Raw genomic sequence first — 55,759 nt, 5'->3', positions numbered from 1 at the left:
TTCCGCCAGGAGAAGTCGCACCGGGGCGGGGGGCTCTCCAGCTACCCGCACCCGCGGCTCATGCCGGAGTTCTGGCAGTTCCCGACCGTCTCGATGGGCCTCGGCCCGATCAACGCGATCTACCAGGCGCAGGCGAACAAGTACCTCACCAACCGCGGCATCAAGGACGCCTCCGACCAGCAGGTCTGGGCGTTCCTCGGCGACGGCGAGATGGACGAGGTCGAGTCGCGCGGTCAGCTCCAGGTCGCCGCGAACGACGGCCTCGACAACCTGAACTTCATCGTCAACTGCAACCTCCAGCGCCTCGACGGACCCGTCCGCGGCAACGGCAAGATCGTGCAGGAGCTCGAGTCGTACTTCCGCGGCGCGGGCTGGAACGTCATCAAGCTCATCTGGGGCCGCGAGTGGGACGACCTGCTCGCCCGCGACACCGAGGGCGCGCTGCTCGACCTGATGAACAAGACGCCCGACGGCGACTTCCAGACCTACAAGACGGAGGACGGCGCCTACGTCCGCGAGAACTTCTTCGGCCGCGACCCGCGCGCCAAGAAGCTCGTCGAGGGCTACTCCGACGAGCAGATCTGGGGCCTGCGCCGCGGCGGCCACGACTACCGCAAGATCTACGCGGCCATGAAGGCCGCGACGGAGCACAAGGGCCAGCCCACCGTCATCCTCGCCCACACCATCAAGGGCTACGGTCTCGGCCCCAGCTTCGAGGGCCGCAACGCGACCCACCAGATGAAGAAGATGACGCTGGACAACCTCAAGTCGTTCCGCGACACCATGCGCATCCCGATCACGGACGCGCAGCTCGAGGAGAACCCCTACCTCCCGCCGTACTACCACCCCGGTCAGAACGACGAGGCGATCGAGTACCTGCAGGAGCGCCGCCGCGCGCTCGGCGGCTACCTCCCCGAGCGCCGCTCGAAGTACACGCAGCTGAACCTCCCCGAGGACTCGGCCTACGCGGTCGGCAAGAAGGGCTCCGGGACGCAGGAGATCGCCACCACCATGGCGTTCGTCCGCATCCTGAAGGACATCCTCCGCTCGAAGGACTTCGGCAACCGCGTCGTCCCGATCATCCCGGACGAGGCGCGCACCTTCGGAATGGACGCGTTCTTCCCGAACGCGAAGATCTACAACCCGCGCGGCCAGCACTACACGTCGGTCGACCGCGAGCTCCTCCTGGCCTACAAGGAGAGCCCGCAGGGTCAGATCCTCCACGTCGGCATCAACGAGGCGGGCGCCCTCGCGGCGTTCACCGCGATCGGCACCTCGTACTCGACGCAGGGCGAGCCGCTCATCCCGGTCTACGTCTTCTACTCGATGTTCGGGTTCCAGCGCACGGGCGACGCGATCTGGGCGGCCGGCGACATGATGTCGCGCGGATTCATGATCGGCGCCACCGCAGGACGCACCACGCTGACCGGCGAGGGCCTCCAGCACGCGGACGGGCACTCCCCGATCCTCGCGGCGACCAACCCCGCCGTCGTGAGCTACGACCCGGCCTACGGGTACGAGATCGCGCACATCGTGCAGTCCGGTCTCGAGCGCATGTACGGCGGGAAGCACACCGACCCCAACGTCATGTACTACATCACGGTCTACAACGAGCCGATCGTGCAGCCGAAGGAGCCGGAGGACGTCGACGTCGAGGGCATCGTCCGCGGCATCCACCGCATCTCCTGGGGCCAGTGGGACGGGCCGAAGGCCCAGCTCCTCGCCTCGGGCGTCGCCGTGCCGTGGGCGATCGAGGCGCAGAAGCTCCTCGCCGAGGACTGGGGCGTCTCGGCGGACGTCTGGTCGGTCACCTCGTGGAACGAGCTGCGCCGCGACGGCATCAAGGCCGAGCAGCACAACTTCCTCCACCCCGAGGACGCCGAGCAGGTGCCGTACGTGACGCAGAAGCTGGCCGACGCGAAGGGCCCCTTCGTCGCCGTCTCGGACTTCTCGCACCAGGTCCCCGACCAGCTGCGCCAGTTCATCCCGGGCGACTTCGCGACGCTCGGCGCGGACGACTTCGGGTTCTCGGACACCCGTGCGGCGGCGCGGCGCTACTTCCAGATCGACGGCCCCTCGGTCGTCGTACGGACGCTGCAGCTGCTCGCCAAGCGCGGCGAGGTCGACCCCTCGCTCGCCGTCCAGGCGATCGAGAAGTACCGCCTCCTCGACGTCAACGCCGGCACCACCGGCAACGCGGGCGGCGAGAGCTGACGGACGAGTCCGTGCTCTCGCAGGAACCCGCACCGTCGAGTGCGCGGGGTCCTGCTCCTGCGGCGGAGCGTCCGGCCACCCGGCCGGGCGCTCCCCGCACGAAGGAGCAGACCCTCGCCTGGCTGCGCACCCTCGCCGGTGAGCTCTCGACGCAGACGATCAAGCGCCTCGAGGACACGCTGCCCTGGTACGGCAGCATGCCCCCCGGTCGGCGCTCGGCGGTCGGCCTCGTCGCCCAGGCCGGCATCACCTCGTTCATCTCGTGGTTCGACGACCCGTCGGCCACGCCGTGGATCGCGGCGGACGTGTTCGGAGCCGCTCCCCGCGAGCTGCTGCGCTCCGTCTCGCTGACGCAGACGCTGCAGCTGATCAAGGTGACGGTCGAGGTCGTCGAGGACCGGATCAAGAACGGCGGGGAGGACCTCCGCGAGGCGATCCTCCTCTACTCGCGCGAGATCGCCTTCGCCGCGGCCGACGTCTACGCGCGCGCCGCCGAGGCCCGAGGCCTCTGGGACGCGCGCCTGGAGGCGCTGGTCGTCGACTCGATCCTCACGGGCGAGGCCGACGACGAGCTGCCCAGCCGGATCGCCGCCCTCGGCTGGCACGGCCACGGCGAGGTCGCCGTCCTGGTGGGCACCGCCCCCAAGATGCTCGACGTCGACCAGCTGCGCCGCACGGCGCGGCACATGGACGCCGACGTGCTGATCGGCGTGCAGGGCAGCCGGCTCGTCCTGGTCATCGGCCGCGCCGAGCCGAGCGAGAACGCCACGGAGGAGACCGGCCCGCCGGTCGCGTTCCTCGAGATCGCGGAGGCGCTCGAGCCCGGCTTCGGGACGGGCCACCTCGTCCTCGGCCACGAGGTGCCGACCCTGGTCGAGGCGTCCCGCAGCGCCCGCGCGGCCCTCGCCGGCTTCGCGGTCGCCCGCTCCTGGCGGAACGCGCCGCGACCGGTCAACGCCGACGACCTCCTTCCCGAGCGCGCCCTCGCCGGCGACCCGCTCGCCCGCCAGAGCCTCATCACGCAGATCTACCGGCCCCTGCAGAAGCACTCGACCGAGCTTCTGACCACGCTGTGGGCCTACCTCGACAACGGCCGCTCCCTCGAGGCGACCGCCCGCGAGCTGTTCGTGCACCCGAACACGGTGCGCTACCGCCTCAAGCGGGTCGCCGAGGTGATCGGCTGGGACGCGACGGGCGCCCGCGAGGCGCTCATCCTCCAGTCCGCCCTCATCCTCGGCTCCATGAGCGACCCGGACGGCGCCGTCCGCCGGAAGCCGTCCCGCCGCTGAGGCCGTCTGCTCGCCGAACCCCTCCCGCCCCTGAACACTTGTAGACCCGCGACAAGCTCTTTGTGCTTTGTCAGTGGCTCCACGCGCCGCACGTGCGAGCGCAGATCGGAAGACTGGATACCGTGATCGTCGTCGTCGCCCCGGGTCAGGGCTCCCAGACCCCCGGATTCCTCGCCCCCTGGCTCGAGATCCCCTCCGTGGCCGAGCAGGTCGCCGCGCACTCGGAGGCGGTCGGCATCGACCTCGCCGCGCACGGCACCGTCTCGGACGCGGACACCATCCGCGACACCGCGGTCGCCCAGCCCCTGATCGTCTCCGCGGGACTCGTGAGCCTCGCCGCCCTCCTCGAGGGCGGACGGCGCGAGCGCATCGCGGGCATCGCCGGCCACTCCGTCGGCGAGATCACCGCGGCTGCCGGAGCCGGGGTCCTCACCGAGGCCGACGCGCTGGTGTTCGTCCGCGAGCGCGCCCGTGCCATGGCCGCTGCGGCCGCCGCCGAGCCGACCGCGATGAGCGCGGTCCTCGGCGGCGACGAGCAGGCCCTGATCGCCCGTCTCGACGAGCTCGGCCTCGAGCCGGCCAACTACAACGGCGGCGGTCAGATCGTCGTCGCCGGCGCGGTCGACGCGCTCGAGGCCCTCAAGGCGGAGCCGCTCCGCGGGACACGCGTGATCCCCCTGCAGGTGGCCGGCGCCTTCCACACCCGCTACATGGCGCCCGCCCGCGACTCCCTCGCCGGCGTCGCCGCCGGGCTGACCCCCTCCGACCCGACGCTCCGGCTCTGGACGAACCGCGACGGGTCGGTCGTCGACTCCGGTGCCGCGTTCCTCGAGCTGCTCGTCGGCCAGGTCGCCTCCCCCGTCCGCTGGGACCTCTGCATGGCGGCCTTCGCCGACGCGGGCGTCACCGGGATCATCGAGCTGGCACCCGCCGGCGCGCTGGTCGGCCTCGCCAAGCGCGGCCTCAAGGGCGTGCCGAGCATCGCCATCACGACCCCCGACGACGTGGACGCCGCCCGCGCCTTCCTCGACGAGCACGCCGCCTAGCAGGAGAGACCCCATGACGACCCCTTCCCTCACCCAGTCCAGCGGCAGCGCGTACACCCGGATCCTCGGCATCGGCGCGGCACGCGGCGACCTCGTCGTCCCGAACGACGACCTGATCGAGCCGATCAACTCCTCCGACGAGTGGATCCGCCAGCGCACCGGCATCATCGAGCGCCGCCGCGCCTCCGCCGACATCCACGCGGTCGACCTCGCGACCACCGCCTCCCTCGAGGCGATCGAGAAGGCGGGCATCCGCCCGGACCAGATCGGCGTCGTGCTCGTCTCCACGATCAGCAACACCGTGCAGACCCCGTCGCTGGCCGCGCTCCTCGCCGACCGCATCGGCGCGAACCCCGCCCCGGCGTACGACATCTCGGCCGCCTGCGCCGGCTACACCTACGGCATCGCCCAGGCCGACTCCTTCATCCGCTCCGGCCTGGCCGAGTACGTGCTCGTCGTCGGGGCCGAGAAGCTGTCCGAGCTGGTCAAGTCGACCGACCGCAGCATCTCCTTCCTCCTGGGCGACGGCGCGGGCGCCGCGGTCGTCGGCCCCAGCGACACCGCCGGCATCTCGAAGACCGTCTGGGGATCCGACGGCTCCAAGTGGGACACCGTCGGCATGGACAACCCGCTCGCGGCCTACCGCGACGGCACCGCCGAATGGCCCACCCTCCGCCAGGACGGCCCGTCGGTCTTCCGCTGGGCGGTCTGGGAGATGGCCAAGGTCGCCAAGCAGGCGCTCGCGGAGGCGGGCGTCCAGCCCGAGGACCTCGCCGCGTTCATCCCCCACCAGGCGAACATGCGCATCATCGACGAGCTCGCGAAGCAGCTGAAGCTCCCCGAGACCGTCGCTATCGGCCGCGACATCGAAACCACCGGCAACACCTCCGCCGCGTCGATCCCGCTCGCCACCCACCGCCTGCTCGAGGAGCACCCGGAGCTGCACGGCGGACTCGCGCTGCAGATCGGCTTCGGCGCCGGACTGGTGTTCGGCGCGCAGGTCGTGGTGCTCCCGTGACCGGCGCGACCCCACCCCTAAACTGACCTACGGTCACTGACGAACACCCGAAGAACCCCCAAGGAGAGAACCATGGCACTGTCCAACGAAGAAGTCCTCGCCGGCCTGGCCGAGCTTGTCAACGACGAGACGGGCATCGCCACCGACTCCGTCGAGATGGACAAGTCGTTCACCGACGACCTCGACATCGACTCCATCTCGATGATGACCATCGTCGTCAACGCCGAGGAGAAGTTCGACGTGAAGATCCCCGACGACGAGGTCAAGAACCTCAAGACGGTCGGCGACGCGGTCCGCTTCATCGTCAAGGCGTCCGAGTAGTCGTCGCCCGCGCACCCCGTCCTCGTGGCGGACACCCCGGCCGGCGACCGTCGGCCGGGGTGAGCCCGGCACCCACCCACACGGAACAGAGAAGCTCGTCATGACCAAGAAGATCGTCGTCACCGGAATCGGTGCCAGCACTCCCCTCGGCGGGACCGCCCGGGAGTCCTGGAACGCACTCCTCGCCGGCGAATCAGGCGTCCGCTCCCTCGAGCAGGACTGGGTCGCTCAGTACGACATCCCGGTCACCTTCGCCGCCCAGGCCAAGGTTCGCCCGGAGGAGGTGCTCTCCCGCCCCGAGGCGAAGCGCCTCGACCCCTCCAGCCAGTTCGCGCTCATCTCGGCCCGCGAGGCCTGGGCCGACTCCGGCATCACCGACGTCGACCCGCTCCGCGTGGGCGTCGACTACTCGACCGGCATCGGCGGCCTCTGGACCCTCGTCGACGCGTGGGACACCCTCCGCGAGCGCGGACCCCGCCGGGTCCTCCCGATGACCATCCCGATGCTCATGCCCAACGCGGCCGCCGCCGCCATCAGCATGGCCATCCCCTCCCGCGCCTACGCCCGCACCGACGTGTCGGCCTGCGCCTCCAGCACCGAGGCCCTCGCGAACGCCTACGAGCACATGCAGCTCGGCCTCGCCGACGTGGTCGTCGCCGGCGGCACGGAGTCGGTCGTCCACCCGCTCCCGATCGCCGCCTTCGCGTCGATGCAGGCCCTCTCGCGCCGCAACGACGACCCGGCGACGGCCTCACGCCCCTACGACGTCTCCCGCGACGGCTTCGTCCTCGGAGAAGGCGCCGCGACGCTCATCCTCGAGACCGAGGAGCACGCCCTCGCCCGCGGAGCCCGCATCTACGCGGAGCTCGCCGGCGGCGCCGTCACCAGCGACTCGTACCACATCACGGCGCCGGACCCCGAGGGCTCCGCCGCCGCCCGCGCCATGATCGGCGCCCTCGAGCAGGCCGGAGCCGCGCTCACCGACGTCACCCACGTCAACGCTCACGCGACGAGCACCCCGGTCGGCGACATCGCCGAGTACCGCGCCCTGCTGCGCGTCTTCGGCGACCACCTCCCGAACATCGCCGTCTCCGCGACCAAGGCGTCCACCGGCCACCTCCTCGGCGGCACCGGCGCGCTCGAGGCCATCTTCACCGTGCTCGCCCTCCACGAGCGCACCGCACCCCCCACCATCAACCTCTTCGAGCAGGACCCCCAGATCCCCCTCGACGTCGTCACCAGCCCCCGCGCCCTCGGCGACGGACCGCTGGTCGCCATCTCGAACTCGTTCGGGTTCGGGGGGCACAATGCTGTTGCCGCTTTCCGGACGGTGTAGCGGGGCGTAGCCCCGCTCCACCGTGCGGAAAGCGGGCTGCGCCGCTCCTTGCGCGGCGCAGGCGCGTCCGCTGGGGAGGGGGGCGGGGTTTTCGAGGGCCGGTGCGGTGCGGCGACGGTGATCCGCTGGAACGCGGATCCCCGGATACGCCTCGTGCCGCGAGGGATCTGCGCCGCCGTCTGGTGCGGGCTGGTGAGCACGCCGTGCTGGTGGGGAGCGCGGGCTTCGCCGCGGCTCGGGTCGGATGATCGGATCAACGAAGCTGTCCGGGTGGGAGCGCGGGCTTCGCCGCGGCTCGCGTCGGATACTCCGATCGCGGAAGCTGTCCGGGTGGGAGCGCGGGCTTCGCCGCGGCTCGGGTCGGACGCTCGGATCAGGGCGGCTGCGCTCGTGGGGAGCGTGCGCCACGCCACGACTCGAGCCGTCGGCGTCGTGCGCGACAGAGGTGCGGGCGGGTCCACGAGTCTTCCGACGCCCTCCGCCGGAAGGCGGTGCTCCGCTGACGGTCTGGTCGACGTGCCAGCGAGCGGCAACCGCGAGGCGACGGCGCGACTTCGAGGCGGGCCTCTGCCGGAACGAGGGTCCGCTGGCCGCCTGGTTCAGGGAGGCGGGAGCGAGCGGCCCCCGCGAGGCGTATCCGCCGATCCGCGTGCCAGCGGATCGGCGTCGCCGGACGCCGGCCGCTCCACGGAACCCGACCACCCGACCGAGCCGACTGCGCGACGCCGCGCGAGGAGCGGCGTCGAATGAACTCAGCCGACCCCGTGCATCCAGACGACGGGGGCGAAGTCGCCGCCGTAGCGGAAGGGCTCGAGCTCGTCCTCCCAGGCCTGGCCGAGGGCGAGGCGCAGCTCGCGGTGCAGCTCGATGGGGTCGGCGCCGGCGAGCTCCATGGCGGAGCGGATGCGGTCCTCGGGCACGACGGTGTTGCCCGCGCTGTCGGTCTGGGCGTAGAAGATGCCGAGCTCGGGCGTGTGCATCCAGCGGCCTCCGTCGACGCCGGGCGAGGGCTCCTCGGTGACCTCGTAGCGGACGTCGGCCCAGCCGCGGAGAGCGGAGGCGATGACGGCACCGGTTCCGACCGGGCCCTCCCAGGCGAACTCGGCGCGCAGTGTGCTGCGGAGCACGGGCTGCTCGATCCAGGCGAAGTTCACGGCACGACCAAGGGCGCGACCTGTCCCCCACTCGAGGTGGGGGCAGAGCGCGCGGGGGGCGGAGTGCACGAAGAGCACACCCCGAGTCTGCTGCGCCACCATGGTGTCCTCCGTTCGTCCCGGTGCGTCTTCCCCAACGACCCGGACCACGGAACACTCTGCGGTGCGCCTTCTTCGATTATGACGGTGGACGTGCCACCACGTCCGATCATGCAGGAGCGGCGGACCTCCGTCAAGGCGGCTCGCCGCGCCTGCTCGACCGGCCGTGGGTGGCTCCTGCCTATACTCAGGTGGTCCGCGCCGCCGGACGCCGCCCACCGCCAGACGCCCGCCGGGAGGAGCACCGTGTCCGTCCGCGACGGCCTGCTCGCCCTGCTCACGCTCGGCCCCGCCTACGGCCTCCAGCTGCACGCCGAGCTCCTCGACCGTGCCGCGCACCGGCCCCGGGTCAACGTCGGCCAGATCTACTCGACGCTCGAGCGCCTGCGCGAGCGGGGCCTCGTCGTCTCGGCCGGGTCCACCGACGACGGCCTCCCCCTGTACGCGCTCACCGACGAGGGCCGCGCGGAGGCGGCCGCCTGGCTGACGGGTGACGGAGCGTCCCCGGAGGAGGACTGGGACGACGTCCTCGACCGCGTGCTGCTGGCCTCGAGCCTGTCCGGTGCCGACCTCGCCGCCGTCCTCGACGCGTACGAGAGCTCGCTGCCCGCCACCGCCGACGAGCAGGCGGAAGAGGAGGACGCGCACCCGCAGCGCCGCCTCGCCGCGATCGCCGCCGGCGTGCGGGAGGAGGCCCTGCGGCGCCTCCTCGAGGCGGCCCGCGACGAGCTCACGGGCGACGGGCCGGGACGGGGCGTCCGCGGATACGCTCTCGAGCGTCCCCGTCGGGGCCGTCGAGCCTCGAGCTAGGACGAGACAGGCGCGGGTGCCGTCGCCTAGGGTGGTTCGCATGTCCCGCACCCCCCTCGGTCTCCGCGTCCCCTCCCGGGCGCGCCGGCGCCTCGTCGCCGCCGGAGCGGGCACGGTCCTCGTCCTGTGCGCCGCCCTCGCCGCTCCGCTCTCCGCGTCCGCCGCCTACGACCCGTCCGACTACCCTTCGTGGTCCGATGTGGAGGCCGCGAAGTCGAGCGAGAGCGCCACCGCCGCCGAGGTCGACCGCATCACCGCCTTCCTCGCCGACCTGCGCGACCAGGCCGCCGCCCTCACCGACGCCGCCATCAGCCGGGCCGCCGAGGCGGACGCCGCGCAGAGCGCTCTCGACGAGGCGACTCAGCGCGTGAGCGCCCTGGAGGAGCGCGCCTCCGCCGCCCGCTCGGACGCCGACGCCGCGAAGGAGCAGGCCGGCCGTCTCGCCGCGCAGCTCTACCGCAACGGCGGGACCGATGCGACGCTCAACCTCCTCATCGGCGGCGACGAGTCGAGCGAGCTGCTCTACCGCCTCGGCACCATGACGCAGCTCACCCAGCAGACCAGCCGGCTCCAGACCGCAGCGCAGTCGACCGAGAACCAGGCCGTCTCCCTCGCCGCGCAGGCCGAGCAGGCCCGGGGCGAGCGCGTCTCCCTCGCCACCGCCGCGGCCGACGCGCTCTCGGCCGCCCGCTCCGCGCAGGCCGAGGCCGACGCGAAGGTCGCCGACCAGGAGAAGTACAGCCAGGAGCTCTACACCCAGCTCGCCTCGCTCAAGAACACCACCGCCGAGATCGAGCGGGAGTACGCCGACGGCCAGGACGCGAAGTCGGCGTTCGAGGAGCAGCAGCGCCTCTCCCGCCTCGCCGCCGAGGCCGAGGCCGCCCGCCAGCGCGCCGCGTCGGCTCCCGCCGCGGCCGCCGCTCCGGCAGCGCCCTCCAACAGCGGAGGCGGAGGAGGCGGCCCGGTCGAGCTCGGCGACGACGACCCGACCGGCGCGCGCAACAGCTCCGCCAAGACCATCGCCGCCCTCGGCACCTACGCCGGACGCACGGACGGCCTCTCCCCCGCGCAGGCCCAGGCCTACGCCCGGACCGCTGTCGGCCGCTTCGGCTGGGGCGCCGACCAGGTCGACCGGTGCCTCATCCCGCTGTGGAACGGCGAGTCGGGGTGGCGCTGGAACGCGCTGAACCGCTCCTCCGGTGCCTACGGCATCCCCCAGGCCCTCCCGGCGAGCAAGATGGCCAACTCGGGAGCCGACTACCAGACGAACGCGGCGACGCAGGTCGACTGGGGTCTCTCGTACATCAAGAGCGCCTACGGCTCGCCCTGCAACGCGTGGTCGAGCTGGAACAACCGCTCGCCGCACTGGTACTGATCCCGCGCCTCACTTCGCCTGGTCGTAGGAGTCGACGACGGCGACGGTGACCGGGAAGTCGACCTCGCCCTCTCCGAAGAGCGAGCGTCCGGCGCGCACCGCCGCCTCGCGGACGATCGCGGCGACCCGCTCGCCGACGTCGGCGGGAGCGTGCACGATCACCTCGTCGTGCAGGAAGTAGACGAGGTGCGCCCGGCCGACCGCGCCACCCTCGGCGCGCAGTCGCGCCCGCAGCTCGCCCATCCAGCAGAGCGCCCACTCGGCCGCGGTCCCCTGCACCACGAAGTTGCGGGTGAAGCGTCCCCACTCGCGTGCTCGCGCCGCATCGGCCGAGAGCCCCTCGGGGCCGGGAGGCGAGCTGCGCCCGAGCCACGTCGAGACGCTCTCGCCGCGCTCCCCCGCCCGAGCCGCCGCCTCGACGTGCGCGACCGAGCGCGGGTAGGCACGGGCGAGCCTCGGGAGCAGCCGCCCGGCCTCCCCGCTCGTCGCCCCGTACATCGCCCCCAGCATCGCGACCTTCGCCCGCGGCCGATCGGGGACCACGCCGGCGTCGACGATGCCCTGGTAGAGGTCGCGGCCCCGCCCGGCGGCGGCCATGGCCGAGTCGCCCGAGAGCGCGGCGAGGATGCGCGGCTCGAGCTGCGCGGCATCCGCAACCACGAGGCTCCAGCCCGGATCCGCGGTGACTGCGGCGCGGATCTGCCGCGGCAGCTGCAGCGCCCCTCCGCCCGAGGTCGCCCAGCGGCCGGTGACGACGCCGCCCACCACGTACTCCGGCCGGAACCGTCCGTCGCGCACCCACGCGTCGAGCCAGGCCCAGCCGTTGGCGGTGAGCAGCCGGGAGAGCTTCTTGTACTCCAGGAGGGGCGGTACCGCGGGGTGCTCGAGGGACTGCAGCTCCCAGGAGCGCGTCGACTCGACCGGCAGCCCCGCGCGCCGCAGCGCCTTGAGGAGATCGGCCGGCGAGTCAGGGTTGAGCTCGGGCGCGCCGAGCTCGTCGCGCAGGCGGTCGGCCAGCGCCTCCAACCGGGCCGGGCGGCCGCCGAAGAGCGGGCGGGGGCCGAGCATCCCGGTGAGCACCCGGTCGTGCACATCGGCGCGCCACGGCAGCCCCGCGTGGGCGATCTCGCGAGCGATCAGGGCGCCGACGGACTCGGCGGCGAGCAGCAGGCGGAGCCGGCCGGCCTCGGCGGCGCCGGAGAGCGCCTCCTCCTGCCGGGCCAGCTCGAGGACGGGGTCGAGCTCGTCGGAGCCGCCCGCCGCCTCCTCGAACCCGATCAGCGTGTCCTGCGCGGCGGGGGCCGCGGCTCCCGCGTCCCACGGGTCGAGGGGCGAGCGCGCGAGAGCCGATGCGGCGGCGGAGACCGAGCGGCGGAGGATCGCGCGGGCCAGCCGGAGGTCGTGGCACCGGGCGACGACCACCCCGGCCGACAGCAGTGCGGGGTACCAGCGCGCGGTGTCGTCCCAGACCCAGCGCGGGCGCTCCGGCTCCCGCTCCCGGACGAACGCCGCCAGCTCGGCCGGCCCCCTGCCGCTCCCGGCCTCGGCGCCGCCGACGGGGTCGACCGCCCGCCACGCCCCCGTGGGGCCGCCGACGAGTGCGAGGAGCATCGGGCCATTCTCCCCCGTGGCGGACACGGAGGCCGCCGTCGCGGGGACGGCAGGGCCCCCTCTCGCGGAAGGAGTCACGGCGACGGCCGCGAGGGCGGGTAGCCGGGGAAGGGCTTCTCCTGCGCCGTCGGCGGCTGATGGGCCCACAGGGCGGCCGCGATGGTGTCCATCGAGCGGGAGTAGCCCACGAGCGTCCGCCTCTCCGGCTCGGCCGCCCAGGTCACCGCGCGGAACCAGGTCTCGCGGTACGGGCCGGTCTCGATGCGGCGCACCAGGCCGATCCGGCCGGTGCGCAGGGCGTCGACCATCACCCACTCGTCCTGCCCGCTGCTGCGCAGCATCTGGAGCGGACTCCACTCGATCATCGCGCCTCCCACCGGTCGATCCGCGGCCGTGGCGAGCACGAGCGCCGCGGCGTACACTCGCAGACTATCGAACACATGTTCGAACGGCCAACCGGGTCCGGCGAGAGAACGGGAGCACGACGATGGCGGTGATCGACGAGACAGCGCTGGTCTCGACCGACGGCGAGGGAGTGCCGATCGCGCTCGAGTGGCGGGGCGGGAGCTACCGGGTGACCGACCGGCCGACGGTGTGGACCTGCACGAGCGAGTGGTGGGCGCCCCTCGAGGGGTTCTCGCCGACGTTCGGGCGCACGCCGGTGAGCATCGGCGGCTGGCGATTCCAGGCGACGGACCTCGCGACCGGCGGAGCGTTCGTGCTCGACGTGGTCGCGTCGACGGAGCCGCAGTGGAGCGTGGTGCGGATCTACGAGTAGTGCCGGCGCCAGGCCGGCCGGGCGGCTACTTGTCGGCCGACCAGGGCGCCCGCGTCATGGCGATGAGAGCCGCGACTCCGGAGACGAGGCCGACACCGGCGATGGCGGACACGACGAGCCAGAGAACGAGTTCCATGCCGCCAGTCTACCGAGCCCCGGAGCGGATCCTCTCCGCCCCGCTTCCATCCCCCGGCTATGGAATAGCCTGGGCAGAGTGACCGACGCCCCCACCCGCGCGAGTGTCGGACTGCGCTCGGAGCGCGGCCCGATCCTGCTGTCCCTGATGATCTCGACCGCTCTGGTCGCCCTCGACGCCACGATCCTCTCGACGGCCGTGCCGTCCATCGTCGCCGACCTGGGGGGCTTCGAGCAGTTCCCCTGGCTGTTCTCGATCTACCTGCTGGCCCAGGCGGTCTCGGTCCCCCTCTACGGCAAGCTCGCGGACGTGATCGGGCGCAAGCCCATCATGCTGATCGGCATCGCCCTGTTCCTGGTCGGCTCGCTCCTGTGCGGCCTCGCCTGGAGCATGCCCGCGCTGATCGCGTTCCGAGCCCTGCAGGGCCTGGGGGCCGGAGCGATCCAGCCGATGGGCATCACCATCGCCGGCGACATCTACACGGTCGCCGAGCGTGCGAAGACCCAGGGCTACCTCGCGAGCGTCTGGGGCATCTCCTCGGTCGTCGGGCCGACCCTCGGCGGCGTGCTCTCGGACCTGGGCGCCTGGCGCGGCATCTTCCTCGTCAACATCCCCCTGTGCCTCCTGGCGGCGTTCCTCCTGATCCGCAGCTTCCGCGAGACCACGCGGGGCGAGAAGCAGCGGATCGACGTGGCGGGCGCCTCCGTGCTCGCCGTGGGCACCGCGCTGCTCATCCTCGGGCTGCTCGAGGGCGGCAGCGCCTGGCCGTGGCTCTCCCCCGCCGGAGTCGGCGTGTTCGTCGTCTCGGCCCTCGCGTTCGCCGGCTTCGTCGCGATCGAGCGGCGCGCGGCCGCCCCGGTGCTCCCCCTCTGGGTCCTCACGCGGCGCGTGCTGATCTCGACCAGCCTGGTCTCGGTGACCGTCGGCGCGATCACGCTCGGCGTCACCTCGTACTTCCCGACCTTCGCGCAGGGCGTGCTCGGCAGCTCCGCCCTCGGCGCGGGCTTCGCCGTCGCGGCGATGACGCTCGGCTGGCCTGTCGCGGCGAGCCTGTCGGGCCGCCTCTACCTGCGCATCGGCTTCCGCAACACGGGCTTCCTCGGAGCGGGGCTCGTCGTGATCGGCACGGCGCTGACCGTCCTGCTCGGCGCCTCCTCGACGCTGTGGGAGATCGCCGGCTTCTGCGTGCTGATCGGCGCCGGCATGGGGCTCGTGGCGACCCCGACGCTGATCCGGGCGCAGTCGAGCGTCGACTGGAACGAGCGCGGAGTGGTCTCCTCGACCAACTTCTTCGCCCGCAACATCGGCAGCGCCGTCGCCGTGGCCGTGTTCGGCGCGATCGTGAACGCGAAGGCGGGCGGCGGCGTCCCCGCACCGGCGGACCTCGCCGAGGGCACCCGCTTCGTCTGCATCGCGCTCACGGTCCTCGCCGTGGGCATGCTCGCCGCGGTCTGGGCGATGCCCAAGGAGGGGCGCTCCGCGCCGGGAGAGGATCGGGCGGCGAAGGCCGAGCCCGATGCGGCCCGGCCCGACGCGGCCCGGCCGGACGCGGCCCGGCCGGACGCGGCCCAGCCCTAGCCGTCAGGCGGCGCCGTCGGTTCTCGTCGTCAGCCGGAGCGGCGCGCCGCGGCCGTCGCTCGCAGGCGGTCGCGGTGGGTGCGGCGCACCCGGTGCGTCCAGCGCTGCAGGGACGACCCCATCCCGGGGTGCCGCGCCAGCGTGTGCAGAGCGCGGTCGAACCGGCGGAGCATGTCGGCGAAGGCGCCGAAGGGGCGGGCCGAGATGCCGACCTCGAGGTGGCGGTCGAGCACGATCCGGTGCCGGAGTCCCAGGTGCACGCTGATCTCGACGTCGTCGTGCACGTAGGCGTCGTGCCGGTGCATCTCCTCCGCGATCTCCTCCCACGCCGACCGGCGGACGGCGCAGTTGGAGCCGAAGAGCGGCCAGTTGGCCAGCGCCGACCCCATCAGCACGAAGTAGGCGTCCATGTAGGCGACCCGCGCGATCACCCGGGCGATCGGGCCGAGCTCGTCGAAGCGTCCGGGACCGGTCACCGCTCCGACCTCGGGATCGGCGAAGTGGCCGGCCAGGCGCGCCAGCCAGTCGGGTCCCGGGCGGGAGTCGGCGTCGAGCCGTGCGAGGACGTCGCCGTGCGCCTCGTCGAAGCCGTGCGCCGTGCTCGCCGGGATCCCGGCTCCGTCGTGCCGCACCACCCGCGCGCCCGCCGCTCGCGCGACGGCGGCGCTGTCGTCGGTGCTCCCGTCGTCGACGACGACGATCTCGAACGGAGCGAGCGTCTGCTCGCGGAGGAGCTCGAGCAGCTGCTCGAGGTGGCGGGCGTCGTCCTTCACGGGGACGACGACCGAGATGCGCCGGTGATCCATCCGCCCAGTCAACGCGATCGGGGCGCTCACCGGGGACACCGCCACACGTCTCGCGCGAGCCCGGACCTGTCAACCGGCTCCCGAGCACGCCGGATCCGCTGATGGGATCGACCCGTGTCCGCCGGATCGGCGGCCCGATCGAGACAGGAGACGACATGACCCAGGGACCTCGAGTCTTCCGGCCCACCCGTGCACTGGTGACCGCCTCGGACTCCGGCATCGGCCGGGCGACCGCGGTGGCACTGGCCGAGGCGGGCATGGACGTCGGCATCACCTGGCACAGCGACGAGGAGGGCGCGCAGGGCACGGCGGAGGAGGTGCGCTCCCTCGGCCGGCGCGCCGAGATCGCGCGCCTCGACACGACGGATCTGGAGGGCGCGGGCGACGTGATCGACGACCTCGCGGATCGACTGGGCGGGCTCGACGTCGCCGTCAGCAATGCGGGCGGAGGCGGGGGCGAGCCCTTCCTCGAGCAGAGCCTCGACAGCTGGCGCTCGACCGTCGCCCTGAACCTCGACGGAGCGTTCGTCTGCCTCCAGCGCGCCGCGCGGCGCATGGCGGCCCAGGGCACGGGCGGCAGGATCATCGCGGTCACCAGTGTCCACGAGCACCAGCCGCGGGTCGGCTCCGTCGCCTACACCGCTGCCAAGCACGGGCTGGGCGGCCTGCTGGAGGTGGCCGCACTCGAGCTCGGCTCCCTCGGCATCACCGTCAACGCCGTCGCCCCCGGGGAGATCGCCACGCCGATGAACGACGCCGAGGATGTGGACCCCGTCACGATCGACCGCCCCGGCATCCCCCTCGGCCGCCCCGGCGACGCCCGCGAGATCGCGGCGGTGGTCGCCTTCCTGGCCTCTCCCGCCGCCTCCTACATCACCGGATCCTCGTACGTCGTGGACGGCGGGATGCTGCAGATGGGGCCGCAGGCCGGCTCCCACCTCGGGCAGGACGACTGGCGCGAGGCCTGAGCCGCCGACCACGGCGCCCGCCCGCCGGGTACTCTCGAAGAGGTGCTCCGGCGGGCGGGGCGCCTGCTCCGGGATGTAGGTGACGCACGTGTGGTTCCGGCGTCGACGCAGGTTCAAGATGGAGCCGTACGACCCCGATGAGAACCCGTCGCGCGAGCCCGCCTCCGTCGAGGAGGCCGCCGAGGAGGGCCTGATGCTCGCGCAGTACGCGAGCCGCATGGCCGTGAAGAACCGGGTGCTGATGGACGGCCTCGGCGCCGACGTCCCCTTCGACTCGGGCCGCTACTCCGTCGTCGCCGCGGAGGAGCTCGAGAAGCTGGCGCGCGAGTCCGAGGCGGCCGCCGAGCGCCTGCGCGGCATCGCCGCCGACGTGACCTCGGTGGGCGGCCGCTCCGACCACGTGCACGACTACCGCTCGGCCGACGTCGACAACCTCGACCACCGCGAGCGGCTCTCGCTCCTCGTCGCCGACTCCCTCCACAGGCGGGCGCAGGACGAGGAGTACCTCGCGACGCTCGTCGACGACGCCCGTCAGGACGCGTGGCGCGAGCTCGCGCAGTCGATCGAGGAGACCCTCGACCGCACCTCGCGGATCGACCCGGACGACGAGGAGTACCGCCGCGACCGCTCGGTGCGGATGGCGCTCGTGGTCGTCGACGACCTGGTCAAGCTGGCGGAGGAGCGCGGCGTCAGTCTCGAGGACTGACGGGCTCGTCGGGGGACGCCGGGACCGGGCTCAGGCCCAGCCGGCGCGGAACGACTCGGTCGCCTCGGCGGAGCGGTCCCGGACCGACTCCAGCAGCTCCTCCATGGTGGAGCTGCGGAGGAACGCGAGGCGGTCGAGCTCGGTGACCGGTGCGACGCCGGCGAGCTGCCAGGCGTGCGCGGCCGGATCCTCGGCGAGCTCGACGACCGCGCCGTAGCGCTGCTCGACGAACTCGCTCGCGACCGCCAGTGCCGTGCGGACCGCCGACTCCGCCGCAGCCAGCGCGGGGGCGTGCTTCTCGTCCCACTCCAGATCGGGCAGCAGGCGGACCTCGGCGCGCGGGTACGGGTCGTCCTCGTACCAGCGGACGACCTCGAAGCGCTCCTCGCCCACGGAGTCGAGCGTGACGAACGACTCCGCCCCGTCGATGTTCAGGATGCGCGCGCGGGCGCCGACCGCGAACCGCTGGTCGCCGCCGCCCACCTCCTGGCCGCGCTCGATGAGCACGACGCCGAACGCGAGGGTCTCGTCCTCGAGGACGTCGCCGAGCATCCGCAGGTACCGCGGCTCGAACAGCCGGAGCGGGAGCGGCATGTGCGGCAGGAGCACGGAGCCGAGCGGGAACATCGGAAGATCAGGCACGGGTTCAGGCAATCACGTCGAGCGGAGAGCGGCCAGTACGGGCGCGGCGCGTCGGGACGTGCTAGCGCATCGAGCCACCGTGTCGTCCGCTCGCGGATGCTCGCCACGCCCCGGACGATCTCCGACGGCCCGCCCTCACCCGCGAGGCTCCCACTCAGACTGGGAGCATGGATCTCGCCGAACTCCGAGCCGTCGTCCGCGCGGACCTGGCCGCCAAGGGCCACGCCTCCGACCGGCTCACCGTCCTCGTCCTCCGACTCGGGCAGTACTCGAGCTCTCGGAGGACCCGGCTCCCCCTCCACCTCGTCTACCGCCTGGTCGATCTCGTCTGGACCCGCATGATCGTCGGAGCCGAGCTGCCGCCGGCCGCTCAGGTCGGGCCCGGCCTGCGGCTCCCCCACTGGGGCCGCGGCGTGATCCTGCACCCGCGCACGGTCATCGGGAGGAACGCGTTCATCTACCACGGCGTCACCATCGGCGAGTCGAAGGGTCGGACGCCCGTCATCGGCGACGACGTCTACATCGGCGCCCGCGCGACGATCGTCGGGGACGTGACCGTCGGCGACCGTGTGCGGGTCGGAGCCGGCGCCGTCGTCGTCCGCGACGTCGCATCCGACTCGTCAGCGGTCGGCGTGCCGGCGAGGACCGCGTCGGCGCCGTCCTGAGGCACGGCCCGTCGGCCTGACGGGGCCGGACCGTCCGCTCCGACGAGAACGACATCAGGTGGAGGCCCGACCCGGCGCTGGAGAGGAGGAACCACCGCGGGTGGAGCGGAGTAGTCCAGATGTACAAGCTGCACGTGTTCCCGGCGCTGGGCGCCCGCCGCATCAGCACCATCACCAGCGAGGACATCGAGAAGTGGGTGTCGAAGCTCGCCCAGACCCCGACCACCCGCGGCGACGCAACGCTCCATCCCAGCACCATCAAGCACGCCGTCGTCTCCGCCAACAAGGTGTTCCGCTACGCCATCAAGCACCGGCTCATCGTGCACAACCCTGTGACCGGCGTGGACCTGCCGAAGGTCCAGCACGCCCAGACGTTCGAGGCGTTGTTCCTGTCGCCCGCGGAGGTGACCGCGCTCGCGGCCGCGCTGGACGACCACGCGCCGGACGGGCTGTTCGTGCGGCTGGCCGCATACACGGGCCTCCGCAGCGGCGAGATTCAGGCGTTGCAGGTCCGCGACGTGAACCTCATGCGCCGGCAGTTGGAGGTTCGGCGGACGCTGGTCCGCACCAGCGAGGGCTTCCGCGAGGACTCCCCCAAGTCCGCCATGTCCATCCGGTCTGTGCCGCTACGGCGTGAGCTGGCGGACGAGCTGGCCGAGTACCTGGCCGCCCACCCGCGCGCCACCGAGCCGACCGCGTCGCTGTGGCCGGGGCGCAACTACGGCGGGTACGGGGACTTCCGCGGCGGGCTCGACTGGTCCAAGCGCATGGACTACAACTCGTTCTACCGGCGCCGGTTCCGCGACGCCGCGAAGGCCATCGGCCAGCCGGACCTGCGCTTCCACGACCTCCGCCACACCGCAGCGTCGCTGTTCGCGGCGTCCGGGATGCCGCTCGCCCGGGTCGCCCGCATCCTGGGCCACGCCGACACTGCGACCACCTACAAGGTGTACCTGCACTTCTTCCCCGACGACCACGCCGCCGACATGGACCGCCTCGACGCGTATCTCGCGCCCGACCGCGGCCGAAGTGGCGCCGCTCGCACCATCGCTTGAACTCCTATCCAGATGCAACTATGTGACACTGGTCTTATGGCTTCCACGACTTGCAGCTTCTGTAAACGTTACACACACATGACAATCCAATGGGCGACTATGTACCATCTCGAGTACCCCAGTCCGGACGGATTGGTTCACGGACGCATAGTCGAGGGGATTGCGACTTGCGATTCATGTGGACGCACGAGCATGGGATCAAGCTTTGACCCGGCGGAAGTATCCAGCGACGCAAGGTTCAATCTCGCTGAAACTCGGGAGGACTCCGTAAGGTGGCTGCCACGTGTCGGAGAATCACCAATTTTCGAGGATGTTCCTTCACACATCGCACAGGCCGCTCAGGAAGCTCACAGCGCGGCAAGCATTAGTGCATTCATGGCAGCGATCCTGATGGCGCGTACCGTCGTAGAAGCGACCGCCAAAGAGAAAGATGTAACCAAGGGGAACTTGCTCTCGAAGATCGACCGGATGGCAGAACTCAACATCATCCGACAGGATACTAAAGATGCCGCGCATGAGATAAGGCTTCAAGGAAACGAGATGGCGCACGGAGATATCACCACTCAGCCCACCGAGGAAGATGCTGGGGAGATACTCGACCTCATGGATGAGATTTTGAACGAGGTATTCCAGGGCCCGGCTCGGACGGCGCGGATCAAGGCTCGACGTATGGGGACGCTCTAGTTACCTTCGCCGATAATCTGGCGCCCCACGGCGTCAGGGTGCACCTCGAAGCCGAACGCCTTGTTGTGGTCACCAAGCACGCCGTGGCGACCGAGAACCGCGATCGCCTCCCACCAACGATGCAAGCTGTCTGCGATGGCGTTGTTGATGTCGCGAGTGAGCTGGTCAAAGGCCGTGTTGTCGCCAGCGAAGCCAGCGTCTCGCAACGCTTGTAGCTCCGGCGACGCGTCAATCGCACAGTTCTCGACAAGGGTCCACTTCTCGGAGGGGCTGTCCCAAGACTGGGGTTCGTCCGCGAGCAAGTCCAAGTTGTAGAACCGGCCCGACCGTCCGTAAGCATCGAGCGCATCGAGCAGTACCGGCCACACGGGATCGGCCTCAACCGCGTTGAACAGACCCTGGATGTAGTCCTCGTAAGACTTCCCGACGATCCCCGCCTGGAGCTTGCCGCGGAGCATCCGGTCGAGGTTCGCCGTGCCGTGGCCGAACTCTCGCTTCATGACGGTCTTGGTGGGCCACGCGCCATGCTCATCCAGGGCGACGAGTCCCACGGCGACCTTGAGCAGCTTCTCGACGCCGATGGAGAGCATCGTCATGATCGGGTCGCGCATCGTGTCAACGAACGCCGCGCCGCGAACGGCTCGCTCGCCGTAGGCCAGCAGGTGCTTCGCGGAGTCGATTTCTTGAATCAGGGCCATCTTCTGCCGCTGACTCAAACCTTCAAAGTGTGCCATCGCCAGAGTGTGGCAGCCACCCCATCGAGCCCGCTACCAACCGAGGAGATCAGACCCGCGTAGGGGTTTCGGAGGGGTTCTGCTCTTGCAGCTTCCGACCCGAGGGCCCTACTCCCCAGTGTTTACTTGGTAGGGCGTACGGGACTTGAACCCGTGACCGACGGATTATGAGTCCGCTGCTCTGACCGGCTGAGCTAACGCCCCGCGGCGGCCGTCCGAGCGGCCGTCAGGTGGCGGCGGGTGCGGACGCTGCGTCGGAGGCCGGATCGGCCACCGGCTCCCCACGATACAGGCTCTCGAAGGTGCTGATCGTGCGGTTGATGTCGTGCGAGGCGACGATGCGGAGGGAGGCGCGCTTCATCGCCTCGAGGTCCTCCTGGTCGGCCGTGAGCACGGCGGTGAGGCGCTCGGCGAGGGCCTCGGCGCTGCCCGGAGCGAAGAGGTAGCCGTTCTCGCCGTCGTGCACGAGGTGCGGGAGGGCCATCGCGTCGGCGGCGACGACGGGGAGGGCCGAGGCCATCGCCTCCATCGTCGCGATGCTCTGCAGCTCGGCGATGGACGGCATGGCGAACACGGTGGCGCGGGTGTACGCCTCCTTGAGCTCGGCGTCCGAGACGTAGCCGGTGAAGCGCACGCGGTCGGCGATGCCGAGGGTCGCGGCGAGCTGCTGGAGGTTGCGCATCTGGTCGCCGCCGCCGACGATCTCGAGCTTCGCGTCGAGCGCCGGATCGAGCAGGGCGACCGCGCGGAGCAGGACGTCGATGTGCTTCTCGCCGGTCACGCGGCCGACGAAGAGGATCGAGTCGCCGGCGCGGGCCGAGAAGTCGGGCGTGTAGTTGTCGGCGTCGATGCCGCAGGAGATGGCGTGGACGCCCCGGAGGCCCGTGTACTTCTCGAGGAACTGCGCGGCCTTGCGGGTCGGCGTGGTGACCGCCTCCGCCCGGCCGAAGGTGCGGCGCGCGGCCCGCCACGCCATCGCCACGGCCTTGGCCTGCACGGCCTTCGGCAGGAGGGTGAACTCGAGCATGTTCTCGGGCATGAAGTGGTTCGTGCCGACGATGCGGATGCCGCGCTTGGCCGCCTCGATCCCGAGGCCGCGGCCGACGATGATGTGCGACTGGAAGTGCACGACGTCGGGCTTCACCTCGTCGAGGATGCGCGCGCTGTTCTGCCGGATGCGCCACGGCATCGCGAAGCGCAGCCAGTCGTGCGGGTACCAGCGCCAGCTGTAGAGCCGGTGCACGATGATCCGCTGGCCCTCGTGCGTCTCGACCCGGGTGCCGCTCCAGCCGTCGGCCGAGGGGGCGACGACGTGGACCTCGTGGCCGCGCTGCGCGAGACCGGCGGCGAGGCGCTCGGCGAACTTCGCGGCTCCGTTCACGTCGGGAGCGAAGGTGTCGCAGCCGATCACGACCGTCAGCGGTCGGGATTCGGGCGATCCCGGTCGGGACGCGTCGCGGGGATCTGACACGGGAGGTCCTATCGGTGTCGTGCCGCTCGGGGAGAGAAGGGAGCGATCGGCGGAGGTCGGTCGGTTTCGTGGCTCTCGGCGCGGACCCATTGTAGGCAGAGGACTCCTCACCACTCGGGATCCCGCGCCGTCAGCGCGCCTGCGGGTGGTGCTTGGCGAGGAGGAAGACGCCGTAGATGGCGACGGCACCGGCCGCGATGAAGAGCGGGATCGCCCACGGGGCCGCGTACTGCGCCTCCCCGAGCACGACGATGCCGATCGCGACGGCGACCAGCGGGTCGATGACGGTGAGGCCCGCGACGACGAGGTCCGGCGGGCCGGAGGAGTAGGCGTTCTGCACGAAGTACCCGCCGAGCGCGGTCGCGGCCAGGAGCGCCACGATGCAGACCACCGTCAGCGGGTCGAACTCACCGTACTTGATGCGGTTGAGCACGACCTTCGCGAGAGTCGCGACGAAGCCGTAGACCACTCCGGCGCCCACGATGTAGAAGATCGCCTTCGCTCCGCGGCGGAAGACGCGGAAGGCGATGACGAAGACCGTGAGCACCACGGCGAGGATCACGAGGATCGTGATGAGCTCGGGCGTCTGGATGGACTTGTCGACCGCGTTGAACGCCGCCACGAGGACGAACGTGCCGACGCCTCCGACGCAGAGCACGATCGCCCGGATCGACGCCGCGTTCAGGCGCACCCGGCTGACCCGCGCGTTGACGACCGCGGTGATCACGAGCGCCACCGCTCCGAGCGGCTGCACCACGATGAGCGGGGAGAAGCCGAGGCTCGTCAGCTGGAAGACGATCGCGAGACCCAGGAGCAGGGTGCCGATCACCCACGAGGGGCGCGAGAGCAGCGCGACCAGCTGGCCGCCGCTGAGCCCGGAGGAGCCGGAGCGCTTCGAGAACCGCTCCACCTTCGCCACTCCCCGGTGCTGGAACTGCGCGCCGAGGGAGAGGAACACCGCGCCCACGAGAGCGATCGGGATGCCGATGAACTTCGCCGGGTCGTTGAGGAGTTCGGCGAGATCGGCGGGCATGGGGTCGACCCTACCCAGAACGCCTCCGGGAGTCCTCCGACGCACGGGTGAGGGGCTGAGCCCAGCGGATGATCCTCGCGGACCCGGTCCGCGGCCCCGCGGTACCCTGTCCCCCATGGCCGTCCTTCCCATCCGCATCGCCGGCGACCCCGTCCTCCACTCCCCCGCCGCCCCCGTCACCGAGTTCGACGATGCGCTGCGCACCCTCGTCGCCGACATGTTCGAGACGATGGACATAGCCCCCGGAGTCGGCCTCGCCGGCCCGCAGGTCGGCGTCCCGCTGCGACTGTTCGTCTACGACTACGCCGACGACGACGGCACCCCCCGCCGCGGCGTCGCGATCAACCCCGAGCTGTTCGTCACGCCGACCCCGATCGGCGAGGCGGACGAGGACACGGAGTCGGAGGGGTGCCTCTCCTTCCCCGGCGAGCGCTTCCCGCTCCGCCGCTCCGAGCGCGCGATCCTCCGCGCGGTCGACCTCGAGCAGGAGCCGTTCGAGATCGTCGCGGACGGCTGGTTCGCCCGCGTGTTCCAGCACGAGTTCGACCACCTCGACGGCGTGCTCTACATCGACCGCCTCGAGCACGACTACCACAAGCCGGTCGCGAAGATCACCCGCAAGCGCGGCTGGGGCGGCCCCGGCGTCTCGTGGCTGCCCGGCGTGGAGCACCTCGAGGACTGACTCAGGCCAGGTCGACCCCGTGCACGCCGTTGTGGTGGCGGATCGCGGGGAACGAGGCGGTGACGCTCCGGCCGACGCCGGGCGTCCGCTTCTCGGTCACGTCGCCGCCGAAGAGGGCGGCCCGCTCGCGCAGCTCGGCGAGCGCGGGGCTGTCGATGCGCTCGGTGAGCGAGCGCAGGTCCGCCTCGAGAGCGCTGGCGTCCTGCTCCGCCGCGCCGTGCTGCTCGCGGTCGTCGTCGACCTCCACCCGGAGGCCCGTGGTCGTCCATCGGGAGCTGATGCGGACCTCGGTCCCCGCGCCGCCGGTCTCCAGCGCCGAGTCGAAGGCGTACTCGAGCACCCGGAGCACGGCCACCTCGGCGCCGTCCTGCAGCGGGAACGGCTCGCCGAACGACTCCTCGCGGACGCTCAGGCCTCGCTCGCGGGCGCCCTCGATCAGGGGGACGGAGCCGCCGGTGCGCGGCAGCTCCCCCGGATCGACGGAGGCGACGGTCGCGATGCGGCGCAGCTGCGCCAGCGAGGCCTCGGCCGCCCGCACGGCACGCTGCGCCGACCGCGCGGCCGCGGCGGGGTCGCGGTCGATCGTGAGCCGGACGCTCTCGGCCTCCTCGACGACGTGCGCGGCGCTGCGGACCGCGAGCTGCTCGAGCTCGCCGACGATGCGGAGCCTCGCCTCCTGCTCGCCGACCGCCAGCTCGAGGCGGACGACGCGCGCCGCCTCCTCCGCACGGCTCTCGGCGGCACGGCGCTCGGCGCCGACGGCGCGACGCCACAGCACGACGACCGCGACCAGGGCGATCAGGGCGAGGACGAGGACGACTTCGAGCACGACGGCCTCCGGGGTGACGGGACGGGTTCGGCACAGGAGCGCCGGAGAGAGATCGTACCCGCGCCGCGGACAGCGGACCTGAGGCCGCGGAGGGGGTTGCGGAGCCGGACTCAGCCGTCGGAGCGCACGGAGCGGGTGACGGTGAAGCGGCGGTCGCGCGCCACCACCGAGGTCGGCCCGACCGCGCGGCGCAGCTCGGCCGGATGCGCGAGGTGGGAGTTGAAGACCGTCCACAGCACGCCTCCGGGGCGCAGCACGCGGCCGGCCGCGCGCAGCATGCGCCGGGCGACGAGGTCGGTGACGGCTCCGTCGGAGTGGAACGGCGGATTGCAGAGCACGACGTCGACGGAGGACGCCTCCAGAGTCGAGGCGTTGTCGTCGCGGAGGACGCGGACGGCCAGCCCATTGGCCGCCGCGGTCGCCCGGGCGGACTCGACCGCGGCACGCGAGGTGTCCGTCGCGATCACGGCGAGGTCGGGGCGGGCCCTAGCCACCACGGCGGCGAGCACGCCGGTTCCGCAGCCGAGGTCGAGCGCGGTGCCCGCGGGGAGGGAGTCGAGATCGAGGGCGGCGAGGAGGGCGCGGGTGCCGAGGTCCAGTCGTGCACCTGCGAAGGCTCCCGGCAGTGCGACGACCTCGAGGTCGAGCTCGTCCAGACGGCGCCGCTCGGGCCCGGGCGCGGGCGGCTGGTCGGGGAGCGCGCCGCTCGCGAGCAGGGCGCGCGACTTCTGCCGGGCGAGGGAGACGTCGATCCGCTCGTAGCGCACGGCGAGCACGTCGTTCATCGTGCGGGTCATGTGCTTGATGCGGCCGGCGCCGATCAGGGTCGCCGCCGGGTTCGCGAGTGCGGTCCCGGCCGCGACGGCGGCCAGGGCGTCGAGTGAGCGCGGCAGGCGCAGGAGCACCGCGTCGGCGTCGCGGACGGCCTCCGCGACGGAGTCGACGATCTCGATCGGCGCGAGATCGACGCCCGACCCCCGCACCGTCTCGAGGTTCTGCGCGAGAGCGCGCTCGGCGGTGATCGAGTCCAGCACGACGCGCACGGCACGTCCGTCGGCGGCGAGGCCGAGGCTCAGCGCCCCGTAGGCGTCCCCGATCACGGCGAGGCGGCCGCGATCGGCGGCGAGGTCGAGCAGCAGGCGGTCGCTGGCGTCGACGGCGACGAGATCCGGCGCCTCGACGTCGGGGCGGCGGCGCAGGAGAGCGAGCACGTCCTCGCGCATCGCGCCTCCGATCGTCGGTCCGAGCGGGTGGGCCCTCGAGGGCGACCGCTCGCGGGCACGAAAAAAGGGCCCGAGAGTGGAGTCCCGGACCCTTCGCTCCCCGACTTGGACTCGAACCAAGAACCTACCGGTTAACAGCCGATTGCTCTGCCAATTGAGCTATCGAGGATCATCCGACCACCCGGAGGCGATCAGCGCGGTACTACTTTAGCAAACTCTCCGCGAACGCAAAAATCGGGCGCGCACTCAGTAGCCGGAGCCCGGGTCGACGCGGCCGACGAACGGCCCGCCGGCGGCACAGGCGGCCACGTTGGCGCGCACGCGCTCGGCCAGGAGCGGCGCGGTGATCTCGGGGGTGTCCGCGCTGTGGGGCGTGATCAGGCACCGGGGCTCGCTCCAGAGCGGATGCCCGTCCGGCAGCGGCTCGGGGTCCGTCACGTCGAGCGCGGCGCCCGCGAGACGGCCTTCGGCGAGGGCCGCGACGAGCGCGTCCGTGTCGACGAGGCTCCCCCGGGCGACGTTGACGAGCACGGCGTGGGCGGGGAACCGCGCGAGCAGACCCGCGTCGACCATCCGCTCCGTGCCCGCGGTGGCGGCGGCGGCAAGGACCAGCACGTCGGCGTCCGCCGCGGCCTCGGCGAGCCGCGACGCCGGCAGAGTGCGGGCCGCGCCCTCCACCGGCTCGTCTCCGCGGCGGACGATCGTCACCCGGCAGTCGAAGACGGCGAGCAGCCGCAGGAGCTCGCGAGCGATCCCTCCTGCTCCGACGATCACCACGGAGGCGCGGTGCAGCGTGACCGCCTTCTTCGGCCCCCACGACGCGGCGCGCGCCCGCTCCGGCAGCGAGCGCAGGAGGGCGAGCACCAGCGCGAGCGCGTGCTCCGCCACCGGCTCCGCGTAGGCGCCCTTGGCGCTGGTCCAGACCACGTCCGCGCGAGACGCGGCGAGCACGGGCGCGAAGACGTCGACGCCGGCCCAGGGCAGCTGCACCCAGTGGATCGACGGGTGCTCCTCCAGCACAGCGGCCAGCTCGTCCGTGCGGCCGTAGGACAGCCAGAGCAGCGCGTCCGGACTCCCGTCGAGTCCGACGACCACTCCACCGCCCGACTCCACCGCCTCGGCGAACACCGGCTTCGGCCGCGGGAGCACCGCGACGCGCGGGACGGTCACTGGTCGGCCGCCTCGACGCGCTGCGCTCGGGAGGCGTCGAAGCGCTCGTACTCGGCGAAGGCCGCTCCGAGCTCGCGCACGTAGGGGTGCCGCGCCTCGATCAGCACGTCCAGCAGCGGCCCGTACGCGACGACCTCGCCGCCGACCAGCACTGCGATCCGGTCGGTCGCCCGGCTCAGCACATCGATGTCGTGGCTGACCACGACGGCCGCGAATCCCTCCCGGCGCCGCAGGTCGGCGAGGAGGTCGACGATCGACTCGCGCACCGTCGCGTCGATGCCCGAGGTCGGCTCGTCGGCGATCAGCACCTTCGGCCCGAGCACGAGCGAGCGGGCCACGGCCACGCGCTGGCGCTGGCCGCTGGAGAGCTCGTAGGGGTAGCGGTCGAGCAGGAACAGCGGCAGGTGCACGGAGTCGAGCAGCGTCGCCACCCGCACCGCCGCGGCCTTCGGGTCGTAGTGGCGGTCGCGGAGGAAGATCGGCTCGGCGATCAGCTCCGAGACGGTCAGCTCGGGGCGGAGGGCCGCTCCGGCGTCCTGCGCGAGATGCGCGACGTCGACGGTGAAGCGCTTGAGCTCGCGGGCGGGGAGCGAGCGGAGGCGGTGCCCCGCGACCGTCGCGTCCCCTCCGATGATCACCGGGCGCGTGCGGCCTCCGTCGTGCCCCAGGCCGTCGCCGCCGAGCACGCGCGCGAGCGTGGACTTGCCCGAGCCGCTGCCGCCGAGGATCCCGAGCACCTCCCCCGGCTCCACGCGGAGGCTCACTCCCCGCAGCGCCGTCCACCGGCGGCTGATGCCGCGCGGCGGGTACTCGACGCTGAGGTCGTCGACGACGATGGGGGCCTGATCCTCGGCGGTCCGGCTCACGCCCGGCGCTCCGCCTCGACGATGCTGCGCAGGAGCTCGCGCCTCGAGGCCTGCTCGACCGGGTCGGGCACGGGCAGAGAGGCGAGCAGGCGCTGCGTGTAGGGGTGCTTCGGCGCGGCGAGCACCTCGGCCCCCGTCCCCTCCTCGACCAGCTCGCCGCGGTAGAGCACCGCGATGCGGTCGGCGAGCAGGTCGACCACGGCGAGGTCGTGGCTGATGAACAGGGAGGCGAAGCCGAACTCGCGCTGCAGCTCGGCGAACAGCTCGAGCACGCGGGCCTGCACCGACACGTCGAGCGCCGAGGTGGGCTCGTCGGCGATCAGCAGCTTCGGCTCGAGGGCCAGGGCCCGGGCGAGGCTGGCGCGCTGGCGCTGGCCGCCGGAGAGCTCGTGCGGGTAGCGGTCGCCGTAGGAGCGGGGCAGCTGCACCGCCTCCAGGAGCTCGTCGACGCGCGAGCGCGCCCCGGCGGCGTCGCCGGCCCGTCCGTGCACGATCAGCGGCTCGGCCACGCACTCCGCGATGGTGAGCAGCGGGTTGAAGCTCGACGCCGGGTCCTGGAACACGAAGCCGATGTCGCCGCGGACCGGCCGGAAGGCGCGCTCGCGGATGCCGCGCATCTCCTTGCCGAGGACCTTCAGCGACCCGCCGGTCACCGGCGTCAGGCCCGCGATGGCGCGCCCGATGGTGGTCTTGCCCGAGCCGCTCTCGCCGACGAGGCCGAGCACCTCGCCCGCGCGGATGCGCAGCGAGACGCCGTCGACCGCGACGAAGCCGGGACGGCCGAGCCGGCCGGGGTACTGGATCCGCAGGCCCTCGGCGGCGACGAGCGTCTCGGCCTCGGGGGCCTCGGCGCGCTCGACGGCGCGGACGCGGGCGCGCTCGACGCCCTGGCCCACGTGCGGGACGGCGGCGAGGAGTTTCCTCGTGTACTCGGCCTTCGGCGCCGAGAACAGCTCGGAGACCGTCGCCTCCTCGACCAGCTCGCCCTGGTACATCACGGCGACGCGGTCGGCCAGATCGGCGACGACGCCCATGTTGTGGGTGATCAGCACGATCGAGGTGCCGAACTCGTCGCGGCACCGGCGGAGCAGGTCGAGGATCTCGGCCTGCACGGTCACGTCGAGCGCGGTGGTCGGCTCGTCCGCGACGATCAGACCGGGATCCAGGACCAGCGCCATCGCGATGACCACGCGCTGCTTCTGGCCGCCCGAGAACTGGTGCGGGTAGTAGTCGACCCGCTTCTCCGGCTCCGGGATGCCGACGGTGCGGAGGACGTCGATCGCGCGCTTGCGCGCCTCCTTCTTCGAGACGGAGCCGTGAGCGCGCAGTCCCTCCGCGATCTGCCAGCCCACCGTGAAGACCGGGTTGAGGGCGGTTCCCGGCTCCTGGAAGACCATGGCGACGTCGGTGCCGCGCAGCTCCCGGAGGCGGGCCTTGGGCACGGAGACGACGTCGGTCGCCGCGCTGCCGTCCTTCTTCGAGAGCAGGACCACTCCGGAGGCGGTGGCCGTCTCGGGCAGGAGGCCGAGGATGGTCTTCGCGGTCACGGTCTTGCCGCTGCCGGACTCTCCGACGATCGCCAGGACCTCGCCGCGCTCGACGCGCAGGCTCACCCCGGCGACGGCGCGGACGGCGCCGCGGTCGCTCGCGAAGGCGACCTCGAGGTCGGTGATGTCCACGATCGGACGCGCTGAGGCGTCCCGGACGATGCGCTGGTCGCTCATCGCGTCTCCTCCACTCCGGCGACGGGGTCGTGCCCCGGCGTCTCCAGGCCGTCGGCGGCGAGGACGCCGCCCGGCACGACGGACGTCGCGGCGACGTCGCCGGCACCGGCGGCCACCGCGCGCCGACCGCGCAGGCGCGGGTCGGCGAGGTCGTTCAGGCTCTCGCCCACGAGGGTGATGCCCAGCACCACGAGCACGATCGCCAGGCCCGGGAAGACCGAGGTCCACCAGATGCCGCTCGTGACGTCCGACAGCGCCTTGTTGAGGTCGTAGCCCCACTCCGCGGCCGACGTCGGCTCGATGCCGAAGCCGAGGAAGCCCAGGCCGGCGAGGGTCAGGATCGCCTCGGAGGAGTTCAGCGTGAAGATCAGCGGCAGCGTGCGCGTCGCGTTCCGCAGGACGTGGCGGAACATGATCCGCGGCGTCGACGCTCCGATGACCTTCGCCGACTCGACGAAGGCGTCCCCCTTGATCCGCACGGTCTCGGCCCGGATCACGCGGAAGTACTGCGGGATGTAGACCACGGTGATCGAGACCGCCGCGGCGAAGATGCCGGCCCAAAGGTTCGACTGCCCGCCGGAGATGACGATCGACATGACGATCGCCAGCAGCAGGGTCGGGAACGCGTAGATCGCGTCGCAGATCACGACGAGCACGCGGTCGAGCCAGCCGCCGAGGTAGCCGGAGACGAGGCCGAGGAAGACGCCGAGGAAGATCGACAGGACCACGGCGACGACGATCACGAGGAACGCGGTCTGCGCTCCCCAGATCACTCGCGAGAGGACGTCGTAGCCGCCCACGGTGGTGCCGAGCAGATGCTCCGCGCTCGGCGGCTCCTGCGCGCCGAACGACTCGCCGCCCGAGCGCAGCTGCGAGTATCCGTAGGGCGCGATGAGGGGCGCGAACAGGGCCACCAGCAGGAACGCGCCGGTGATGATCAGGCCGGTGACGAGCATCCCCCGCTGGAGGCCGACGCTCTGCCGGAGCTGGTGGACGACCGGCAGACGGTCGACGAGACGGCGGCGCGGACGCGCCGGGGAGGTGGTGCTCATGCTCAGTACCTCACTCGCGGGTCGATGAGCGCCGCGATGACGTCGACGATGAAGTTGGTCAGCGCCACGATGACGGCGAGCAGGGCGACGATGCCCTGCACGGCCACGAAGTCGCGGGCCTGGAGGTACTCGGCGAGCTGGAAGCCGAGGCCCTTCCACTCGAAGGTGGTCTCGGTGAGGACGGCGCCGCCGAGCAGCAGGGCGATCTGCAGGCCGATCACGGTGATGATCGGGATGAGCGCCGGCCGGTAGGCGTGGGTGCGGACGAGCCGGAACTCGCTGACGCCGCGCGAGCGCGCCGCGTCCACGTAATCGGTGCCGAGCGTGCCGATCACGTTGGTGCGCACCAGGCGCAGGAAGATGCCCGCGGTGAGCAGGCCCAGCGCGACGGCGGGGAGCACCGCGTGAGAGAGCACGTCCGAGATCGCGGCCGGGTCGCCGGTCTGGATCGCGTCGATCAGGTAGATGCCGGTCTTGTTCTCGAGGAACTGGAGCGAGAGCTCGGTGCTCGTCGAGGCGCGCCCGGCGACGGGGAACCACTTCAGCCAGACGGAGAACACCAGCTTCAGCAGCAGGCCCGCGAAGAACACCGGAGTCGCGTAGCAGAGGATCGCGAAGATGCGCAGCACCGCGTCGGGCGTGCGGTCGCGGTGGTAGGCGGCGAGCATCCCGAGCGGGATGCCGACCAGGAACGCCACGATCAGGGCGTAGAAGGCGAGCTCGACCGTCGCGGCGCCGTAGGTGAGGAGCACCTCGGTGACGGGGCGGTTGTCGCTCAGGGTGGTGCCGAAGTCGCCGGTCAGCAGCTTGCCGAGGTACTCGAGGTACTGCACGATCAGCGGCCGGTCGTAGCCGGCGGCGGCTACGCGCTCGGCAAGCTGGTCCGCGGTCAGGCGGCCGCCGAGGGCCGCCGTGATCGGGTCGCCCGTGCTGCGCATGAGGAGGAACACCAGCGTCACGAGGATGAAGACGGTGGGGATGATGAGCAGGAAGCGGACGAGCAGGTAGCGCCCGAGTCCGCCCCCGGAGCCGCGCGGTCGCCGGGTGGGCGCCGTCGCCGCAGCCGTCGTGGCTGTCGTCACGTGATGCCTTTCGTGGAGAACGGCCGGCGCCTCCTATCGGGGAGGCGCCGGCCGCGAGGGGGGTGGATCAGCCCTTGCTGAGTGCCGCGTAGCGGAACTTGAACGAGGCGTCGAGGGTGTCCTCGGCTCCGCTCACGGTGCTGCCGACGACCGCGACCTGCGAGCCCTGCAGGTAGGGGACGGTCGAGAGCTGCGCCGCGACCTTCTCCTGGATCTGCTCGATCAGCGCGGTGCGCGCGTCGGCGTCGGTGGTCGAGACCTGCTGCGCGATCAGGCTCTGCACCTCGGCGTCGTCGAAGTGGTTGGCGAGGAAGTTCTCCTTGATGAAGAACGGCGAGAGGTAGTTGTCGGCGTCGGAGTAGTCGGGGAACCAGCCGAGCTGGTACGCCGGGTAGACGTCGCTCGAGCGGTCCTTCGAGTACTGCACCCACTCCGTGGTCTGCAGGTTCACGGTGAAGAGGCCGGTCGACTCCAGCTGGTCCTTGATCAGCGCGTACTCGTCGCCCGAGGACGGACCGTAGTGGTCGTTCGAGTACTGCAGGTTCAGGGTGACCGGAGCGGTGACGCCGGCGGCCTCGAGGGTCGCCTTCGCCTTGTCGGCGTCGGGCGCGCCGTTGCCGTCGCCGTAGAGCGACTTGAGCGGCTCGACCGCGCCGGTCAGGCCGGCGGGGACGTAGGAGTAGAGGGGGGTGTAGGTGCCCTTGTAGACCTGGTCGGCGATCTCGTCGCGGTCGATCAGGTCGGCGACGGCCTGGCGCACGGCGAGGGCCTTGGCGCTGTCGGCCTCACCGGTCGTCGCGCCGAAGGGCTGGGTGTCGAAGTTGAAGACGATGTAGCGGATCTCGCCGCCGGGGCCGTCCACGACCTTGACCGTGTCGTTGCCGCGGAGGTCGTCGATGTCCGTCGCCGAGAGGCTGCGGAACGCGACGTCGATGTTCCCCTCCTGGATGTCCAGCTTGAGGTTGGACGAGTCCGCGTAGTACTTGACGTTGACGGTGTCCGTCTTCGCCTCGCCGAGAACGCCCTGGTAGTCCGGGTACGCCTTGTACTGGATGAGGTTGTTCACGTCGTAGTTCGCGATCGTGTACTGGCCGGCGAAGGCGTCGCCCGAGACGATGTCGGCGTCCGCGGTCAGCTCGTCGGCCGAGAAGACCTCCTCGTCCACGATCGGGCCGGCGGGGCTCGAGAGGATCTGGGGGAAGGTCTGGTCGTTCTCGGACTTGAGCGTGAAGACCACGGTCGTGTCGTCCGGAGCCGCGACGCTGTCGAGGTTCGCCAGGAGCGAGGACGGGCCGTTCTCAGCCGCGATGCCGACCTGGCGGTCGAAGGAGAACTTCACGTCGGAGGAGGTGAGGTCGTGGCCGTTGGCCCACTTCAGTCCCTCCTTCAACTTCACGGTGTACTCCGTGGGAGCGGTGAACTCCGCCGACTCGGCGATGTCGGGCTCGACGTCCGGGCTGCCGTACGGGGTGTTCATCAGGAACGGGAACACCTGGTTCATCACGGCGAACGAGCCGTTGTCGTAGGAGCCCGCGGGGTCGAGCGTCGTGATCTTGTCGGTGGTGCCGATGGTCAGGGCCCCTCCGGCGCTGCCGCCGGACGAGTCGTTCCCGCCGGCGGCGCAGCCCGTCAGCACGAGCGCGACCGCGGCGAAGCCTGCGGCGGCGGCCAGTGCACGGGTGCCGCGAGTGGATGCGGAATTCATCTCCGTCTGCCTCTTCCTGTCAAGGATGGGATGCGGGCGCGCTCCGGGCGCGCGGACTCTCGGCACACAGATCTCCTGTGGGCTGTGGCGTCACGACACTGGACGCCCGCATTGCTGTTCCTCATAGGTAACACAGTTGGAAGCGCTCTCCGAACCGGCACGGGCGTGCGGCCGATTTCTTCACACGACCGCAACACGCTCACTCCGTGCGCAGCGCCCGCTTCTCGCGCTCGAGCTCGACCAGGCGCACCTGCACCGCGCGCGCCATCACCGGATCGGCGGACGCGCGCTGGAGCGCCCCGCGCAGCTCGGCGATCTCGCGGAGCAGGTCGCGCTCGATGAGCGAGATCGCCACGTCACGGGAGTAGCGGGCGAGCCCCTCCTCGTCGGCGGCCGGGATGGGCGCCACCGCGAGCTGGCGCACCAGCGAGGCGAAGGGGCCGGGGACGTCGTCGGCGACGTGCTCGACCCAGTCGCGGTCCTCCGCCCGCTCGAGGTTCGCGACCACGGCGTCGCGGACCACGCGGAGGGTCTCGTTGGTGACCGCCGCGTGCGCCGCCCGGGCCAGGAGCTCCGGACCCATCGCCTGGGGCAGCTGGAGCATCGCCATCAGCGCCTCGCGCTCGATGCGCGTGACGACGTCGACGGGGAGGTCGGCGATGCGCGCGCCGAGGGGCGCCTCGGCCGCGGACGATTCGCCGCCGCCCCGCCCGCCCTGCTGGTCGCGGCCCTCGGGTCCGGAGGAGCGGGGCCGGGATCCGGCGGAGCGCACGGCGGAGTTGACCTCGGCCATGTCCAGGCCGAGCATCCGGGCGAGCTCGCGGGAGTAGCCGGGCCGCAGCGCCGGGTCGCGGATCTCGGCGACGACCGGGGCGGCCGCGCGCAGGGCCGCGATCCGGCCCTCGACCGTCTCGAGGTCGTAGCGGTCCAGCAGCTGCCGGATCACGAACTCGAACATCGGCTTCTTGTCGTCGATGAGGCGGCGGACGGCGTCGTCTCCGCGGTTCAGGCGGAGGTCGCAGGGGTCCAGGCCCTCGGGCGCGACGGCGACGAAGGTCTGCGCGGCGAAGCGGTGCTCCTCCTGGAACGCGCGCATCGCCGCCTTCTGGCCCGCCGCGTCGGGGTCGAAGGTGAAGACGACCTCGCCGACGCCGCTGTCGTCGCCCAGCACCCGGCGCAGCACCTTGATGTGGTCGACGCCGAAGGAGGTGCCGCAGGTGGCGACCGCGGTGGTGACGCCGGCGAGGTGGCAGGCCATGACGTCCGTGTAGCCCTCGACGACGACCACCCGGTGCCCGCGGGAGATGTCCCGCTTGGCGAGGTCGAGCCCGTAGAGCACCTGGGACTTGTGGTAGACGGGCGTCTCGGGGGTGTTGAGGTACTTGGGGCCCTTGTCCTCCTCGAGGAGGCGGCGGGCGCCGAAGCCGACGGTCTGGCCGGTCACGTCGCGGATCGGCCAGACGAGGCGGCCGCGGAAGCGGTCGTAGACGCCGCCGCGGTTGTTGCTGCTGACCAGGCCGGCCGTGGTCAGCTCCTCCTCCGAGAAGCCGCGGCGCTTGAGCGCGGTCGTGAGCCCGTCCCAGCCGTCGGGTGCGAAGCCGACGCCGAAGCGGTCGGCGGCGGCGCGGTCGAAGCCCCGCTCGCCCAGGAAGCGCCGACCGACGTCGGCGCCCGGGGTCGCGAGCTGCTCGCGGAAGTACTCCTCCGCGGCGTCGTTCGCGGCGAGGAGGCGCGCTCGCCCACCGGTCTCGGGCGCGCGGCCGTCGCCGTCCTCGTACTGCAGCGGGAAGCCGATCCGCCCGGCGAGGCGCTCGACGGTCTCGCTGAACGAGCTGTGGTCCATCTTCATGACGAAGCTGTAGACGTCGCCCGACTCCTGGCAGCCGAAGCAGTGGTAGAAGCCGGCCTGCGGGCGGACGTGGAAGCTGGGGCTGCGCTCGTCGTGGAAGGGGCAGAGGCCCTTCAGCGAGCCGATGCCGGCCGACTTCAGCGTGACGTACTCGCCGATCACGTCGCCGATGTTCACCCGCGCCTTGACCTCCTCGACATCTGACTGTCGGATCCGAGGCATGGGGTCCATCGTATCGGCCGCCGGGGCCGCCGAGCCGGGGTGGGGAGAACTGCACCAGGGCGGCGCGGATCACCCCGGAGACCTGTGAGCGGCCCGCACCCCGAGATCAGGGTCATCCCTGATCCGCACCCGCCCGCCGTCTCCGAGAATCGACCCATGCCCCCTGCCGCCTCCCGCCCGCCTCTCCTGCGTGCTCTGCTCGTCGCCCTGCTCGGCGGTCTCGTCCTGGGCGGGCTCACCAGCCTGCTCCAGGGCTCCCTCCCGCCGTCGGTGAGCTCGTTCGCCAACTCCTCCGGGGGCTGGTCCATGCTCGTGTTCGCGCTCGTGCGCCTCGGCGGCGTCCGACCGGCAGCGGGGGCGGCGCTCGGCCTGCTGAGCTTCTGGGCGCTGCTCGAGGGCTACGACCTGGTGACCGCAGCGCGCGGCTTCGGCTACTCGCCTCCCTTCACGGACGTCTTCTGGCTGCTCGCCGTCCCCGCCGGGCCGATCCTGGGCGCCGGCGCCGCACTCACCCTCCACGGCTCGAGGACGTGGCGCGTCCTGGCTGTCGCGCCGCTCTCGGGCGTGCTGATCGGCGAGGGCGTCTGGGCGCTGGGCGCGGTCGCCGACACCACGAGTCCGGTGTACTGGTGGCTCCAGATCGTCCTGGGCGCGGGCTTCCTCGTCCTGGCCGTCGTGCGGAGGAGGCCGCGGGCACTCGTCTCGCTCGCGGCGCTCGGCGTCACCGCGGCGGCCGCCGTCGCCTTCTCCGTCGTCTACTCCGCGCTGTGAACCGTTCGAGAGGGTCGTCGCGGACCCTCCGCGCACTCGCGGGTTCCGCCCTCCTCCTGGCCCTCGCCGGGTGCACCACCACCGCGGACGCCCCGGTCGCGCCGCCGTCGTCCGCCTCCGTGCCGTCGTCGGCGTCCTCCGCCACCCCTCCTCCGATCGACGTCTCCGCCGAGCTGGCCGTGCTCGAGAACGAGTTCGACGCCCGGATCGGCGTCAGCGCCGTCGACACCGGCTCGGGTCGCCGGGTCGATCACCGGGCCGACGAGCGCTTCGGCTTCGCCTCGAGCCTCAAAGCCCTCGCCGCGGCGGAGTTCCTGCGCACCGTCCCCGCCGCCGAGCGGGACGAGGTGGTCACCTGGACCGTGGCCGACGTCGAGGCGGCGGGCTACTCCCCCGTCACGGAGGAGAGCACCGCCACCGGCCTGCCGCTGTCGCAGCTCGCCGAGGCGGCCGTCCGCCGGAGCGACAACACAGCGCTGAATCTCGTCCTCCGGCGCCTCGGCGGACCCTCCGCCCTCGACCGTGGACTCGAGGCTCTCGGCGACACCACCACCGAGGTGGTGAACGAGGAGCCCGCTCTGAACACGATCGAGCCCGGCAGCATCGACGACACCACCACCCCGGCCGCGTTCACGGCGGACCTCGCCGCGGTCGCCACAGGTGACGTGCTGTCCGCGGAGGACCGGGCACTCCTGCTCGACTGGATGAGCGGCAACGCGACCGGCGACACTCTCGTCCGGGCGGGCGCTCCGGCCGGCTGGAGCGTCGCGGACAAGTCCGGGGGCGCCGGCGGGATCCGCAACGACGTCGCCGTGGTGACGCCTCCCGGGCGGGACGCGGTCGTGCTGTCGATCCTCTCGTCGCGCAACGACCCCGAGGCGGACTACGACGACGCGCTGGTCGCCCGAGCCGCGGCCGTCGTGCTGGGAGCCCTGCGGTAGCGTCCGCCCGGCGTCAGCAGTGCCGGTTCACGTAGCCCGGTGCGCCACGGGGGACGACGTCGCGGTCGCGGAGGGTGACCGAGATGCTCCGGCCCTGCGCGGCGCAGGCCTCGGAGTAGGCGGACCGGCCGTTGTCGGTGTACTCGATCTCGTAGACCTGGCGCCCGTAGACGTCCGTGTACGCCGCGCACTCGTCGTAGACCTGGCACTCCTCGACGACGGCGAAGTCGAAGCCGACCGTCCTCTTCCCGGCAGCGGCGAGATCGGCTCCGTTCTTCTGGCCGATCGCCAGGCCGGAGCGGTGAGCGCGCGCCGTCAGGAGGGTGGCGAACGCCAGCGCCTGCGACTTCGTCAGCCTCCCGCCCGAGCGGGTGTAGCTGTCCAGATTGTCGGCCTCGACGGCGTCGAAGCCGTCCTCGGCGCAGCCGTCGATCCAGGCGCCGACGATCGCGAGCAGAGCGGTCCGCTTCGCGGCGGTCGAGACGTCGAAGAGGTACTCGTCCGGCCAGCCCGGATCGGCGAGGGGCTTCCCGTCCGCTCGCCTCACCAGGAGCTCGGGGTGCCGCTTCGCGAAGGCGGCGCTCTCGCCGGGCTGGGTCTGGAAGGCGTTCACGTAGCAGATGCTGTAGCGGCCGGCGGCGGGCGCGTCCGTGCGGTCGCGGTCGACGATGGTGACGCTCGACGCCGGAGCGTAGGCGCCTCCCAGCTGGTAGTCGAGGACGCCGTTCGCGGGAGGGAGCAGCGGTGCCGCCGAGGCCGCGGCGGGCTGGATCAGCAGCAGCCCCGCGACGACCAGGGCGAGGAGGCCGAGACGGGGCCGACGCGGCCTCATCCGGGAGCTCCCGGCGTGCGCCCTGCGGCTCGCACGCCCGTGGCCGCCGGCAGCGCGCCGAGTGCGAGCTCGCCGATGACCGCGATGCGGTCCGCCGGTGCTCCGTCGCGGGCCTGCGTCGACATCCCGCTGAGCACGGCGACGACGAAGGCGGCGACGGATCCGGCGTCCGTCTCCGGCGGCACGTCGCCCTCCTCGATCCCGCGCTCGACTCGTGCGGCGACGAGCGCCTCCATCTCGCGGCGACGGGCCTCGAGCCGCGGCTCGCTCAGCACGAAGCAGCCGGCAGGAGTGCCGGGCGCCGAGTACCCCTCCGCACTGACTCGGACGACGGCGGCGACGGCCTCGCGCGCCGTCGGCCGGTCGAGCAGCTCCTCGAGCACGGCGTTCGCGGTGCCGGCGTAGCAGGCCGCGGCGGCCTCGAAGAGCTCGTCCTTGTCGCCGAAGGCGGCGTAGAGGCTCGGGGCCGAGATGCCGATGTCCCGGGTGAGCACCGCGACCGTCGTCTCGTCGTAGCCGTCGCTCCAGAAGCGGTTCATCGCGGTACGCAGCGCCGCTCCGCGATCGAAGCTCCTCGGTCGTCCTGCCATGCCCATCAATCTATAGCAGGCGCTACGGAATGTGCTAGCGTCCTCGCCACCCGTTCTTTATCGATTGCTACAGAAAGCGGACCTCATGCAGATCCACGATTCCACCGCCCTCGTCACCGGCGCCAACCGGGGCATCGGCGCCGAGTTCGTCCGGCAGCTCCGCGCCCGCGGCGCCCGCACCGTCTACGCCGCCGCCCGGGATGTCTCCTCGATCGCGGTGAGCGAGGGCGTCGTCCCCGTCGCGCTCGACGTGACGGACCCGGTGCGCATCGAGGAGCTGGCCGCCGAGCTCGGCGACCTGCGGATCCTCGTCAACAATGCGGGCATCGCGCCGACCGTGCCCTTCCTCACCGGCGACATCGCCGAGATCCGCCGCACCGTCGAGACGAACGCGTTCGGACCGCTCCTGCTGACCCGCGCCTTCGCCGGCCACCTCCGTCGCGCCGGCGGCGGCGCCGTGCTCAACGTGCTGTCCGTGTCGTCCTTCACGTCGTTCCCGGGCGCCGAGTCCTACTCGATGTCGAAGGCCGCGGCGTGGAGCGCGACCGACGGCCTCCGCCTCGCTCTGGCCGAGCAGGGCACCCAGGTCCTCGGCCTGCACATGGGGTTCGTCGACACCGACATGGCGTCCTGGACGGACGCGCCCAAGTCCTCACCCGAGGCGATCGTGACCGCCGCCCTCGACGGACTCGAGCGCGGCGACTCCGAGGTGCTCGCCGACGACATCGCCCGCAGCGTCAAGGCCGGCCTCGCTCTCGATCCCGCGGAGCGCTACGGGCAGCTGCTCGCCGGCTGATCCTCGACAGGCGCCGTCACCGGAGGTCGTCGTCGATGCCGCGGAGGTCGAGGACGAAGCGGTAGCGCACGTCGTTCCTCGCCAGCCGGTCGAGGGCGGTCCCGACCTCCGCGACCGGCAGCACCTCCACCTCGGCGGCGACGCCCTCCGCGGCGCAGAAGTCGAGCAGGTCCTGCGTGCAGCGGCGCCCTCCGCTGCCGGCCGAGGCGAGCCGCTTCCTGCCGACGAGCAGGTCCAGGACGTCCACAGTCACGGTGCCGAGGTGCCCGAGCAGGAACAGGGTGCCGTCGAGGGTGAGCACGCGCAGGTAGTCAGCCGGGTCGTGCGGGGCGGACACCGTGTCGATCACGACGTCGAGCGAGTCGCGGGCGGCGGTGAGCGCCTCCGCGTCCGTCGTGACGACGACGTGCTGCGCTCCGAGCCGGCGGGCGTCCGACTCCTTGCCCGGAGACGTGGTCAGGAGCGTGACCTCGGCGCCGAGAGCCGCGCCCAGGCGGACCGCCAGGTGGCCGAGTCCGCCGAGGCCCGCCACACCGAGGCGGGTCCCGGGCCCGACTCCCGACGCTCTCAACGGCTCCCAGACCGTGATCCCCGCGCAGAGAAGCGGTGCGGCCGCGGCCGGGTCCAGACCCTCGGGGAGTGCGTAGGCGAACCGCTCGCTCACGACGTACCGGCCGGAGTACGCCCCGAGCGTGGGCGTGCCGTCGATCCGGTCCGTGCCGCCGTAGGTGAGCGTCGGGAAGCTCGCGCAGAAGTTCTCCTGGCCGGCGCGGCACATGCCGCACTCGCCGCACGAGTCGACGATGTTCCCCACCGCGACCGCGTCGCCCGGGCGGAACGCCGTGACTCCCGTGCCGACGGCGAGGACCTCGCCGACGAACTCGTGGCCGGGGACGAGCGGGAATCCCGCGTCGGCGCCCAGCGCGCGGAGGTCGCTGTGGCAGACGCCGCAGAAGTCGACGCGGACGTCGAGGTCGTCGGCGCGCAGCTCGCGCCGCCCGACGACGGTGGGGCGGAGGGAGTCGCCGGGACGCTCGGCGAGGAGTGCAGTGGTGAGCATGCCGGCAACACTACCTACCGGTTGGTAGCTTCTCCGGGATCGTCAGCGGAGTCGCAGGGCCGCGTCGACGACCTGTCCCAGTGCGGCTCGTCGGCGCTGGTGCACAGGGTCGGGGTCGCCGGGGTCGGCGACCGTGGTGACGGAGCCCTGGGCCCAGGCCGCGGCGGTCGCGATGAGGAGGGTCCAGAGATCGGCAGGGTCGAGGTCGGGGCGGAGGAGGCCGGCGCGCTGCTGCTCCGCGATGTCGGCGAGGTTCGCCTCGTCGATGCCCTCGTTGCCCGCGTACAGGTAGCCGTCCGGTTCCTGCTCGAGCCGCTTCCACATGACCAGGCGCATCAGCGCGGGGTCGGCCAGGTAGTCGTCGTAGAGCCGTCTCGCGTAGTCCGCAGGGTCCGCCGCCGTGAAGGGCACCCGCTGGGCGTTGGCGAGCACGTGCGCGTCGAACACCGCGTCGAACAGCCGCTCCTTCGCTCCGAAGTGCGAGTACAGCATCGGCTTGCTCATCCCCGACCGAGCCGCGATGCGGTCGACCCGCGCTCCCGCCAGCCCGTGCGCCGCGAACTCCTCCGTCGCCGCCTCGAGGATCCGCTGCCGTGTCCGCTCCGCTCCCACGCCCTCACCGTACCCGCCGCCCCGCGCCCCTCCGCGCCTCGCGGTGCGGTGCCCTCCCCGCCCTCCGAGCCGACCGGCCGACCCGCACGCCAGCGCATCGCCTCGGACGGACGCATCCGGCTCCCTGGAACCCGCCATCCCGCAAGCCGACCGCGGTGACGCCTGGCGGTGACCGGCGTGCTCCCGGCACCGCCGAACGGCCGATCCGCGTGCCAGCGGATCGCCCTAGGCGGACGCACCCCGCTCCACGAAACGCACCACGTCGCCGAGCCGACCGCGCCACGCCGGCCGAGGACCGGCGTGCCACCGGCACCGCCGAACGGCCGATCCGCGTGCCAGCGGATCGCCCTAGGCGGACGCACCCCGCTCTACGAAACGCAACACCTCGCCAAGCCGACCGCGCCACGCCGGGCGAGGACCGGCGTGGGATCAAGCACAGCCGAACGGCCGATCCGCGTCCCAGCGGATCGCCCTAGGCGGACGCACCCCGCTCCCTGGAACGCACCACCTCGCCAAGCCGACCGCGGTGACGCCGGGCAGGGACCGGCGTCACAGCTGAGCCGGGCGCCGCCCGGCTCAGCGCATCAGCACAGCCTCTCGAACCAGGCGAGGGCGCTCTGGTCGGTGAGGTTGGCGACCTGGTCGACGACGACGCGGCGGCGGGCGTCGTCGTCGGGGGCGGCGTGCCAGTCCTCGGCGAAGCCGGGCTCGAGGGTTCCCGGGCCGCGATCGAGGAGCGTGTCGGCGAGGCGGGTGAGGACTTCGCGCTGCTGGGCGTAGATGGGCTGGCGGGTGTTCCGCGACATCACGAACGTCGCGACGATCCCCTTGAGCACGGCGATCTCGGCCTGCTGCTCGCGGGGGACGACGACGTGGCCGCCGAAGCGGACGAGGTCGGGGTGCTGGTACGCCTCGCGGGTGGCCTCGGTGGCGGCGGCGGCGAAGCGGCCGATGAGCTGGCTGGTGAGGTTCTTGAGCCGGGCCTGGTCGCGGCGGGAGCCGTCCCAGGAGGAGACCCACACGTCGAGCGAGTCGAGACGGTCGAAAGCGGCGACGAGCTCGTCGTGTCCGACCTCCCCGCCGACCCAGGAGTGCATCGACTGCACGAGGTCCTCGTGGTCGGCGCGGGAGCCGAGTGCTTCGACGTCGATGTAGCCGGAGACCACCGCGTCCTCGAAGTCGTGCACGGAGTAGGCGATGTCGTCCGAGAGGTCCATCACCTCGGCCTCGATGCAGCGCACCCCCTCGGGGGCGCCCTCGCGCATCCAGGCGAACGCGGGGGCGTCGTCGGCGTAGAAGCCGAACTTGGCGCGCCCCGACGGGTCGGCGACCGAGCGCGTGTCGGGCCAGGGGTACTTGCAGCTCGCGTCGATGCTGGCGCGGGTGAGGTTCAGCCCGTAGGGGCGGGCGTCGTCGCCGAACACCTTCGGCTCGAGCCGCGTGAGCAGCCGGAAGGTCTGCGCGTTGCCCTCGAAGCCGCCGATCCCCTCGGCCCAGGTGTTGAGCGCGCGCTCGCCGTTGTGCCCGAACGGCGGATGCCCGATGTCGTGCGCGAGGCAGGCCGTGTCGACGACGTCGGGGTCGAGGTCGAGGCTCGTGGCGAGCTCCCGGCCGATCTGCGCCACCTCGAGCGAGTGGGTCAGGCGGTTGCGCGCGAAGTCGACGCCCGCCGTGGGGCTGAGCACCTGGGTCTTCGCGGCCAGGCGGCGGAGCGCGCTGGAGTGGAAGAGCCGGGCGCGGTCGCGGGCGAAGTCGGAGCGGCGGGTCGAGTGGTCCTCCGGCAGGAATCGCTCGGTGTCGACGAGCGAGTACCCCCAGAGCGCGCGGTCATCCACCGCTGTTGTGGATCTCGGCGGCCGAGACCGCGTCGCGCTGCCCGGCGTCGAGCTCGCGGGACTCGAGCCAGCGGTCCGGGAGGGAGGGGACCTTGGGCGAGCCGGCGCGGCCCCGCTGCCCCTCGGCCGCCTCGCCCGGATAGGGCTGCGTCCAGTCGAGCGTCGCCAGGAGCTCGTCGAGCTGCGCGAGCGTCTCGACCGTGGCCAGGCGGGCGCGGAGGTCGCCGCCGACGGCGTAGCCCTTGAAGTACCAGGCGACGTGCTTGCGGATGTCGCGGCAGCCGCGCTCCTCGCTCTCGAAGAAGTCGACGAGCAGCTCCGCGTGGCGGCGGAACGCCTCGGCGACCTGTCCGAGCGAAGGGCGGAACCGCTCGTCGGAGCCGGCGAACGCGGCGGCGAGGTCGCCGAAGAGCCAGGGGCGCCCGAGGCAGCCGCGACCGACGACGACTCCGTCGCAGCCCGTCTCGGCCATCATCCGCAGCGCGTCCTCGGCCGACCAGATGTCGCCGTTGCCCAGCACGGGCACGCTCGTGACCGTCTCCTTGAGCGTGGCGATCGCCGACCAGTCGGCGTGCCCGCTGTAGAACTCGGAGGCGGTGCGCGCGTGCAGCGCGATCGACGCGACTCCGGCGCCCTCGGCGGCACGGGCGGCCTCGAGGTAGGTGAGGTGGTCCGGGTCGATGCCCTTGCGCATCTTGACGGTGAGCGGGACGTCGCCGGCGGCCTTCACAGCGCCCTCGACGATCTGCCGGAACAGCGGGAGCTTCCACGGCAGGGCCGCTCCCCCGCCCTTCCGGGTGACCTTGGGCACGGGGCAGCCGAAGTTGAGGTCGATGTGGTCGGCCCGGTCCTCGGCGACGAGCATGGTGACCGCCTCGGCGACCGTGACCGGGTCCACTCCGTAGAGCTGGATCGAGCGCACCGACTCGCTGGGGTGGTGGCGGATGAGGCGCATCGATTCCGGCGTGCGCTCGACGAGCGCGCGGGAGGTGATCATCTCGCTCACGTAGAGGCCGTTGCCGAACTCGCGGCAGAGGCGGCGGAACGCCGTGTTGGTGATGCCCGCCATGGGGGCGAGCACCACCGGCGCGTCGAGTTCGAGGGGGCCGATCCGGAGCGCCGGCGCGGTGCGCGCGGGCGGGGCGGCCGTGAGAGTGGAAGACATCGATATCGATTCTCCCAGATCCTGTGTTGGGGAAGGCGGAGTGACGAGCGGAGAGGTGGAGAGATGAACGGGAGCACACCGGTGGAGGACGGTTCGCAGCGGCTGGAGGCGGACGCGTCCGCCCGCGGCCTTGCGGTCGAGATCGTGGAGAGGCCCGCTGCCGGCAGCCTGCACGAGGCGGCCGCGCTGCTCGGCATCGAGCCCGGCGACATCGTGAAGTCGCTCGTAGTGAAGCGCCACGACGGCGGCTACCTGTTCGCCCTCGTCCCCGGCGGGCGGCAGATCGCGTGGCCGAAGCTGCGCGCGGTGGTCGGAGTGAACAAGCTCCGCCTCCCGGACGAGACGGCCGCCCTCGAGGCGACCGGCTACCGGCGCGGCACCATCACCCCGATCGGCTCCACGACGGCCTGGCCGGTCTACGCCGACGAGCGGATCCTCGGCCGCCGCGTGGCGATGGGAGCCGGCGCCGACGGGCGCAGCGCCTTCGTCGACGCGGACGCCCTCGTGGCCGCCTACGGCGCGACCGTGGCCGACATCACCGTGGAGGAGCCTCCGCGCTGATCGGCGGTACCTCGGCCTGCGCTTCCGCGGCCTGCGGCACGGCGCAGACGCCGTCCTCGCACAGCGGCCCGCCGGAGTCGCCCAGCATCTCGAACGGCCCGCTCACGCGACGGCCGCCCGCTGCTCCAGCACGTGCTCGAGGACCTCGGTGAACGCCGCCGGCTCCTGGGCGCCGGAGACGCCGAAGCGCCCGTCGAGGACGAAGAACGGCACCCCCGAGATCCCGTACTCGCGGGCCTGGGCGATGTCGGACTGCACCCGCCCGAGGTAGCGCCGGTCCTCGAGAGCACGGCGCGTCTCCGCCGGGTCGAGCCCGACCTCGCCGGCGAGCGAGGCGAGTACCTCCGGATCGGCCAGGTCGCGGCCCTCGACGAAGTACGCGCTCAGGAGACGCTCGACGAGCTCGAGCTGCAGTCCGTTCTCCTTGGCGTGGTGGAGCGCCTGGTGGGCGGTGACCGTCTTGACGTGGCGCACCGACTCGAAGTGGTAGTCGAGGCCGACGCTCGCCGCGATCGCCGTGACGGAGTCGAGCATCTGCTGCGCCTGCGCCTCCGGGATGCCCTTGTGCTCGGCGAGGAACGCCGCCTCTCCCCCGCGGTAGTCCTCCGGCGTGTCCGGCGAGAGCTCGAAGCTGCGGTACTCCACGACGACCTCCGGAGCCTCGGGGTGCGCGGCGCGGAAGGCCTCGAGCCCGCGCTCGAACCGGCGCTTCCCGATGTAGCACCAGGGGCAGGCGATGTCGGACCAGACGTCGACGGACAGGGGGCTCGGCTCAGCACTCACCCCCAGGACAACGGAGGGGGCGCCCCGCTATTCCCGCAGCACGCGGACGAGCTCGTCCACGTCGGACTCGTCGTTCCAGAGGTGGAAGGCGATGCGGAGCCGGCCGCCGCGGCCCGAGACGCGCAGACCCGCGGCCTGCAGCAGCTCCAGGTCCGCTCCCCCCTCGTCCGGCCAGGACACGAGCGCCCGGTGCTGAGGCTCCCGGTCCAGCCGCTCGCACAGCAGGTCGCCGAGGCCGGAGGCGTGCGCCCAGACCGCGTCGAGGTCGAGCGAGCGGAACAGAGCGAGCGACGCCTCGGCGCCGGCGAACGCCTGCCAGGCCGGCGAGACGTCGAAGCGGCGGGCGTTCTCGGCCAGGTGCATGGCCGGTCCGTAGCAGGACGACCACACGTCCTCCCCCGAGTACCAGCCCGCCTGCACGGGGACGAGCTCGGCCGCGTAGGCGGGCGAGACGGTGAGGAACGCCACTCCGCGTGGCGAGCACAGCCACTTGTAGGCGTGGGTGAGGGTCGCGTCGAAGCGGGAGGCGTCGACCGGCAGGACGCCGGCCGCCTGCGTCAGGTCGCACGCGGTCCGCACTCCGTGGCGCGCGGCCGCCTCGAGGACGGCGTCGAGATCGGCGAGCGCTCCGCTGCTGGACTGCACGGCGGAGAAGACGACGAGGTCGTCCCCGTCCTCGACGGAGTCGGCCAGCGCCTCGAGCGCGACGGAGCGCACGGTCACTCCGCGGTGCGCCTGGGCGAGGAAGGGGAACACGATGGAGGAGAAGTCGCCGTCCACGCAGAGCACGCGGGCCCCGTCGGGCAGCGAGGCGGCGAGCACGGCGGCCATGGCGGAGGTCTGCGAGCCGATCGCGACCCGGTCGACCGGGACCCCGGCGATCGCGGCGAACGAGGCACGCGCGCGCTCGGCGACAGCGCCGTAGGCGGCGGCCGTGCTCTCCCCGGACGACCAGCCGTCGAGGTCCGCCCGCAGCGCCTCGACGGTCTCCCGCGGCGGCAGGCCGAGGGTGCAGGCGTTGTGGTAGCCGCGGGCACCGGCGAAGCGCGCGCGCAGGTCGGCGGAGTTCGGCAGTGCGGTGCTCACCTCTCGAGGATGACGCTCCGGAGCCGGATCGCCAAGACCGGGGAGCGACCGGGCGCGTCGGCGGCGGGCCCGGTCAGCGGGCGGCGAGGGCGTGCGCCTGCTCGAGCACGGCGACGACCTCGCGGGCCTCGCGGACGTCGACCGGCGAGGGAGCGCCGTCCTGGAGCGACCGCGCGACCTGCTCGAGGAACGCGGCGTAGCGTCCCCGCTCACTCGGCACGGGGTGTGCGCCGGAGTCGTCGACGAGGACGCCCCATCCCTCGGGCGCGACCTCGCCGAAGCCGTCGTCGTCCGGTCGGGCGCCGCCGGTGCGGAGCGCGGTCTCCTGCGGGTCGAGGCCGTCGACGCTGAAGGCGGCGCGGGTGCCGAGCACGCGGAAGCGGGGGCCGGTCGCCCGGGCGACGCGGCTCATGGTGAGGTGGGAGCGGACGCCGCTGTGATGCAGGAGCGAGACGAACGCATCGTCCTCGCTCGCCGAGCCCTCGTGGACGGTCCGGGTCTCGGCCGCCGTGACGACCGCCGGGCCGAACAGCAGCAGCGCCTGGTCGACCAGGTGGCTGCCGAGATCGAAGAGGATCCCGCCGCCCTCGGCCGAGCCCGTCTCGCTCTGCCACCGGCCCGTCTTCGGCGCGCTCCAGCGCTCGAAGGTCGACTCGAAGCGGAGGACCTCGCCGAGGACGCCTTCGCCCAGGAGGCGGCGGAGCGTGAGCAGATCGGCGTCCCAGCGCCGGTTCTGGAAGACGAAGACGGGCGCACCGCTCCGCTCGGAGGCGGCGATGATCGCGTCCGCGTCGGCGGCGCTCGGTGCGAAGGGCTTGTCGATCACGACGGCGACACCGGCCTCGAGCACCCGGACGGCCTGCTCCCGGTGCACCGACGGCGGCGAGGCGAGCACGACCAGCTCCGGCCGCTCAGCGAGCACCGCGTCGAGGTCGGGCACGATCCGGGCCTCCGGATGCGCGGCGGAGGCCGCGGCCCTCCGACCGGCGTCGCGGGTGGAGACGGCGACGACCTCGAACGCCGGGTCGGCCGCGAGGAACGGACCGTGGAAGACGCTGCCGGCGAGCCCGAAGCCCACGATCCCGGCCCGGATCACGAGGAGGCCCCCGGCACGTCGACCGCGCCGCCGAAGCGGCGGGAGCGGCCGGAGTAGTGCTCGATCGCGTCCCAGAGGTCGGTCCGGGTGAAGTCCGGCCAGAGCCGGTCGAGGAACACCATCTCGGCGTAGGCGCTCTGCCAGAGCAGGAAGTTGCTGGTGCGCTGCTCGCCGGAGGAGCGCACGAAGAGGTCGACGTCCGGCATCTCGGGCACGTAGAGCGCCCGGGCGATCGTCTTCTCGGAGATGCCGGAGGGCTTGAGCCGCCCCGCCTGGACCTCGGCGGCGAGCCGCTGCACCGCGTCGGCGATCTCGGTGCGCCCGCCGTAGTTGACGCACATGGTGAGGGTGAGCACGTCGTTGTCCGCGGTCATCCGCTCGGCGAACTGCAGCTCGTTGATCACCGACGCCCACAGGCGCGGCTTCCGGCCGGCCCAGCGGATGCGCACGCCCCACTCGTTGAGCTGATCGCGGCGGCGGTGCAGCACGTCGCGGTTGAAGCCCATCAGGAAGCGCACCTCCTCGGGCGAGCGCTTCCAGTTCTCGGTCGAGAACGCGTAGACGCTGAGGTGCTTCACGCCGATCTGGATCGCTCCGGCCACGACGTCCAGCAGCGCCGTCTCGCCGCGCTTGTGCCCCTCGATCCTCGTCAGGCCGCGGGAGTTCGCCCAGCGGCCGTTCCCGTCCATCACGATGGCGACGTGCCCCGGAACGGCCTTCCGCGGGATCGCAGGCGGGTGGATCCCGGTCCAGTCGAGAGGGCGGTACGGCTCGGCGTCCTTGTGGGTGAAGGGCTTCATCGGGTGACGTGCTCCAGGGATCTCAGACCGCGTTCGAGGTGGAACTGCGTGTAGGCGGCGACCACTCCACTCGCCCGCGACCGCGTGGTCGGCTCGGTGGTCTCGGCGTGGGCCCAGTCTCCCGTGAGCAGTGCGCCCAGCAGGACCACGACCTCCGGAGCGACCCGCGGTGCTCCGGGCGGCGTGCAGTCGGCGCAGACGACGCCTCCGAGCTGCACCACGACCGCGCCGTGGGGCCCGGGGGCGCCGCAGCGCGCGCAGTCCTCGAAGCTGGGCGCCCAGCCCGCGATCGAGAGCGCCCGCAGGAGGTAGGAGTCGAGCGTCAGCACCGGCTCGTGCTCGTGCTTCGAGAGCGATCGCAGGGCCCCGACGAGCAGCAGGTACTGCTGCAGGGAGGCGTCCGCGTCGGTGAGGCGGTCCGCCGTCTCGACCATCGCGCTCGCGGCCGTGTAGCTGTCGTAGTCGGCGGCGATCAGCGCACCGTAGGCGCCGAGCGACTCGGCCTGCGTGACGATGTCGAGGCTCCGGCCCTCGTAGAGCTGGAGGTCGGCGACCATGAACGGCTCGAGCCGCGAGCCGAACTTGGAGCCGGTCTTGCGCACGCCCTTCGCCACCGCGCGGATCTTGCCGTGACTGCGCGAGAGCAGCGTCACGATGCGGTCGGCCTCGCCCAGCTTGTGCGTGCGGAGCACCACGGCTTCGTCGCGATAGGTGGGCATCCACCGATTATCCCCCCGACCCCCGACACCCGGCTGGCAGCCCGGCCGGAGCAGGGCCCGCGCCGTGGAACGATGTCCGGGTGGCAGCCTCCCTCTTCGAGATCCCGGCCTGGGCCGACCTGCTCGCGATCGCCATCGGCTGCCTCCAGGGCGCGATGTTCGCGGGCGAGTTCCGCGACCGCCGGATCGACCTGCTCGGCGTCACGATCATCGGCACGGCCACCGGCCTCGGCGGCGGCGTGCTCCGCGATCTGCTGCTCCAGACGCCCCTGGTGGCCCTGCACACCGACGCGTACCTGATCGTCGCGGTGACCGCCTCCCTGCTCGGGATGCTGCTCCAGCACCTGCTGAACCGGGTCGACGGGACGATCACCGCCCTCGACGCGCTGACCCTCGGGCTCTTCGGCGCGATCGGCACCACGAAGGCCCTGTCGCTCGGCGTGCCGGAGGTGCCGGCCGTGTTCGTCGGCACCGTCTCGGCCGTCGGCGGATCCGTCGTCCGCGACATCCTGCTGAACCGGCCGATCGCGCTGATGCACGTCGGCTCGCTCTACGCGGTCGCCGCCTCGGTGGGCACGGGCGTCCTGGTCCTCGCGCTGCGCTTCGGAGTGACGATCGACTTCGCCGCGCCGCTCGCGGTGGGCGTGACCACGGTCATCCGCCTGCTCGCGGTCCGCTACGGCTGGAGCCTGCCCGAGCAGCGCGCGCTCAGCGGGGTGCCGCGCCTGCGCTGGCGCCGCCGGACCTAGCGGCGGCCGACCCGGACGCAGGGAGCGGAGTCCCGCGCGGTCCGCGCACGGGAATGCCGTGGGAGCCGCGACGCATCACGGCTCCCACGGCGGGGATCGGGCCCGATCAGGCGGAGGCGCCGGCCAGCTCGCGGACCGGGACCTCCTCGCGCAGGGCGCGGTTGACGGCCGAGACGATGGCCTTGAGGGAGGCGGTCGAGATGTCGGCGTCCACGCCCACGCCCCACAGGGTGCGGCCGTTCACCGTGCACTCGACGTACGAGGCGGCCAGCGCGTCGCCGCCGGCGCTGAGCGCGTGCTCGACGTAGTCGAGGACCCGGACCTCGACGCCCTGCTGCTCCAGCACGGCCTCGAAGGCGTTGATCGGGCCGTTGCCCCGCGAGCTGGCCGAGACGCGCTCGTCGCCCACCCGGAGGACCGCGTCCAGCGCGATGCTGCCGCCCAGATCGCTCGACGTGTTCGTGCGCAGCAGCTCGAAGCGGCCCCACTTCTCGTCGGCGCGCTCGGCGGGCGCGGGCAGGTACTCGTCCTGGAACACCGTCCAGATCTGCTCGCTCGTGACCTCGCCGCCCTCGGCGTCGGTCTTGGCCTGCACGACGCCCGAGAACTCGATCTGCAGCCGGCGCGGCAGGTCGAGCGCGTGGTCCGTCTTCAGCAGGTACGCGACTCCGCCCTTGCCGGACTGCGAGTTGACGCGGATGACCGCCTCGTAGGAGCGGCCCAGGTCCTTCGGGTCCACCGGCAGGTAGGGCACGGCCCAGGTGAGCTCGTCGACGCTGCGGCCGGTCCGCTCGGCCTCGGCCTGCATCGCCTCGAAGCCCTTCTTGATGGCGTCCTGGTGCGAGCCGCTGAAGGCGGTGAAGACCAGGTCGCCCGCCCAGGGGCTGCGCTCGGGCACGGGCAGCTGGTTGCAGTACTCGGCGGTGCGCTTGATGCCGTCCATGTCGCTGAAGTCGATCTGCGGGTCGATCCCCTGGGTGAACAGGTTCACGCCCAACGCGACCAGATCGACGTTGCCGGTGCGCTCGCCGTTGCCGAAGAGGCAGCCCTCGATCCGGTCGGCACCGGCCAGGTAGCCCAGCTCGGCCGCCGCCACGGCCGTGCCGCGGTCGTTGTGGGGGTGCAGCGACAGCACGATGTTCTCGCGCTGCGCGAGGTTGCGGCTCATCCACTCGATCGAGTCGGCGTAGACGTTCGGGGTGGCCATCTCGACGGTGGCGGGCAGGTTCAGGATGACCTTGCGCTCGGGAGTCGGCTCGAAGACCTCGACGACCCGGTCGCAGATCTCGCGGGCGAAGTCGAGCTCGGTGCCGGTGTAGCTCTCGGGCGAGTACTCGTAGTAGACGGCCGTGCCGGGGACGGTCGACTCCATCTCGCGGCACTTGCGGGCGCCGGCCAGCGCGATGTCGATGATGCCCTGACGGTCCTTGCGGAACACGACCTCGCGCTGCAGCACGCTCGTGGAGTTGTAGAGGTGCACGATCGCCTGGCGCGCGCCGCGGATCGACTCGTAGGTGCGCTCGATCAGGTGGTCGCGGGCCTGGGTCAGCACCTGGATGGTGACGTCCTCGGGGATCGCGCCCTCCTCGATGAGGCTGCGCACGAAGTCGAAGTCGGTCTGGCTCGCGCTCGGGAACCCGACCTCGATCTCCTTGTAGCCCATCCGGACCAGCAGATCGAACATGATGCGCTTGCGCTCGGGGCTCATCGGGTCGATGAGCGCCTGGTTGCCGTCGCGGAGGTCCACGGCGCACCAGCGGGGCGCGGTCGTGATGCGCTTCGACGGCCAGGTGCGGTCGGGCAGGTCCACGGCGATCAGCTCGTGGAAGGGACGGTACTTGCCGATCGGCATGGGCGACGGCTTCTGGTTGTTCAGCATGAGGTGCTCTCCCGGCGCAGTGGTGCGCACGTGTCTGTTCTCGCTCGTGACCGATCCCGCTCGCGTGCGGCTCCGCTGGTGGGCGGTGCCGGTCGGGCGGTCTCGCGGGGATCCGGATGCGGATCGACCTCGCGGGCGAGGGATGGTTCAGCCGACGACGGACTCCGCGACGAGGATGGCCTGAGGATCAGATCTCGTCGCGGCGGAGAAGGAGGAGCTGTCCGAAGCGCACCCGGTCAGGGTAGCACCGCCCCCGCGGCGCGTCACCCCGGCGACCCGCGCTAGGAGACCAGGCCGTTCTCGTAGGCGTAGACCACCAGCTGCACGCGGTCGCGCAGGCCGAGCTTGCCGAGGGTGCGGCTGATGTGCGTCTTCACCGTCGCCTCGCTCAGGAACTCGGCGCGCGCGATCTCGGTGTTGCTCATCCCCCGCGCGGCCAGGTGGAAGATCTCGCGCTCGCGGTCGGTGAGGGTCGCGAAGGCGGGCGGGGTCTCGCGTCCGCTGCCCGCCGCTCCGAAGTGCTCGAAGAGCTCGCGGGTCGCGGAGGCGGCGACCACGGCGGTCCCCGCGTGCACGGTGCGGACGGAGGCGAGGAGGAAGCCGGGCTCCGTGTCCTTCAGGAGGAAGCCGCTCGCACCCGCCCGGATGGCGCGCGCGGCGGCCTCGTCGAGGTCGAAGGTGGTCAGCACGAGGATGCGCGGAGGCTCGACCCGCCGCTCCTGCGCGTCCGCGAGGATCCGCCGGGTCGACTCGATCCCGTCGACGCCCGGCATCCGGATGTCCATCAGCACGACGTCGGGGGCCAGCCGCGCGACCAGCTCCGCGCCCTCCGCCCCGTCCGAGGCCTCGCCGACCACCTCGAGGTCGGGCTGCGAGCCGAGCAGCATGCGGATGCCGGCGCGGAAGAGGGCCTGGTCGTCGACGAGGACGAGGCGGATGGTGTCGGTCATGCGGGGCTGCCTCCGGAGGCGAGGGGTAGGGCGGTGCGGGCGAGGGACGGGGAGGAGGGCAGGCGCGCGTCGACGACGAAGTCGTCCCCGACCGGGCCGGCGGCGAGCACTCCCCCGACGAGCGCGGCGCGCTCGCGCATGCCGACCAGTCCGTGGCCCTCGCCCGGCAGGGAGTCGCGCTCGACGTCGGCGCACCGGGCGTTGCGCACGGTCAGGGCGAGCTCGCCGCCGTCCTGGCGCAGGGCGATGTCGAGCGGCGAGCCCGGGCGGCCGTGGCGGAGAGCGTTCGTGGTCGCCTCCTGGGCGATGCGGTACAGGGCCAGACCGACGGCGCGCGGCACCGCCTCCAGGTCGACGGCGAGCTCGGCGCGGACGGGGGCTCCGGCTCCGCCCACGCTGTCGAGGAGGGCCGGCAGGTCGCGCGCGCCGGGCTGCGGGCCGTCGCTCTGCGAATGCCGCAGCTGGGCGAGGAGCACGCGCACGTCGCCGAGGGCGTCCCGGGCGACGGAGGAGATGGTCAGCAGCGCGGCGTCGGTCTGCTCGGGGCTGGTGGCGCCGAGGTAGCGCGCGCCGTCCGCCTGCGCGATCACGACGGCGAGGGAGTGAGCGACGACGTCGTGCATGTCGCGGGCGATCCGGTTGCGCTCCTCCACGGTGTCGAGCTCGCGCTGCGCCCGCGCGCGCTCCTGCTCGGCCTGCGCGCGCAGGGTCTGGCCCTCCCGCGCCCGGCGGACCGAGCGCGAGAGCAGTCCGATGGTCCAGGAGAGGCCGAGCGTCGCGAGGATCCCGCCGAAGGTGGCTCCGGCCGACAGCAGGCCGTCGTAGGCGCTCGCGACGAGGTCGAAGACGAGGACGAGGTAGACGACGGCGACCACGGCGCCGAGGACAGCCGACACCGCGCCCGCGATCCGAACCCGCCGCGACTCCGACGCGCCGGCGCCGAAGAGGACGGCCAGGATGGCCAGATCCGCGGGTCCGGGAGCGAGGCTCGCGCTCATCTGGAGGGCGGCACCGGCCCAGGCGATCGAGAGGGCGAGGACCGGGGACCGCCGGTGCAGCACCAGCGCGACCGCGAGCACGCCCGCGACCAGCAGCTGCATCGCGCCCTCCACCCCGGCGAACGGGAGGCCGGCGACGAGGAGGAGCACCAGCGCCTGACCACCGGCGACCCCCACCGCGAAGGGGTCCTGCGGACCGGCGACCCGGGTCAGCAGCGCGTCGATCCGATCGCCCGCGAGGACCGGCGCCCGCAGCGCGTTGAGGTACACGAGGACCTTCGCCGCACCGAGCACGGAGGCGACCGCGAGGGCGACCAGGGCGAGGACCACGAACTCCACGCGCGCCGGGAGCCCGGACGGATCGAGCGGGCCGGAGAGGCCGAGCGCGACGGTGACGCCGCCGATCCCGGCGAGGATCAGGCCGCCCGCGAGCGCCAGGGCACGGGTCCAGGGGCCCACCCGGCGGGTCGTCTGCCAGAGGACGACCAGGCCGACGAGCACCCCGTCGACGGGGACGCCGCCGAGCAGGACGCCTCCGTCGGCGAGCGCGCCGACCGCGACGAGCGAGGGGGCGAGCGCGGGCAGGAATCCCGCGACCGCGAGGGCCAGCGCGAGCACGAGGCCGCCGGCGATCCGCTCGGTCGGAGTGACCCCGGTGAGCCCGAGCAGCAGGTGGAGGGCGGCGAGCAGCGCCCCGGCGATCGGCAGGGCCGCCGGTCGGTCGAGGAGGGCGCGCATGAGGACCACGCTACGGGTCCGCGCGCCCGGGGGCGTCGTCCTGGAGGGTGACCGCCGTCGTGCTCCGGCGTCAGAAGCCCAGGCGCCCCAGCAGCTTCGGGTCGCGCTGCCACTCCTTGGCGACCTTCACCCGGATGGAGAGGAACACGCGGCGGCCCAGCAGGCGCTCGATCTGCTCGCGGGAGACGGCTCCCACCTCGCGCAGACGCTGGCCGCCCTTGCCGATGATGATGCCCTTCTGGCTGTCGCGCTCCACGAAGACGTTGGCGTAGATGTCGATCAGCGAGCCGTCCTCGCGCTCGACCATATCGTCGAGCGTCACGGCGAGGGAGTGCGGCAGCTCGTCCGAGACGCCCTCGAGGGCGGCCTCGCGGATGAACTCGGCGATCCGCGAGGACAGGTCCTCGTCGGTCACCGCCTCCTCCGGGTAGAGGGCGGGCGAGACGGGCATCAGGCGCAGGAGCTCGACGGCCAGGACGTCCAGCTGCTCCTCGGTCACGGCCGAGATCGGCACGATCGTGTCCCACTCGCGCAGCTCCGAGACGGCGAGCAGCTGCTTCGCCACGGACTTCTTCGAGGAGAGGTCCACCTTCGAGACGATCGCGACCTTCCGGGCGCGCGGGAAGGAGTCGAGCTGCTCGTTGATGAAGCGGTCTCCCGGGCCGATCGGCTCGTCCGCGGGGAACAGCATCCCGATGACGTCGACGTCGCCGAGGGTCGAGGTGACGAGCGAGTTCAGCCGCTCTCCGAGGAGCGTGCGCGGCCGGTGGATGCCGGGGGTGTCGACGACGATCAGCTGGCCGTCGGTGCGGTGCACCACGCCGCGGATAGCGCGCCGCGTGGTCTGGGGCTTCGAGCTCGTGAT

General features: G+C 72.4%; 53 protein-coding genes and 2 tRNA genes (2 of these 55 only partly in view). 21 read left to right on the top strand and 34 right to left on the bottom strand.

Annotated elements, in window-relative coordinates; translation table 11 throughout:
• The 6 genes from aceE to C5D50_RS11200 form a co-directional block, all read left to right on the top strand.
• On the top strand, positions 1-2,214 hold the 3' portion of the coding sequence (gene aceE, locus C5D50_RS11225) for a pyruvate dehydrogenase (acetyl-transferring), homodimeric type (RefSeq protein WP_104283522.1). The gene continues 513 nt to the left of window position 1, outside the view; the window shows 2,214 of its 2,727 coding nt (coding positions 514-2,727); its start codon lies beyond the left edge, outside the window; it ends in the stop codon at positions 2,212-2,214.
• 122 nt (positions 2,215-2,336) lie between these two features.
• Positions 2,337-3,503, top strand: a complete 1,167-nt coding sequence (locus tag C5D50_RS11220; RefSeq protein WP_181027189.1) for a CdaR family transcriptional regulator — start codon at positions 2,337-2,339, stop codon at positions 3,501-3,503.
• Positions 3,504-3,625: 122 nt separating this feature from the next.
• A complete protein-coding gene (locus C5D50_RS11215; protein ID WP_104226672.1) occupies positions 3,626-4,549 on the top strand; it encodes an ACP S-malonyltransferase in 924 nt (307 codons plus the stop codon).
• Positions 4,550-4,562: 13 nt separating this feature from the next.
• A complete protein-coding gene (locus C5D50_RS11210) occupies positions 4,563-5,567 on the top strand; it encodes a beta-ketoacyl-ACP synthase III (protein WP_104223464.1) in 1,005 nt (334 codons plus the stop codon).
• 72 nt (positions 5,568-5,639) lie between these two features.
• Positions 5,640-5,888, top strand: a complete 249-nt coding sequence (locus C5D50_RS11205) for an acyl carrier protein (RefSeq protein WP_104223463.1) — start codon at positions 5,640-5,642, stop codon at positions 5,886-5,888.
• Positions 5,889-5,988: 100 nt separating this feature from the next.
• Positions 5,989-7,224: a beta-ketoacyl synthase gene (locus tag C5D50_RS11200; protein ID WP_104226673.1), complete on the top strand. Its 1,236-nt coding sequence runs from the start codon at positions 5,989-5,991 to the stop codon at positions 7,222-7,224.
• Positions 7,225-7,976: 752 nt separating this feature from the next.
• Here the strand turns inward: C5D50_RS11200 and C5D50_RS11195 are convergent.
• Positions 7,977-8,480 carry a DUF3145 domain-containing protein gene (locus C5D50_RS11195; RefSeq protein WP_104226674.1) on the bottom strand — a complete coding sequence of 168 codons (504 nt, stop codon included), beginning with the start codon at positions 8,478-8,480 and terminating at the stop codon, positions 7,977-7,979.
• Positions 8,481-8,723: 243 nt separating this feature from the next.
• Here C5D50_RS11195 and C5D50_RS11190 point away from each other — a divergent pair, with 243 nt between their 5' ends.
• Both C5D50_RS11190 and C5D50_RS11185 read left to right on the top strand, forming a co-directional pair.
• Positions 8,724-9,287 carry a PadR family transcriptional regulator gene (locus C5D50_RS11190; protein WP_181137339.1) on the top strand — a complete coding sequence of 188 codons (564 nt, stop codon included), beginning with the start codon at positions 8,724-8,726 and terminating at the stop codon, positions 9,285-9,287.
• 40 nt (positions 9,288-9,327) lie between these two features.
• Positions 9,328-10,662 carry a hypothetical protein gene (locus C5D50_RS11185; RefSeq protein ID WP_104267569.1) on the top strand — a complete coding sequence of 445 codons (1,335 nt, stop codon included), beginning with the start codon at positions 9,328-9,330 and terminating at the stop codon, positions 10,660-10,662.
• A 9-nt stretch (positions 10,663-10,671) separates the two neighbouring features.
• On the opposite strand, the gene C5D50_RS11180 is transcribed toward C5D50_RS11185, so the two are convergent.
• Positions 10,672-12,273 (bottom strand): bifunctional 3'-5' exonuclease/DNA polymerase, encoded by a 1,602-nt coding sequence (locus C5D50_RS11180; protein WP_104283519.1) that lies wholly within the window; start codon positions 12,271-12,273, stop codon positions 10,672-10,674.
• Between the two features lie 74 nt (positions 12,274-12,347).
• Positions 12,348-12,638, bottom strand: coding sequence for a hypothetical protein (locus C5D50_RS11175; protein ID WP_146076962.1), 291 nt, complete (start codon positions 12,636-12,638; stop codon positions 12,348-12,350).
• Positions 12,639-12,766: 128 nt separating this feature from the next.
• Between C5D50_RS11175 and C5D50_RS11170 the strand changes: the two genes are divergently transcribed.
• Positions 12,767-13,051: a hypothetical protein gene (locus C5D50_RS11170; protein ID WP_146086923.1), complete on the top strand. Its 285-nt coding sequence runs from the start codon at positions 12,767-12,769 to the stop codon at positions 13,049-13,051.
• A 283-nt stretch (positions 13,052-13,334) separates the two neighbouring features.
• The gene (locus C5D50_RS11165) at positions 13,335-14,765 is read left to right on the top strand and encodes an MDR family MFS transporter (protein ID WP_104283531.1); all 1,431 of its coding nucleotides are present in this window, start codon (positions 13,335-13,337) and stop codon (positions 14,763-14,765) included.
• A gap of 29 nt (positions 14,766-14,794) precedes the next feature.
• Here C5D50_RS11165 and C5D50_RS11160 read toward each other — a convergent pair whose 3' ends face one another.
• On the bottom strand, positions 14,795-15,571 hold the full coding sequence (locus C5D50_RS11160; RefSeq protein WP_104223456.1) for a glycosyltransferase family 2 protein: 777 nt from the start codon (positions 15,569-15,571) through the stop codon (positions 14,795-14,797).
• 155 nt (positions 15,572-15,726) lie between these two features.
• On the opposite strand from C5D50_RS11160, the gene C5D50_RS11155 reads away from it, so the two are divergent.
• Together C5D50_RS11155 and C5D50_RS11150 are read left to right on the top strand one after the other, a co-directional pair.
• A complete protein-coding gene (locus tag C5D50_RS11155) occupies positions 15,727-16,539 on the top strand; it encodes an SDR family oxidoreductase (RefSeq protein ID WP_104283530.1) in 813 nt (270 codons plus the stop codon).
• A gap of 118 nt (positions 16,540-16,657) precedes the next feature.
• On the top strand, positions 16,658-17,245 hold the full coding sequence (locus tag C5D50_RS11150) for a hypothetical protein (RefSeq protein ID WP_104223455.1): 588 nt from the start codon (positions 16,658-16,660) through the stop codon (positions 17,243-17,245).
• A gap of 30 nt (positions 17,246-17,275) precedes the next feature.
• Here C5D50_RS11150 and C5D50_RS11145 read toward each other — a convergent pair whose 3' ends face one another.
• The gene (locus C5D50_RS11145) at positions 17,276-17,887 is read right to left on the bottom strand and encodes an LON peptidase substrate-binding domain-containing protein (protein ID WP_258069597.1); all 612 of its coding nucleotides are present in this window, start codon (positions 17,885-17,887) and stop codon (positions 17,276-17,278) included.
• Between the two features lie 167 nt (positions 17,888-18,054).
• Here C5D50_RS11145 and C5D50_RS11140 point away from each other — a divergent pair, with 167 nt between their 5' ends.
• The 3 genes from C5D50_RS11140 to C5D50_RS16875 all read left to right on the top strand — a co-directional run bounded on the left by C5D50_RS11140 (position 18,055) and on the right by C5D50_RS16875 (position 20,291).
• Positions 18,055-18,552, top strand: a complete 498-nt coding sequence (locus tag C5D50_RS11140; protein ID WP_104283516.1) for a DapH/DapD/GlmU-related protein — start codon at positions 18,055-18,057, stop codon at positions 18,550-18,552.
• 119 nt (positions 18,553-18,671) lie between these two features.
• On the top strand, positions 18,672-19,607 hold the full coding sequence (locus C5D50_RS11135; protein WP_104283515.1) for a tyrosine-type recombinase/integrase: 936 nt from the start codon (positions 18,672-18,674) through the stop codon (positions 19,605-19,607).
• A 12-nt stretch (positions 19,608-19,619) separates the two neighbouring features.
• A complete protein-coding gene (locus tag C5D50_RS16875) occupies positions 19,620-20,291 on the top strand; it encodes a DUF4145 domain-containing protein (protein ID WP_104283514.1) in 672 nt (223 codons plus the stop codon).
• Here the strand turns inward: C5D50_RS16875 and C5D50_RS11125 are convergent.
• The 4 genes from C5D50_RS11125 to C5D50_RS11110 form a co-directional block, all read right to left on the bottom strand.
• Positions 20,288-21,025: a hypothetical protein gene (locus tag C5D50_RS11125; RefSeq protein ID WP_104283513.1), complete on the bottom strand. Its 738-nt coding sequence runs from the start codon at positions 21,023-21,025 to the stop codon at positions 20,288-20,290. The two genes, C5D50_RS16875 and C5D50_RS11125, sit on opposite strands and share 4 nt — an antisense overlap.
• A gap of 127 nt (positions 21,026-21,152) precedes the next feature.
• Positions 21,153-21,229: transfer RNA gene (locus C5D50_RS11120), tRNA-Ile, on the bottom strand.
• Between the two features lie 22 nt (positions 21,230-21,251).
• The gene (locus C5D50_RS11115; protein WP_258069596.1) at positions 21,252-22,496 is read right to left on the bottom strand and encodes a glycosyltransferase; all 1,245 of its coding nucleotides are present in this window, start codon (positions 22,494-22,496) and stop codon (positions 21,252-21,254) included.
• A gap of 130 nt (positions 22,497-22,626) precedes the next feature.
• Positions 22,627-23,529 (bottom strand): DMT family transporter, encoded by a 903-nt coding sequence (locus C5D50_RS11110; protein ID WP_104223451.1) that lies wholly within the window; start codon positions 23,527-23,529, stop codon positions 22,627-22,629.
• A 115-nt stretch (positions 23,530-23,644) separates the two neighbouring features.
• On the opposite strand from C5D50_RS11110, the gene def reads away from it, so the two are divergent.
• The gene (def, locus tag C5D50_RS11105) at positions 23,645-24,211 is read left to right on the top strand and encodes a peptide deformylase (protein ID WP_104289007.1); all 567 of its coding nucleotides are present in this window, start codon (positions 23,645-23,647) and stop codon (positions 24,209-24,211) included.
• Position 24,212: 1 nt separating this feature from the next.
• On the opposite strand, the gene C5D50_RS11100 is transcribed toward def, so the two are convergent.
• The 10 genes from C5D50_RS11100 to dnaG form a co-directional block, all read right to left on the bottom strand.
• Entirely contained in the window at positions 24,213-25,040 is an 828-nt protein-coding gene (locus C5D50_RS11100; protein ID WP_104223449.1) for a hypothetical protein, read from the bottom strand.
• A gap of 110 nt (positions 25,041-25,150) precedes the next feature.
• A complete protein-coding gene (locus C5D50_RS11095; RefSeq protein WP_104283508.1) occupies positions 25,151-26,263 on the bottom strand; it encodes a class I SAM-dependent methyltransferase in 1,113 nt (370 codons plus the stop codon).
• A 96-nt stretch (positions 26,264-26,359) separates the two neighbouring features.
• Positions 26,360-26,432, bottom strand: a tRNA-Asn gene (locus C5D50_RS11090).
• Positions 26,433-26,509: 77 nt separating this feature from the next.
• On the bottom strand, positions 26,510-27,433 hold the full coding sequence (locus tag C5D50_RS11085) for an NAD(P)-dependent oxidoreductase (protein WP_258069595.1): 924 nt from the start codon (positions 27,431-27,433) through the stop codon (positions 26,510-26,512).
• Complete coding sequence (locus C5D50_RS11080) at positions 27,430-28,299, bottom strand: ATP-binding cassette domain-containing protein (RefSeq protein WP_167305248.1); 870 nt, start codon at positions 28,297-28,299, stop codon at positions 27,430-27,432. The genes C5D50_RS11085 and C5D50_RS11080 overlap by 4 nt, the downstream gene beginning before the upstream one ends.
• Positions 28,296-30,023, bottom strand: coding sequence for an ABC transporter ATP-binding protein (locus C5D50_RS11075; protein WP_104226684.1), 1,728 nt, complete (start codon positions 30,021-30,023; stop codon positions 28,296-28,298). The genes C5D50_RS11080 and C5D50_RS11075 overlap by 4 nt, the downstream gene beginning before the upstream one ends.
• Positions 30,020-31,075: an ABC transporter permease gene (locus C5D50_RS11070; RefSeq protein WP_104226685.1), complete on the bottom strand. Its 1,056-nt coding sequence runs from the start codon at positions 31,073-31,075 to the stop codon at positions 30,020-30,022. The genes C5D50_RS11075 and C5D50_RS11070 overlap by 4 nt, the downstream gene beginning before the upstream one ends.
• A gap of 2 nt (positions 31,076-31,077) precedes the next feature.
• Entirely contained in the window at positions 31,078-32,157 is a 1,080-nt protein-coding gene (locus C5D50_RS11065) for an ABC transporter permease (protein WP_104223444.1), read from the bottom strand.
• Between the two features lie 67 nt (positions 32,158-32,224).
• Entirely contained in the window at positions 32,225-33,862 is a 1,638-nt protein-coding gene (locus tag C5D50_RS11060; protein ID WP_104223443.1) for an ABC transporter substrate-binding protein, read from the bottom strand.
• A gap of 199 nt (positions 33,863-34,061) precedes the next feature.
• Positions 34,062-35,933, bottom strand: coding sequence for a DNA primase (gene dnaG, locus C5D50_RS11055; protein WP_104269262.1), 1,872 nt, complete (start codon positions 35,931-35,933; stop codon positions 34,062-34,064).
• 156 nt (positions 35,934-36,089) lie between these two features.
• On the opposite strand from dnaG, the gene C5D50_RS11050 reads away from it, so the two are divergent.
• A complete protein-coding gene (locus C5D50_RS11050) occupies positions 36,090-36,704 on the top strand; it encodes a DUF6518 family protein (RefSeq protein WP_181137338.1) in 615 nt (204 codons plus the stop codon).
• On the top strand, positions 36,701-37,645 hold the full coding sequence (gene bla, locus C5D50_RS11045) for a class A beta-lactamase (RefSeq protein ID WP_104283507.1): 945 nt from the start codon (positions 36,701-36,703) through the stop codon (positions 37,643-37,645). The genes C5D50_RS11050 and bla overlap by 4 nt, the downstream gene beginning before the upstream one ends.
• 13 nt (positions 37,646-37,658) lie before the next feature.
• Here the strand turns inward: bla and C5D50_RS11040 are convergent, their stop codons facing one another.
• Positions 37,659-38,477, bottom strand: coding sequence for an endo alpha-1,4 polygalactosaminidase (locus C5D50_RS11040; protein WP_104250973.1), 819 nt, complete (start codon positions 38,475-38,477; stop codon positions 37,659-37,661).
• Positions 38,474-39,067 (bottom strand): TetR/AcrR family transcriptional regulator, encoded by a 594-nt coding sequence (locus tag C5D50_RS11035; RefSeq protein WP_104283510.1) that lies wholly within the window; start codon positions 39,065-39,067, stop codon positions 38,474-38,476. Before C5D50_RS11035 ends, C5D50_RS11040 begins: the two co-directional genes overlap by 4 nt.
• Positions 39,068-39,152: 85 nt before the next feature.
• On the opposite strand from C5D50_RS11035, the gene C5D50_RS11030 reads away from it, so the two are divergent.
• Entirely contained in the window at positions 39,153-39,863 is a 711-nt protein-coding gene (locus tag C5D50_RS11030; RefSeq protein WP_104283506.1) for an SDR family oxidoreductase, read from the top strand.
• Positions 39,864-39,879: 16 nt separating this feature from the next.
• On the opposite strand, the gene C5D50_RS11025 is transcribed toward C5D50_RS11030, so the two are convergent.
• The 4 genes from C5D50_RS11025 to dusB form a co-directional block, all read right to left on the bottom strand.
• Entirely contained in the window at positions 39,880-40,923 is a 1,044-nt protein-coding gene (locus C5D50_RS11025; protein ID WP_104283505.1) for an NAD(P)-dependent alcohol dehydrogenase, read from the bottom strand.
• A 42-nt stretch (positions 40,924-40,965) separates the two neighbouring features.
• Positions 40,966-41,535, bottom strand: a complete 570-nt coding sequence (locus C5D50_RS11020) for a TetR family transcriptional regulator (protein WP_104283504.1) — start codon at positions 41,533-41,535, stop codon at positions 40,966-40,968.
• A gap of 584 nt (positions 41,536-42,119) precedes the next feature.
• On the bottom strand, positions 42,120-43,370 hold the full coding sequence (locus tag C5D50_RS11015; RefSeq protein WP_104223438.1) for a deoxyguanosinetriphosphate triphosphohydrolase: 1,251 nt from the start codon (positions 43,368-43,370) through the stop codon (positions 42,120-42,122).
• The gene (gene dusB / locus C5D50_RS11010; protein WP_104234452.1) at positions 43,363-44,535 is read right to left on the bottom strand and encodes a tRNA dihydrouridine synthase DusB; all 1,173 of its coding nucleotides are present in this window, start codon (positions 44,533-44,535) and stop codon (positions 43,363-43,365) included. Before dusB ends, C5D50_RS11015 begins: the two co-directional genes overlap by 8 nt.
• Positions 44,536-44,598: 63 nt before the next feature.
• On the opposite strand from dusB, the gene C5D50_RS11005 reads away from it, so the two are divergent.
• The gene (locus tag C5D50_RS11005; RefSeq protein WP_104223436.1) at positions 44,599-45,096 is read left to right on the top strand and encodes an aminoacyl-tRNA deacylase; all 498 of its coding nucleotides are present in this window, start codon (positions 44,599-44,601) and stop codon (positions 45,094-45,096) included.
• Positions 45,097-45,198: 102 nt separating this feature from the next.
• Here C5D50_RS11005 and C5D50_RS11000 read toward each other — a convergent pair whose 3' ends face one another.
• From C5D50_RS11000 to recO, 5 genes are all read right to left on the bottom strand, one after another.
• Entirely contained in the window at positions 45,199-45,879 is a 681-nt protein-coding gene (locus tag C5D50_RS11000) for a DsbA family protein (RefSeq protein WP_104238217.1), read from the bottom strand.
• 27 nt (positions 45,880-45,906) lie between these two features.
• The gene (locus C5D50_RS10995; RefSeq protein ID WP_104283503.1) at positions 45,907-46,965 is read right to left on the bottom strand and encodes an aminotransferase class V-fold PLP-dependent enzyme; all 1,059 of its coding nucleotides are present in this window, start codon (positions 46,963-46,965) and stop codon (positions 45,907-45,909) included.
• 73 nt (positions 46,966-47,038) lie between these two features.
• Positions 47,039-48,061, bottom strand: coding sequence for a Gfo/Idh/MocA family oxidoreductase (locus tag C5D50_RS10990; RefSeq protein ID WP_104283502.1), 1,023 nt, complete (start codon positions 48,059-48,061; stop codon positions 47,039-47,041).
• Positions 48,058-48,861 (bottom strand): isoprenyl transferase, encoded by an 804-nt coding sequence (locus C5D50_RS10985; protein ID WP_104238220.1) that lies wholly within the window; start codon positions 48,859-48,861, stop codon positions 48,058-48,060. Before C5D50_RS10985 ends, C5D50_RS10990 begins: the two co-directional genes overlap by 4 nt.
• Positions 48,858-49,580 carry a DNA repair protein RecO gene (recO, locus tag C5D50_RS10980; RefSeq protein WP_104223431.1) on the bottom strand — a complete coding sequence of 241 codons (723 nt, stop codon included), beginning with the start codon at positions 49,578-49,580 and terminating at the stop codon, positions 48,858-48,860. The genes C5D50_RS10985 and recO overlap by 4 nt, the downstream gene beginning before the upstream one ends.
• Before the next feature lie 80 nt (positions 49,581-49,660).
• On the opposite strand from recO, the gene C5D50_RS10975 reads away from it, so the two are divergent.
• Positions 49,661-50,329, top strand: coding sequence for a trimeric intracellular cation channel family protein (locus tag C5D50_RS10975; RefSeq protein ID WP_104223430.1), 669 nt, complete (start codon positions 49,661-49,663; stop codon positions 50,327-50,329).
• A gap of 106 nt (positions 50,330-50,435) precedes the next feature.
• Here C5D50_RS10975 and leuA read toward each other — a convergent pair whose 3' ends face one another.
• From leuA to era, 4 genes are all read right to left on the bottom strand, one after another.
• Entirely contained in the window at positions 50,436-52,208 is a 1,773-nt protein-coding gene (leuA, locus tag C5D50_RS10970) for a 2-isopropylmalate synthase (RefSeq protein ID WP_104238221.1), read from the bottom strand.
• A gap of 281 nt (positions 52,209-52,489) precedes the next feature.
• Positions 52,490-53,158 (bottom strand): response regulator transcription factor, encoded by a 669-nt coding sequence (locus tag C5D50_RS10965; protein WP_104234459.1) that lies wholly within the window; start codon positions 53,156-53,158, stop codon positions 52,490-52,492.
• Positions 53,155-54,894 (bottom strand): sensor histidine kinase, encoded by a 1,740-nt coding sequence (locus C5D50_RS10960; RefSeq protein WP_146086922.1) that lies wholly within the window; start codon positions 54,892-54,894, stop codon positions 53,155-53,157. The genes C5D50_RS10965 and C5D50_RS10960 overlap by 4 nt, the downstream gene beginning before the upstream one ends.
• A 70-nt stretch (positions 54,895-54,964) precedes the next feature.
• Positions 54,965-55,759 carry the 3' portion of a GTPase Era gene (gene era / locus C5D50_RS10955; RefSeq protein WP_104223426.1) on the bottom strand. Its footprint extends 117 nt past the window's final position, so only the last 795 of its 912 coding nucleotides appear in the window; its start codon lies beyond the right edge, outside the window — the gene reads right to left on this strand; it ends in the stop codon at positions 54,965-54,967.

It is taken from the genome of Rathayibacter sp. RFBD1 (assembly GCF_002932915.1).
Lineage (GTDB): Bacteria > Actinomycetota > Actinomycetes > Actinomycetales > Microbacteriaceae > Rathayibacter.
The sequence above is the reverse complement of the archived record's forward strand: the minus strand, read 5'-3'. Positions and strand labels throughout refer to the sequence as shown.

Excerpts from the sequence above, each read along its gene's own strand:
- C5D50_RS11210 (WP_104223464.1), top strand. The coding sequence starts at position 4,563 with ATGACGACCCCTTCCCTCACCCAGTCCAGCGGCAGCGCGTACACCCGG.
- C5D50_RS11205 (WP_104223463.1), top strand. The coding sequence starts at position 5,640 with ATGGCACTGTCCAACGAAGAAGTCCTCGCCGGCCTGGCCGAGCTTGTC.
- C5D50_RS11200 (WP_104226673.1), top strand. The coding sequence starts at position 5,989 with ATGACCAAGAAGATCGTCGTCACCGGAATCGGTGCCAGCACTCCCCTC.
- C5D50_RS11195 (WP_104226674.1), bottom strand. The coding sequence starts at position 8,480 with ATGGTGGCGCAGCAGACTCGGGGTGTGCTCTTCGTGCACTCCGCCCCC.
- C5D50_RS11185 (WP_104267569.1), top strand. The coding sequence starts at position 9,328 with ATGTCCCGCACCCCCCTCGGTCTCCGCGTCCCCTCCCGGGCGCGCCGG.
- C5D50_RS11180 (WP_104283519.1), bottom strand. The coding sequence starts at position 12,273 with ATGCTCCTCGCACTCGTCGGCGGCCCCACGGGGGCGTGGCGGGCGGTC.
- C5D50_RS11175 (WP_146076962.1), bottom strand. The coding sequence starts at position 12,638 with ATGATCGAGTGGAGTCCGCTCCAGATGCTGCGCAGCAGCGGGCAGGAC.
- C5D50_RS11165 (WP_104283531.1), top strand. The coding sequence starts at position 13,335 with ATGATCTCGACCGCTCTGGTCGCCCTCGACGCCACGATCCTCTCGACG.
- C5D50_RS11160 (WP_104223456.1), bottom strand. The coding sequence starts at position 15,571 with ATGGATCACCGGCGCATCTCGGTCGTCGTCCCCGTGAAGGACGACGCC.
- C5D50_RS11155 (WP_104283530.1), top strand. The coding sequence starts at position 15,727 with ATGACCCAGGGACCTCGAGTCTTCCGGCCCACCCGTGCACTGGTGACC.
- C5D50_RS11150 (WP_104223455.1), top strand. The coding sequence starts at position 16,658 with ATGGAGCCGTACGACCCCGATGAGAACCCGTCGCGCGAGCCCGCCTCC.
- C5D50_RS11140 (WP_104283516.1), top strand. The coding sequence starts at position 18,055 with ATGGATCTCGCCGAACTCCGAGCCGTCGTCCGCGCGGACCTGGCCGCC.
- C5D50_RS11135 (WP_104283515.1), top strand. The coding sequence starts at position 18,672 with ATGTACAAGCTGCACGTGTTCCCGGCGCTGGGCGCCCGCCGCATCAGC.
- C5D50_RS16875 (WP_104283514.1), top strand. The coding sequence starts at position 19,620 with ATGCAACTATGTGACACTGGTCTTATGGCTTCCACGACTTGCAGCTTC.
- C5D50_RS11125 (WP_104283513.1), bottom strand. The coding sequence starts at position 21,025 with ATGGCACACTTTGAAGGTTTGAGTCAGCGGCAGAAGATGGCCCTGATT.
- C5D50_RS11110 (WP_104223451.1), bottom strand. The coding sequence starts at position 23,529 with ATGCCCGCCGATCTCGCCGAACTCCTCAACGACCCGGCGAAGTTCATC.
- def (WP_104289007.1), top strand. The coding sequence starts at position 23,645 with ATGGCCGTCCTTCCCATCCGCATCGCCGGCGACCCCGTCCTCCACTCC.
- C5D50_RS11095 (WP_104283508.1), bottom strand. The coding sequence starts at position 26,263 with ATGCGCGAGGACGTGCTCGCTCTCCTGCGCCGCCGCCCCGACGTCGAG.
- C5D50_RS11075 (WP_104226684.1), bottom strand. The coding sequence starts at position 30,023 with ATGAGCGACCAGCGCATCGTCCGGGACGCCTCAGCGCGTCCGATCGTG.
- C5D50_RS11070 (WP_104226685.1), bottom strand. The coding sequence starts at position 31,075 with ATGAGCACCACCTCCCCGGCGCGTCCGCGCCGCCGTCTCGTCGACCGT.
- C5D50_RS11060 (WP_104223443.1), bottom strand. The coding sequence starts at position 33,862 with ATGAATTCCGCATCCACTCGCGGCACCCGTGCACTGGCCGCCGCCGCA.
- dnaG (WP_104269262.1), bottom strand. The coding sequence starts at position 35,933 with ATGCCTCGGATCCGACAGTCAGATGTCGAGGAGGTCAAGGCGCGGGTG.
- C5D50_RS11050 (WP_181137338.1), top strand. The coding sequence starts at position 36,090 with ATGCCCCCTGCCGCCTCCCGCCCGCCTCTCCTGCGTGCTCTGCTCGTC.
- C5D50_RS11040 (WP_104250973.1), bottom strand. The coding sequence starts at position 38,477 with ATGAGGCCGCGTCGGCCCCGTCTCGGCCTCCTCGCCCTGGTCGTCGCG.
- C5D50_RS11035 (WP_104283510.1), bottom strand. The coding sequence starts at position 39,067 with ATGGCAGGACGACCGAGGAGCTTCGATCGCGGAGCGGCGCTGCGTACC.
- C5D50_RS11030 (WP_104283506.1), top strand. The coding sequence starts at position 39,153 with ATGCAGATCCACGATTCCACCGCCCTCGTCACCGGCGCCAACCGGGGC.
- C5D50_RS11025 (WP_104283505.1), bottom strand. The coding sequence starts at position 40,923 with ATGCTCACCACTGCACTCCTCGCCGAGCGTCCCGGCGACTCCCTCCGC.
- dusB (WP_104234452.1), bottom strand. The coding sequence starts at position 44,535 with ATGTCTTCCACTCTCACGGCCGCCCCGCCCGCGCGCACCGCGCCGGCG.
- C5D50_RS11005 (WP_104223436.1), top strand. The coding sequence starts at position 44,599 with ATGAACGGGAGCACACCGGTGGAGGACGGTTCGCAGCGGCTGGAGGCG.
- C5D50_RS10985 (WP_104238220.1), bottom strand. The coding sequence starts at position 48,861 with ATGAAGCCCTTCACCCACAAGGACGCCGAGCCGTACCGCCCTCTCGAC.
- recO (WP_104223431.1), bottom strand. The coding sequence starts at position 49,580 with ATGCCCACCTATCGCGACGAAGCCGTGGTGCTCCGCACGCACAAGCTG.
- leuA (WP_104238221.1), bottom strand. The coding sequence starts at position 52,208 with ATGCTGAACAACCAGAAGCCGTCGCCCATGCCGATCGGCAAGTACCGT.
- C5D50_RS10965 (WP_104234459.1), bottom strand. The coding sequence starts at position 53,158 with ATGACCGACACCATCCGCCTCGTCCTCGTCGACGACCAGGCCCTCTTC.
- C5D50_RS10960 (WP_146086922.1), bottom strand. The coding sequence starts at position 54,894 with ATGCGCGCCCTCCTCGACCGACCGGCGGCCCTGCCGATCGCCGGGGCG.